Below are 56652 nucleotides of genomic sequence, written 5' to 3' on the forward strand. Positions count from 1 at the left end.
CGCCCGCGGCGCCCGCGCCGCCCGCGGCGGGGCGGGCCGGGGCGGCGGACGCCGGGGCCGGTTCCGGTTCGGGCTCCGGGAGTTCGAGGCGCGCCTCGGTTCTGGCCGCGGGCGCGGAGAAGGCCCGGACGTCGACCGAGCTCAGATGCTCGGTCGCCGCGTCCGGGTCCGCGTCGGGCGTCGGGCCCTCCACCGCAAGGTCCCGCTCCTTGAGCTCCTTGGCGTACCGGCGCTCCATGCCCGCCCGTCCGGAAAGCAGCCGGATGGCGGTGCTGAAGCGTTCCGTCGGACGGGCTTCGTTCAGCTCGTCCTGCCTGCGGAGCCACATCGGCACCAAGTAGGCGGCCCAGGCCCCGACGATGACTGCGTAGATGAGGCCGCTGCTGCTCACGCCTCACACGGTAGAGGGGTTCGCGTGGGGGCATCGGCCAATTGGCCCGGTGTGTCGCACGATCTGGCTGATATCACTGAACTTTTTTGTGATTGTTCAGATCGTTTGTGTGCCAACTACCGATTAAATTCGAACACTTATTTCATTCTTGCCTGGCGCCAGCGCCTCAGCAGCCCCTCCGGCACCTCCTCCGCCGTCAGCGCGAAGACCAGATGATCGCGCCAGGCGCCGTCGATGTGGAGATAGCGGGGCCGCAGCCCCTCCTCGCGGAACCCGAGCTTCTCGACCACCCGGCGCGACGGCCCGTTCTCCGGGCGGATGCACACCTCCATGCGGTGCAGCCCGACCGCGCGGAAGCAGTGGTCGACGGCGAGCGCGACCGCCGTCGGCATCACCCCGCGCCCGGCGACCCCGCTGTCCACCCAGTACCCCACGTGCCCCGAGCACATCGAGCCCCAGGTGATCCCGGCGACCGTCAACTGGCCGACGAGCTGCCCCTGGTACTCGATGACGAACGGCAGCATCCGGCCCGCGTTCGCCTCCGACCGCAGATGGCGCACCATCTGACGGTACGTCGGCCGCTGGGCGACCGGCCCGCCCGGAGGCGGCGGCGGAACCGTCGCCTCCCAGGGCCGCAGCCACTCCCGGTTGCGCCGGTTCACCTCGCGCCAGGCCCGCTGGTCGCGCATCCTTATCGGCCGGAGCACGACGTCCCCGTCGACGAGGATCACGGGCCAGGTCGGGATCACGGCGTTCTCGGGTGGTCGCCGCCGCGGATCTGGTCGACGGCGTGCCGGAGCAGCGGCTCCAGGACGGCGAGGCCGTCCCGCACGCCGCCCGGGGACCCCGGCAGGTTCACGATGAGCGTGCCGCCCGCGACACCCGCGAGACCGCGCGAGAGCGCCGCCGTCGGCACCTTCTCCCGCCCGTACGCGCGGATCGCCTCCGGGATGCCCGGGATCTCGCGGTCCAGGACCTCGCGGGTGACCTCGGGGGTCTCGTCGGTGGGCGAGATGCCCGTGCCGCCGGTGGTGACGACCACGTCGTACCCGGCGGCCACCGCCGCCCGCAGCGCGGCACCGACGGGCGCCCCGTCCGGGACGACCCGCGGGCCGTCCACGCCGAAGCCCATGGCGGTGAGGCCCTCGGCGATCAGCGGGCCGCCCTTGTCCTCGTAGACCCCGGCGGACGCCCGATTGGAGGCGGTGACGACCAGGGCCGAGTACGGGGCGGACAGGGCGCCGCCGGAGCCGAGCGCCGCGGGCGCCTCCCCGCCGGCCGGATCCGTGTGCTCGTGGGCGTGCGAACCCGCCACCCGGCCGCCGCGCGTCACGACGCGCTCCGCGTCCAGTGGCCCGACTTGCCGCCCGTCTTCTCCTCCACCCGTACGTCGGAGATGACCGCGCCCTTGTCGACCGCCTTGATCATGTCGACGACCGTCAGGGCGGCCACAGAGACCGCCGTCAGGGCCTCCATCTCGACGCCCGTGCGGTCGGTGGTCTTCACCGTCGCGAGGATCTCGACGGCCTCGTCCGTGACCGCGAGGTCCAGGGTGACGCCGGAGACGGCGAGCGGGTGGCACAGCGGGATGAGGTCGGGGGTCTTCTTGGCGCCCATGATCCCGGCGATTCGGGCGGTCGCGAGGGCGTCGCCCTTGGGGACGCCCTCGCCGCGCAGCAGCTCGATCACGCGCGGCGAGACGAGGACCCGCCCGCTGGCCCGCGCGGTGCGGGACGTGACGTCCTTCGCGGAGACGTCGACCATGCGGGCCGCACCCGCCTCGTCGATGTGGGTGAGACCTTGCTGCGTGCTCATGGCCGTGACACTCCCGGTCGCTGTATGGGGACGACACCGTACCCCCACCCTCGCCCCCTTAGCCGAGGAGGACCACTTCCAGCGTGCTGCCCGGTTCGACGCCCTCGGCCTCCTCCGGGACCACGAGCAGGCAGTCCGCGTGCGCGAGGGCCGCGATCAGGTGGGATCCCGCACCGCCCACGGGGGTGACGGTGCCGGCCTCGGGGTCGTAGGTGCCGCGCAGGAACTGGCGGCGGCCGCGCGGCGACGAGAGGGCCTTGTCGGCGGCCAGGACGGCCTGGACGCGCGGCCGGTGGAGGTCCTCGACGCCCATCAGGGCGCGGATCGCGGGGCGGACGAACAGCTCGAAGGAGACGTACGAGGAGACCGGGTTGCCCGGCAGCGCGAGCAGCGGGATCTGCTCGGTGCCGATCGCGCCGAAGCCCTGCGGCTTGCCCGGCTGCATCGCCAGCTTGCGGAAGTCGACCTGGCCGTCGGCGGTCAGCGCCTCCTTCACCACGTCGTACGCGCCGACGCTCACCCCGCCGGTCGTCACGATGAGGTCGGCCCTGATGAGCTGGTCCTCGATGGTGGCGCGCAGCGACTCGGCGTCGTCGGCGACGGCGCCCACCCGGTAGGCGAGCGCGCCGGCGTCCCGCGCGGCCGCGGCGAGCGCGAAGCTGTTGGAGTCGTGGATCTGGCCCTCGCCCAGCGGCTCGCCGGGCTGGACCAGCTCGCTGCCGGTGGAGATGACGACCACCCGGGGGCGGGGGCGGACCTTGACGGCGCCCCGGCCGATCGCGGCGAGCAGGCCGATCTGGGGCGGCCCGAGGACCGTGCCCGCCGCGAGGGCGAGCTCCCCGGCCCGCACGTCGCTGCCCGCCCTGCGGACGTGGGCGCCGGCCTCGGCGGACCGGTGGACCCGGACCTCGCCGGCGGCGCCCTCGGGGGCGGTGCTCGCGGCGCGCATGCCGGTGGCCGCGCCCCCGCCGGTGCCGCCGTCGGTCCATTCGACGGGGACGACGGCCTCGGCGCCGGGCGGCAGCGGGGCGCCGGTCATGATCCGGGCGGCCTCGCCGGGGCCGACGGTGGGCAGTCCGCCGTCACCGGCCGCGACGTCGCCGACGACGGTGAGGACGGCGGGGAACTCCTCGGTGGCACCGGAGACATCGGCGACCCTGACCGCGTACCCGTCCATGGAGCTGTTGTCGAAGGGGGGCAGCGCGACGGGCACCGTCACGTCCTCGACGAGGACGCAGCCCTGGGCGTCGAGGAGTTGCAGCTCGATGGGTTCGAGCGGGCCGACGGTCGCGAGGATGTCGGCCAGGTGCTCGTCCACCGACCACAGGTCGCGGGCCGGGCCCGCGCAGGGGTCCGCGGGGCCGGTCCCGTGGTCGTGGCCGCTGTCGTCGGGGGACGGCGACGGTGCCGTGCTGCTGCTCAAGGTGCTACATCTCCTCGCTGACGTATCTCCGGAGCCAGGCCCGGAAGTCCGGTCCCAGATCTTCACGTTCGCACGCGAGTCTGACAATGGCACGCAGATAGTCCCCGCGGTCGCCGGTGTCATAGCGGCGCCCCTTGAACACGACGCCGTGCACGGGGCCGCCGATCTTCTCGTCGGCGGCGAGCTTCTGCAGGGCGTCGGTCAGCTGGATCTCGCCGCCCCGGCCCGGCTCGGTGTCCCGCAGCGTCTCGAAGACGGCCGGATCCAGTACGTAGCGGCCGATGATCGCGTAGTTGCTCGGAGCTTCCGCCGGCTCCGGCTTCTCGACCAGGTCGGTCACTCGCACGACGTCCGAGTCGACGGTGGCCTCCACGGCGGCGCAGCCGTACAGGTGGATCTGCTCGGGGTCGACCTCCATCAGGGCGATCACGCTGCCGCCCTCGCGCTCCTGGACCTCGACCATGCGGGCGAGCAGCGGGTCGCGCGGGTCGATCAGGTCGTCGCCGAGGAGGACGGCGAAGGGCTGGTCGCCGACGTGCGGGGCGGCGCACAGCACGGCGTGGCCGAGGCCGCGCGGGGCGCCCTGGCGCACGTAGTGCATGGTGGCGAGGTCACTGGACTCCTGGACCTTGGAGAGGCGTTCGGCGTCGCCCTTCCGGCTCAGCGCTTCCTCCAGCTCGTAGTTCCGGTCGAAGTGGTCCTCCAGGGGACGCTTGTTCCGGCCGGTGATCATCAGGACGTCCGAGAGCCCGGCCGCGACGGCCTCCTCGACGACGTACTGGATGGCCGGCTTGTCGACGACCGGCAGCATCTCCTTGGGCGTCGCCTTGGTCGCAGGAAGGAAGCGGGTGCCGAGGCCCGCGGCCGGGATGACAGCCTTGCTGATCCGGCCGAGCCTGGGGAGCGACTGATTCATGCGTGCACCTTAGTCGTTCGGAATGAGAGGAAGATGTGCCTTCGGTTAACTTCCTTCACATAAAGACAGTTACGAGACATTCGTGCATTCACATGAGGCCGCCATGACACCTGAGATGTCCGAAAAGACCCTGCTGCGCAGCCGACTTCTGGCCGCGCGTGCCGCCCTGAGCGCTGATTCCCTCGCGGCCACGGCCGAATCCCTCGCCCGACGTGGTGTGGAGCTCACCGAACTCGCGGAGGCCTCCACCGTCGCCGCCTATGTGTCGGTCGGCCGCGAACCGGGCACCCGCGCCCTGCTCGACGCGCTCCACGCGCGCGGGGTGCGGGTCCTGCTGCCCGTGCTGCTCCCCGACAACGACCTGGACTGGGCCGCGTACGAGGGGCGGGAGGCGCTGGCCAAGGCCGGCCGCGGCCTCCTCGAGCCCACCGGGCCCCGGCTCGGTCCCGAGGCCGTCTGCGCCGCCGACGCCGTCCTGCTGCCCGGCCTGGCGGTCGACGGGCGCGGGATGCGGCTCGGGCGGGGCGGCGGCTCGTACGACCGGGTGCTCGCCCGGCTGGCGCGGGCGGGCAAGGACCCGGCCCTGGTGGTGCTCCTCTACGCGGACGAGGTGGTCGCGCGGGTCCCGGAGGAACCGCACGACCACCCCGTGCACGCGGTGGTGACCCCGGCGGGGGTCACCCGCTTCACGCCCTGATCAGGGCTTGAGGAGCAGCCTGTCCTTCGTCGCCGCGTCGACGGCGGCGGCGCCGTAGGCCCAGTCGAGGAGGTCGCCCCTGGCCCACGCGTCCGTCTGGTCGGTGTAGTTCGAGTGGAAGGCGTGCCCGGAGGCGCCGGTCAGGTTGATCCACCGGGACTTGTCCCAGTCGCCGACGTTGACCACCATCCGCATCGACGGCACCCAGATGACCTCGTAGCCGCCGGCCGCGTTCCAGCCGGTCGCGTCGACCGCCGCCTCGCCGCCGCCCAGGTTCCAGGGGCCGCGGTTGAGGAGCTGCTGCACGACGCCGGGTCCGGCGGTGCCCAGGGTCTGGTTCTTCAGGGTCAGCTGGTGCAGCCGGCCCCAGCTCCAGGTGGAGACGTCCTTGCCGAGCTTGGCGGTCAGCTCCCAGCGTGCGTCCTTCATGGCCTGGGCGAGCAGCTGGTCACGGGTCTCGGTGGGCTGGTTCGTGCGGGCGTCGCCCGGGGTCGTCCACCACTCGCTCTTCTCCTGCTTGAGGAGCGGGCGGACCACCTCGTACCAGCGGTCGCCGCCGTCCGGCTGCGCCGAGTCGGGGTCGCGCTCGCCGCACTCGCGGACGAGCTTGTTCTGCTCGTCGACGGGGCCGGTCGCGTCGACCGGGCGGACGTTGATGCAGTCGCCCTCGGCGCGCAGCTCCTTGGGGAGCTTGTTCCCGAAGGCGAGCTTGAGGACGTTGCGCCAGACCGCGTTGAAGTAGGCGGCGGCGGCCGAGTCGGGCTCCTGGGTGTAGTCCCAGCCTTCGAGGAGCTTCTGCGCCTCGCGGACGTACGGGTCGGAGATGTCGATCTTCAGCAGGAGCGGGTTGAGCAGGGTCGCGATCTCGCTGCGGTTGTCCGTCTGCATGGTCCGCATGTCGTCCGGCGAGATCTTGCCGCCGTCCTTGGTCTTCGACTCGATGAGGTCGTTGATCCGCTGGCTGCGCGAGCCGTAGCCCCAGTCCTTGGTGAGCAGGTCGGGGTAGGTCTTCTGGTCGATCACGGCCTGGTTGGCGGTGACGATGTAGCCGCGCTCCGGGTTGTACTCGTACGGCAGCTGCTCGAAGGGGATGTAGCCCTTCCACTTGTACGAGGAGTCCCAGCCGGGCGCCGGGACGGTGCCGTCGCCGGTACCGCGCCGCGGGATCTTGCCCGGGGACTGGTAGCCGATGTTGCCCGCGGTGTCGGCGTAGATCAGGTTCTGGGACGGGACCTCGAAGTTCTTCGCGGCCTCCCGGAAGGTGGCGAAGTCCTTGGCGCGGTCGATCGCGAAGATCGCCTCCATGGACTTGCCGGGCTGGAGGGCGGTCCACTGGAGGGAGACGCCGTAGCCGGTGCCGCGGTCGGGGGCGGAGTTGCCGACGGGCGCGTGCCGGCCGACCTTCTCCAGCTCGGAGGAGCGGTCGGAGACGAGCGGGCCGTGCTCGGTGGAGCGGACGGTGATCTTGCGGTCGTCGCCGCCCGCGACCTTGATGGTCTCCTCGCGGCTGGTGAAGGGCTTGACCTTGCCGTCGACGAGGTAGCCGTCGGGGCCGATCTTCTCCAGGTAGAGGTCGGTGACGTCGGCGCCGAGGTTGGTGAGACCCCAGGCGATCTTGTCGTTGTGGCCGATGATCACACCGGGCATGCCGGAGAAGGTGTAGCCGGCGACGTCGTAGCGGCAGGTCGCCGAGACCGAGCGGCAGTGCAGGCCCATCTGGTACCAGAGGGACGGCAGCTGCGGCGCGAGGTGCGGGTCGTTGGCGAGCAGCGGCTTGCCGGAGGTCGTGTACTTCCCGGCGACGACCCAGGAGTTCGAGCCGATGCCGTTGCCGTTGGGGCCGAGCAGGGCCGGGATGGTGTCGAGGACCTCGGAGAGCGCCCCGAGCTGGGACTGCGTACCGGAGGCGCCGGGGCCGGCGCCCGGGGTGTCGCCGGTGGTCGCGCCGTCGGCGTCGCCGGCCACGGCCTTCGGGTCGAACGTCCCGGTGGACTCGTCAACGGCGCCCTGGCCCACGATCGGCTGGTGGAGCGCGTACGGGTAGTCCGGGTACAGCTGCTTGATCTCGCTCGCGCCCAGCCGGCTCGTCAGCAGGGAGCGGTCGATCTCGTCCTGCATGTTGCCGCGCAGGTCCCAGGCCATCGCCTTGAGCCAGGCCACCGAGTCGACCGGGGTCCAGGGCTCGATCGCGTAGTCGTTGGTCAGGGCCAGAGCCGCGTACTCGACCGAGATCTCGGCGGGCTTCTCGTGGTCCTTCAGATAGGCGTTGACGCCCTCCGCGTACGCCTGGAGGTACTTCTTCGTCTCCGGCGACAGGACCTCGTCGTACTCCTGCTGCGCGACCCGGCGCCAGCCCAGCGTGCGCAGGAAGGCGTCGGTGTCGACCTGGCTCTCGCCGAACATCTCGGAGAGCCGGCCCGCGGTCACGTGGCGGCGGACGTCCATCTCGTAGAACCGGTCCTGCGCCTGGACATAGCCCTGGGCGCGGAAGAGGTCCGTCTCGTTGTCGGCGTAGATCTGCGGGACGCCGTTCGCGTCGCGCTTGACCTCCACCTCGCCGGAGAGCTTGTCGAGCCGGATCTCGCCGGTGGTCTGCGGGTACGAGGCCCGGACGGTGCTGACACCCCAGTAGCCGCCGAATCCGATGCCCGCGACCAGTGCGAGGACCAGGACGAGGAGGAGCAGGCGGGCGCGCCGCCCTTTCTTCTTGGCGGGGGGCGCGGTCGTGTTGGAGGGCATCGCTGTCCTTCGAGGGGCAGGGTGGTCCTGGAGTACGGGAGCAACCTTAGGCGCAGCGTCCGGGCGGCCTGGACGCGGTGTCAGGAAGAGAACCGTACAGATGAACGAGGGAGCGCAAAGAGGGCGTCAAGAAAACGTTAAAGATTAGGTAAGGTAACGAAGTGTCGTCCGCTGGAGGAACGATCCAGCTGCACGCGAGGGGAAGGAACGGCCACTGACTGTCCACCAGCTCAACGAACTCCTGCTCATCTGCTCGCTCGTGTTGCTGATCGCGGTCGCGGCCGTGCGGATCTCGTCACGCAGCGGCCTCCCCAGCCTTCTGCTCTACCTCGGCATCGGCGTCGCCATAGGCCAGGACGGCATCGGCAACGTCGCCTTCGACAACGCGGAGCTCACCCAGGTCATCGGCTACGCGGCCCTGGTCGTGATCCTCGCCGAGGGCGGCCTCGGCACGAAGTGGAAGGAGATCAAGCCGGCCCTGCCCGCCGCGGTCGTCCTCTCCACCCTCGGCGTCGCCGTCAGCGTCGGCATCACCGCCGCCGGCGCCCACTACCTCGTCGGCCTCGACTGGCGGCAGGCCCTGATCATCGGCGCCGTCGTCTCCTCCACCGACGCCGCCGCCGTCTTCTCCGTACTGCGCAAGGTGCCCCTGCCCTCGCGGGTCACCGGCGTCCTGGAGGCCGAGTCCGGCTTCAACGACGCCCCCGTCGTCATCCTCGTCATCGCCTTCTCCACCGCCGGACCGATCGACGACTGGTACGTCCTCGTCGGCACGATCGCCCTCGAACTCGCCATCGGCGTCGCCATCGGCCTGACCGTCGGCTTCGTCGGCTCCTACGGGCTCCGCCACGTGGCCCTGCCCGCCTCCGGCCTGTACCCGATCGCCGTCATGGCCATCGCCGTCGTCGCGTACGCGGCGGGCGCCCTCGCCCACGGCTCCGGGTTCCTCGCCGTCTACCTGGCCGCGATGGTCCTGGGCAACGCCAAGCTGCCGCACGCGCCCGCGAACCGCGGCTTCGCCGAGGGACTCGGCTGGATCGCCCAGATCGGCATGTTCGTCCTGCTCGGCCTGCTCGTCACCCCGCACGAGCTCGTCCACGACTTCTGGCCCGCCGTCGTCATCGGCCTGGTCCTGACCGTGGTCGCGCGGCCCATGGAGGTCCTGCTCAGCCTGCTGCCGTTCCGCATCCCCTGGCAGGAGCAGGCCCTCATGTCCTGGGCCGGCCTGCGCGGCGCCGTCCCCATCATCCTCGCCACCATCCCGATGGTGGCGCAGATCGAGGGCAGCGAGCGGATCTTCAACATCGTCTTCGTCCTCGTCGTCGTCTACACCCTCGTCCAGGGCCCGACGCTGCCCTGGCTCGCCAGGGCCCTGAAGCTCGGCGACTCCTCGGAGGCCGCCGACCTCGGCGTCGAGTCCGCACCCCTGGAGCGGCTCCGCGGCCACCTGCTCTCCGTCGCCATCCCCGAGCACTCCCGGATGCACGGCGTCGAGGTCGCCGAGCTGCGCCTGCCGGCCGGAGCGGCCGTCACCCTCGTCGTACGGGACGGGGCGAGCTTCGTCCCCGGACCCGCGACCGTCCTGCGGCACCAGGACGAGCTGCTCGTCGTCACCACCGACCCGGTGCGGGACGCCACCGAGCGGCGCCTGCGCGCGGTCGGCCAGGGCGGCAAGCTCGCCGGCTGGCTCGGCACGGGCGGAGCCACCGCGGTCAGCACCCCGGAGGGCGCGGCGACGCGCTTCCACCGATCCCCGAAGAAATCCCCCGGTACCCCCGGTTAATCCGAGGCATTAATTCAGGTGCGGGAGCGTTTTCCCAGGCGGGAAGACGCTCTTCCCTGTAGCATGAAGGCACACCTGATCGAACCAACTCTGCCTGACGCAGAGCTGGCGCGACCGTATGGCGGCCGTGGCGCCCCTCCGCAGTGGGGCCGGCCCGGTATCTACCGCAGTAACGCGCATGAGGACAGCTCTCGGCGACACCCGCACCACCGTGCCGGGACGCGCTACCAGGCGGCAGAAAGGCCAGGACCGTGGCGTCCACGGTCATCTCCGACAAGCGGCCCGGCTACGGGCAGCTACTGCGCACCCCCGGTGCGCTGTCCTTCCTGCTCCCCGGCTTCGCCGCCCGGCAGCCCTTCGCGATGCTGACCATCGGCATCGTCCTGCTCGTCCAGCACACCACCGGCTCCTTCGGCAGCGCCGGCGCGGTCGCCGCCGTGACCGGCGTCTCCATGGCGCTCTTCGCGCCGCAGAGCGGCAAGCTCGCCGACCGCTTCGGCCAGCGCGCCGTCCTGGTCCCCGGCGTCCTCGTGCACACCGCGTCCGTCTCCCTCCTCGTGGCCCTCGCCCTGACCGGCGCCCCGCTCTGGGCGCTGTTCCTGGCCGCCGTGCCCGCCGGCGCCTCCGTGCCCCAGGTCGGCCCGATGGTCCGGGCCCGCTGGGCCGCCAAGCTCGACGGCACCCCGCTGATGCCGACCGCCGCGGCCTTCGAGTCCGTCACCGACGAGTTCACCTTCGTCGTCGGCCCCGTCCTGGCCACCGCCCTGTGCACCGGCGTCCACCCGGCCGCCGGCCTGATCGCCGAGGCCGCCCTCACCCTCGTCGGCGGCCTGTTCTTCGCCGCGCAGCGCGCCACCCAGCCCGCGTTCGGCGTCGCCGCCGCCACCAGCGCCGAGCCGCACCGCTCCGCCCTCTCCATCCCGGGCGTCCGGGTCCTGATCGTCGCCTTCCTCGGCATCGGTTCCGTCTTCGGCGGCATGCAGGTCTCCCTGACCGCCTTCACCGAGGAGATCGGCAACCCCGGCGCCAACGGCCTGCTGTACGGGATCTTCGCCGCCGGCAACATGCTCGCGGGCATCGCCATGGGCGCCGTCGCCTGGAAGACCGGCCCCCGCCGCCGCCTGATCCTCGGCTACGCCGGCCTCACCGTCGCCGCGTCCCTGCTGTGGACCGCGCACTCGGTGCTGCTCCTCGGCGCCCTGGGCCTGGTCGTGGGCCTGTGCATCGCCCCCGCCCTCATCACCGGCTACACCATCGTCGAGACCCTCATCCCGGCCTCGGCCCGCACCGAGGCCTTCACCTGGCTCACCGGCGCCGTCGCGCTCGGCCAGGCCGCGGCCGTCACGGTCGCCGGCCGGCTCGCCGACGCACAGGGCGCGAGCAGCGGTTTCCTGGTGCCGATGGCGGGCACGGTGCTCGCCCTGGCCACGCTCCTCGCCCTCCGGTCGCGCCTGAAGCCGCGCGAGTCGAGCCGGGTCGCCGCGCGTGGCATCGGTCACCGCGTGCCGGTGGCGGTGGACTGAACCCACGGAATACGTCACTATGGATCGTCGTTAGCACTCGATGAGTGTGAGTGCCAGGAGGAAGTCAAGTGCCGACCTACCAGTACCAGTGCACCGAGTGCGGCGAAGGCCTCGAGGCGGTGCAGAAGTTCACCGATGACGCGCTGACCGAATGCCCCAGCTGCCAGGGACGCCTGAAGAAGGTGTTCTCGGCCGTCGGCATCGTCTTCAAGGGCTCCGGCTTCTACCGGAACGACAGCCGCGGCTCGTCGTCCAGCAGCTCGCCCGCCGCGTCGAAGTCCTCGACCCCGTCGTCCTCGTCCTCGGCGTCCTCGACGTCGGACGCGAAGCCGGCCGCGTCGACCTCGTCGTCGTCCTCTTCCGCCTCCTCGACGTCCTCGTCGAGCACCGGAAGCTCGGCCGCCTGACGTTTCCGCCGAGGGGCCCCGCCGCACACCGCGACGGGGCCCCTCGGCGTATCCGGGCCCCCGCCGAACCTGGAAGCCGCACCCGGCATGATCGGCGAGGCACCCCCTAGGCTGACCGCCATGGCGAACCATGACGTGTACGCGGACATCGGCGTGATCGGCGGCTCCGGCTTCTACTCCTTCCTGGAGGACGTCACCGAGGTGTCCGTCGACACCCCCTACGGCAGCCCCAGCGACTCCCTCTTCCTCGGCGAGATCGCCGGCCGGCGGGTCGCCTTCCTCCCCCGGCACGGCCGCGGCCACACCGTCCCGCCGCACGGGATCAACTACCGCGCCAACCTCTGGGCGCTCCGCTCCGTCGGCGTCCGGCAGGTCCTCGGACCGTGCGCCGTCGGCGGACTGCGCGAGGAGTACGGACCCGGCACCCTCGTCGTGCCGGACCAGCTCGTCGACCGTACGAAGAACCGGGCGCAGACCTACTTCGACGGGGAGCGGCGGGCCGACGGGGCCGTGCCGCGCGTCGTCCACGTCACCTTCGCCGACCCGTACTGCCCCGACGGCCGACGGGTCGCGGTCAAGGCCGCCCGGGGGCAGGACTGGGAACCGGTCGACGGCGGCACCATGGTCGTGATCGAGGGGCCCCGCTTCTCCACCCGCGCCGAATCGCGCTGGCACGCCGCCGCCGGCTGGTCCGTCGTCGGCATGACCGGACACCCCGAGGCCGTCCTCGCCCGCGAGCTCGGCCTCTGCTACACCTCCCTCGCGCTCGTCACCGACCTCGACGCGGGCGCCGAGACCGGCGAGGGCGTCTCCCACACGGAGGTGCTGCGGGTGTTCGGCGAGAACGTCGGACGACTCAGGGACGTCCTCTTCGACGCGGTGGGCGCGCTGCCCGCGACCGCGGAACGGGACTGCCTGTGCACCCGCGCGCACGACGGCTGGGACCTGGGGATCAAGCTGCCGTGAACCCCTCGTGAGAGTGAGGGAGTTGTCCACAGGCGCAGGGTGATCCCCAGGCCGGAGCGGGACGGCGGCGGGGCCGGGAGAGTGGGGCGCGTACTTCCCGTACGCACCCGACCAGGACGGCGGTACCCCGCATGACGCCCACCTCTTCCCTCCCCGCGCCCTGCCCGGTGCCCCCCTTCGAACCCCTGCGGATCCGGGGCACCCGGCACCGGCTGCGGCGGGCGCTGCGCCGCGGCCGACTCGCTCCGGTGCTGCTCCTGGCGCTGGCGGCGGCCGCACTGGCCGTCGCGAGCGGATCCGTCCCGGGCGGGGGCGCCGGCGCGGGCACCCCCCGGTCCGCGGCGACCGCCGCACGTGCGCGACCGCCCGCCGCCGTGCCCCTGGTGTCCGCCCCCGTGCGGATCGCCGACGCCGCGACCGTACGGCTGCTGCGGCCCGGCGACCGGGTCGACGTGATCGCCGCGCCGAACTCTGGCCTCGGCGGCGGCGGTGAGGCCCGCGTGGTCGCGACGGGCGCCCGGGTGGCCGAAGTGCCGCGACCGGGCGAGACTCGGTCGGACGGAGGGGCGCTCGTCGTCCTGTCCGTGCCACGGCCGACGGCGACGGCGCTGGCAGGTGCCGGTGTCACCTCACAACTGGCGGTGACACTGTGCTGATTCGCACTGACAGCCTGTCAAGTCACCGTCCCGTGTGTATGGATTGGACGCGTCTGCGCCGTTCACGGCCTAATGGCTCCGCACGCAGCGGTACACGCGACATCACGAGCGACGAAAGGCACCTTGGTGGCCGAGAAGAAGGAAAGTTTGCTGGGAGGCTTCAAGGCCTTCCTGATGCGCGGCAACGTGATCGACCTGGCGGTCGCCGTCGTCATCGGTGCCGCGTTCACGAACATCGTGAACTCGGTGGTCAAGGGCATCATCAACCCGATCGTCGGCGCCTTCGGCACGAAGGACCTGGAGAGCTACGCGTCCTGCCTCAAGGACCCCTGCCGGGTGGTCAACGGCGAGATGCAGGGCATCCAGCTCCAGTGGGGCCTGGTCCTCAGCGCGGTGCTGAGCTTCCTGATCACCGCGGCCGTCGTCTACTTCCTGATGGTCCTACCCATGGCCAAGATCCTCGCCAAGCGCGCCGCGCACGAGAAGGCGAAGGAGGGCGTCGCGGAGACCATGGAGATCAGCGAGCTCGAGGTCCTCAAGGAGATCCGCGACCACCTCGTCGCCCAGCGCGGCCCGTCCGTCAACAACAACACCCCGAACTCCGGGGTCGTGGGCAGCGGTGGCGCGGGGGCGCACTCCACCTCCTGACCGGCGCCGTACGCCGGGTTCAGAGGTGGTGCGGCGGCTTCTCGTCGAGGAAGCGCGCGAGGTCGGCGGCGCTGTCGCCGCCGGCGGGAGGCCGCTCGCCCCACCCGCGGTCCGTGTCGTCCGCGGACTGCTGGTCCAGTGGATCGTCGAAGACGAGCACCGGCTTCGGGTTCTCAGGGCTGGAAACGGTGCCGGGCCGCTTCGCGTCTCGCGGGCCGTGGGCGGGGGCGGAACTCATACCCTCAGGGTACGCCCGCCGCCCCGCCCCGAACCCGCCTGATCTGCGAAATCCCGCGCCGCGGCCCCGGGCCACCTCCGCGGTGCGCGACGCGACACGCCGGACGACCGGTACTCCGGCTCAGCGGTCCTTCGGATCGATCGCCCACAGGCCGAGCACCACGAGGAACGACAGGACGAGGAAGCCCGCGCCCCACCAGGCGGTACCGGTGTCGCCGGTCATCCACTCGTCCACCACGATCGTCAGCCCCCAGAGCTGGCCGATGACGACCGTGAGCGCCAGCGCCAGCCGGGCCGACAGCTTCGAGGACCGCTCCGGCTCCTGCTCCGTACCGGCTCCCGGCCCCGGCCCGGTGTGCCGGATCCGGGGGTCGCCGTAGCCGCTCGTGGGGCGGATCTGCGGATAGCGCTCGTGCACCGGCCGGTTCAGCCGCGGCTGCGCGCTGCCCGGGGTGTACGCGGGCGGACGCGGCGGCTCGGGGTCCCCGCCGCCGGAGGACGGCGCCGGGGGGCGCGGGGCCTCCGGGTCCTTGGGGAAGGTGCCCTCGCTCATGTCCGCTCACTCCTCTCCGCCGTCCTGCCGCCGGGACCGCCGGCGCCGAAGCCGGGGCAGCCGGGGCGGTCGTCGCCGTTCTGGCGGCAGAAGCCCTCCAGGGCGCTCTCGCCCGAGCGGGCCGTGCCGATCGCCCACACGCTGCCGTCGGTCTGCTCGACCAGGATCACCTTCGGCAGGCCCCGCGGCGGCGGGCCGGCGGTGACCTCTCCCGTACGGGCGTCGAAGACCCCCTCGTGGCAGGGGCAGTACAGCTCGCCCTCGCTCCCCCGCTCCTTGCGCCACAACACGGCGCAGGCGAGGTGGGTGCAGACGGCGGAGTAGCCGGCGAGGCTGCCGTCCTCCATGCGGACGGCGATCGCCCGGTCCTCGTCGCCGGGGTAGCGGAAGGCGAGCGACTCGCCCCGTTCGATCCGGTCGGCGATCTTCTTGACCTCGGGAGCCCCTTCGCTGTCGCCGTGCCGGTGCAGGATGCCGGAGGCGACGGCGACCCCGCCGACGGCCAGGCCGCCGGAGACGGTGGCGACGATCCGCAGGTAGTCGCGGCGGGTGGTGAGCGAGTCGGCGGCGATCCGGTCGTGGAGCGCTTCCTGCGCCGCGTCGCCGGGGGCCTCCGGTGCGGGCGGCTGGGGGTCGGTGACGCTCAACGGACGTCCCTTCCATTGATCTCGACGACGGGGAGGCCGCCGGGCACCGGCCACTGGACCTTGTCGGCGGGGACCACCATCGCCACGCCCGTGCTGACGGTGGTGGTGCCGAAGGTGAACGTGTCGGCGACCTGGACGCCGGGACGTTCGGCCCTGAGCTCGTCGAGGGTCCCGTAGAAGAGGGCGCCGGTGGGGCAGACCGTGGCGCACATCGGGGCGAGGCCGTAGGCGGTGCGGTCGTAGCAGAGGTTGCACTTCATCTGGAGCTTCGCCTGGAGGTCGATCTTGGGCACGCCGAAGGGGCAGGCGTTGACGCAGTTGGCGCAGCCGATGCAGCGGGTGGTGTCGGCCTGCTGCACGACGCCGTCGGCGGTCACGAGGATCGCGTCCGCGGGGCAGACCTCGGCGCAGGGGGCGACGGGGTCCTCGCAGTGCATGCAGACGGTGGGGAGGGAGGCGACGGAGTGGCCCTCGTCGGGGTAGTCGAGGTGGATCATCGACTTGCCGCGGTGCGAGTCGCATTCGCGGCAGGCCGAGACGCAGGCCTGGCAGCCGATGCAGCGGCCCGGGTCGATGAAGATCGTGCGGCCCATCATGTGCGGGTCAGCTCCTCTCCGCGGTGCCGCGGCCCTGGGGGGAGGTGGGGGGCAGCGGGTCGGTGCGGGAGACCTGGGTCTCCGGGTAGGCCTGGTGTCCGGGGGCGGTGGGCGGCGCGGGGACCTCGTCGACGCGTTCGGCGGCCTCGATGCGGGCGGCGCAGACCTTGTACTCCGGGATCTTGGAGCGGGGGTCGAGCGCGTCGATGGTGAGGGCGTTCGCCGCGGTGGGGACGGGCCAGTGGTAGGGGACGAAGACGGTGTCGGGGCGGATGGCCTCGGTGACGAGGGCGGGGAAGACCTCGCTGCCGCGGCGGGTGACGACGCGGACGGGGTCGCCGTTCCGGAAGCCGTGGGAGGGGTGGACCTCGACCCAGGGGCGCGGGGTCTGCTCGACGAGGGCGCCGAGCCGGCGGGTCTGGTTGCCGGAGAGGAAGTGGGCGACGGTGCGGCCGGTGGTGAGCGAGAGGGGGTACTCCTCGCTGTACGGGTCCATCGGCGGGTGCCATTCGACGACCTGAAGGTGGATCGCGCCGTCGGGGTGGTAGGTGCGGCCGTCCTCGAAGAGGCGGGGCGTGCCGGGGTGCTCGGTGGTGGGGCACGGCCAGGCGATGCCGCCGGTCTCCTCCAGGCGTTCGTAGGTGATGCCGTAGTAGTCGTTGACGGTTCCGGCGGAGGCGGTCCGGAGCTCTTCGAAGACGGCGCGCGAGTCGGCGAAGTCGAACTTGTCCCCGGCGCCGAGGCGGCGGGCGAGTTCGCACATGACCCAGGTGTCGGTGCGGACGCCGGCGGGGGGTTCCTGGGCCTTGTTGTGCTTGACGACCCGGGCCTCGGCGTTGGCCATGACGCCTTCGTCCTCGGCCCAGACGGTGACGGGGAAGACCACGTGGGCGTTGGCGGCGGTCTCGGAGAGGAAGAAGTCGAACTGTGCGTGGAATTCGAGGGTGTCGTAGCCGTTCTTGACGGTGGCGTAGTTCGGGAGGGAGACGAAGGGGTTGTTGCAGATGCCGACGAGGCCGCGGATCTCCTTGCGCTGCATCTGCCAGACCATCTCCATCATGGAGGTGCCGGCGAGCGGGAGTTCTGCTTCGTCGATGCCCCAGATCTCGCAGATCTGCCGGCGGTGCTCGGGGTTCGTGATGGAGCGGCCGCCGGGCAGCAGGTCGGACTTCTGGCCGTGTTCGCGGCCGCCCTGGCCGTTGCCCTGGCCGGTGATGGTGCCGTAGCCGGCGCCGGGCCTGCCGATGTTCCCGGTGGCGACGCAGAGGTTGATGATGGTCAGGCAGTTCTCGACGCCCTGGGAGTGGTGTTCGACTCCGCGGGCGTGCCAGGCCATCGCCTTGCCGGCGCCGGCGAACATCCGGGCTACCTGGACGATCTGCTGCTCGGGGACGCCGCAGATCTCGGCCGAGCGGGCGGGCGGGTACGCGGCTACCGTCTTCTTCACCTCGTCCCACCCGGTGGCGTGGGCGGCGAGGTAGGCCTCGTCGGCGAGGCCCTCGGCGACGACGACGTGCAGGACGGCGTTGAAGAAGGCGGAGTCGGTGCCGGGCTTGAGGGCGACGTGGACGTCGGCGGTCCGCGCGATGGCGGTCTCGCGCGGGTCGACGACGATGAGCGTGGCGCCCCGGTCGCGGGCCCCCCACAGGTACTGGGTCATGACCGGGAAGCACTCGCCGACGTTGGAGCCCGCGATGAGGAGGCAGTCGGTGAGGAGGATGTCGGAGAAGGGGTTCCCGGCCCGGTCGATCCCGAAGGCCAGCTTGTTGGCTCCGGCTGCCGAGACCATGCACAGGCGGCCGTTGTAGTCGACGTGCCGGCTCTTCAGGGCGACCCGGGCGAACTTGCCGACGAGGTAGGTCTTCTCGGAGTAGAGGCTGGCCCCGCCGAGGAGCCCGAAGGCGTCGTTCCCGTACTCGCCCTGGATGCGGCGGATCTCGGCGACGGTGCGGTCGAGCGCCTCGTCCCAGCTGACCTCCCGGAACTCCTCGTCCCGGTTGCGCCGCATCAGCGGCGCGGTGAGCCGGTCGGGGTGGTTGACCTGCTGGTAGGCGTTGATGCCCTTGGGGCACAGCCGCATGCGGTTGATGTCGTGGTTGCGGGGCTCGACCCCGAAGACCTTGCCGCCGCGGTCGACCCGGAGGTACATCCCGCACTGCACGCCGCAGAAGCAGCAGTGCGTGGGCACGAGCGTCTCGCCGTTCTGGTCGGCATGCCACCGGTCCGCGGGAATGCCGCCGGCGTCCCGGAACCGGCGCGTCCCCGGCGGCGCCAGGGAGGGGTCGAGCGGCACCGGCCGGCCGGGGGTGGACACGGGGTCGGTCGCGGTCACTTGAAGCCCTTCTTCACTTGGTCGAGGTAGGCGTTGCCGCGGAGGACGCGTTTGCAGCGGGGGCAGTACTCGGCCCAGGTGTCGAAGCCGAGGTCGAGGTCGCGCATGGTGCCCTGGAGGTTCTCGACGTAGGGGGCGGTGTCGATGGGTTCGTGGCAGCGGCGGCAGGCGAGGACCTGCTCGTCCGTGCGGCGGGAGGTGTACTTGAAGAGCTGCATGCCGACGGCGGCGGGCCGTTGGACGATGTGGAAGAACTTCCCGAACGGGATGTAGATGAGGGTGAAGACGACGGAGACCATGTGCAGGACGGCGAGGAACTCGTAGCCGCCGCCGTGCAGGAAGATCGACGAGAAGGTCAGCAGGAGCCCGGTCACCGAGATGACGATGAGGCAGATGAGCGGCACCAGGTCGTAGGCGAAGCGCTGGCCGGTGATCGCTCCGCGGTCCTTCATGCGGCGCCAGAGGAAGAAGGAGGCGCCGGCGATGACGAGGACGGCCGCGATGTCGAGGCCGTGGAACATGAGCCAGCCGAGGACGCCGAGGGAGTCGAAGCCGATGACCTTGAAGCCCCAGATCCGCATCTCGTAGCCGGGGCCCGAGCCGGTCGACGAGGTGAAGGTGAACCAGCCCCAGGTGAGGGGGAAGGTGATCGCGGCGGCGAGCAGGCAGCCCCAGAAGACGAGCTGGTGGGCCGCCCAGCGGGCGTGCGAGCGGGCGCCGAGGAACTTCTGGAAGCCGAGGTAGGTGGCGATCATCTTCGGCAGGGCGGTGGGTGCCCTGCGGAAGTTCGCGACGGAGAAGAAGGACCGCCGGCCCTGCCGGAAGAGGCGGCGGGCGCCGGGGGCGGAGACCCAGACGGTGTAGCGGTAGGCGACGCCGAAGGCGAGGAAGACGGTCGCGACGGCGTAGGGCAGGAGGGCCGAGTCGAAGTCGCGGAGCAGTCGGCTGCCGAAGACGATCGCGATGATCAGGAGTACCGAGACGGCGGTCCCCGCGAGGGTCGCGCGGCGCCGCACGGCGGCGGGGCTCTGCGGCGGGCGCCCGGCGGCCGCGGGTCCTCCGGGGGTCGGGCCGCCGGTTTCGAGGGTGCTGGGGGCCGGATCGCCCGGCCCGGGGGTCGGCTCGACTGTCTGCGGTGGCTCGGTCACGCCGCCACGGTAAGGCCGTACGGGCCCTTTTTCCTGTTTTGGGTGGTTACCGGGTGAGGGCGTCGCTCAGACGGCGTTCAGGCCGTTGGCCTGGAAGATCTCGCGGGCCGCGGCGACCTGACCGGGCGTCGGGGACGGGGTGTCGTGCAGGGTGAACGGCATGGCGAGTGCCTGCCACTTCGCTTCGCCGAGCTTGTGGAAGGGGAGGATGTCCACGCGGGAGACGTTGCCGAGACCGGCGGCGAAGGCGGCGACTCCCTCGACGTTGGCGGGGTCGTCGGTGAGTCCCGGGACGAGCACGAAGCGGACGTGGACCTCCTGGCCGAGGTCGGCGAGGCGCCGGGCGAAGTCCAGGGTCGGCCGCAGCGGCCTGCCGGTGACCTTCTTGTACGTGTCCGGGTCCCAGGACTTGATGTCGAGCAGGACCAGGTCGGTGTCGCGGAGTAGGGCGTCGGTGGCGCGGACACCCAGGAAGCCCGAGGTGTCGAGGGCCGTGTGGAGGCCGAGCTCGTGCTTCATCCGGTGCAGCAGCTCGCCGGTGAAGACGGGCTGGAGGAGCGGTTCACCGCCGGAGACGGTGGCGCCGCCGCCGGACGCGGAGATGAAGCGGACGTACTTGGCGGCCTCGGCGATCACGTCGTCGGCGGAGGTCCGGTTCCCGTCGCGCATCCGCCAGGTGTCGGGGTTGTGGCAGTGGAGGCAGGTGAGGGGGCAGCCGGAGAGGAAGGCGACGAAGCGGGTGCCGGGGCCGTCGACCCCGGTGGACAGGTCCCAGGAGTGGACCGAGCCCTCTGAGGGCCGCCGGGTCGCCGCGGCGGCCGGGGTGACGGGACCGAGGGCGAGGCTGGTCATGGCGGGGCCTCCTGAGGAGGTCGGAGGTGTCGGGCGTGCCCCGGGGCCGGCGGTGAGGGCCACCGGCCCCGGATGAGGGGGCTACAGCGAGCCGTGGAAGGTGCGGTTGAGGACGTCGAGCTGCTGGTCGCGGGTGAGGCGGACGAAGTTCACCGCGTATCCGGAGACCCGGATGGTCAGCTGCGGGTAGTTCTCGGGGTGCTCCATGGCGTCCATGAGGACGTCGCGGTCGAGGACGTTGACGTTCATGTGGAAGCCGCCGGTGGCCATGTAGCCGTCGAGGACGCCGGCGAGGTTCCTGATCCGCTCCTCGGGGGTGCGGCCCAGACCGTCGGGGGTGACGGTGCTGGTCAGCGAGATGCCGTCCTCGGCGTCCTCGTAGGGGAGCTTGGCGACCGAGAGGGCAGAGGCGACGTAGCCGTGGGTGTCGCGGCCGTTCATCGGGTTGGCGCCCGGCGAGAAGGGCTCGCCGGCGCGGCGCCCGTCGGGGGTGTTGCCGGTCTTCTCGCCGTAGACGACGTTGGAGGTGATGGTCAGGACGGACTGGGTGTGCTCGGCGTTCCGGTACGTAGGGTGCTTGCGGACCTTCCGCATGAACTCCTCGACCAGCCGGACCGCGATCGCGTCGACGCGCTCGTCGTTGTTGCCGTACGCCGGGTAGTCGCCCTCGACGACGTAGTCGGTGGCGAGGCCGGTCTCGTCCCTGACCGGGGTGACCTTGGCGTACTTGACGGCCGCGAGGGAGTCGGCGGCGACGGCGAGGCCGGCGATGCCGCAGGCCATGGTGCGGCGCACGTCGCGGTCGTGGAGCGCCATCTCGACGCGTTCGTAGGCGTACCGGTCGTGCATGTAGTGGATGACGTTGAGGGCGTGGACGTAGACGCTCGCGAGCCATTCCATCTGCTCGTCGAACTTGGCCATGACCTCGTCGTAGTCGAGGACGTCCGAGGTGAGGGCGCCGGTGGACGGGCCGACCTGCGCGCCGGACTTCTCGTCGCGGCCGCCGTTGATCGCGTACAGGAGGGTCTTGGCGAGGTTCACGCGGGCGCCGAAGAACTGCATCTGCTTGCCGACGGGCATCGCCGAGACGCAGCAGGCGATGGCGGTGTCGTCGCCGAAGCGGGGGCGCATCTGCTCGTCCGACTCGTACTGCACGGAGGAGGTGTCGATGGAGACCCGGGCGCAGAACTCCTTGAAGCCCCGGGGGAGCCGCGGCGACCAGAAGACGGTCATGTTCGGCTCGGGGGCCGGGCCGAGGTTGTAGAGGGTCTGGAGGTACCGGAAGGAGGTCTTCGTGACCAGCGGGCGGCCGTCCTCGCCCATGCCGGCGATGGACTCGGTGACCCAGGTGGGGTCGCCGGAGAACAGCTCGTCGTACTCGGGGGTGCGCAGGAAGCGGACCATGCGGAGTTTGATGATGAAGTCGTCGACGAGTTCCTGGGCCTGCTCCTCGGTGAGGCGGCCGGCCTCGATGTCGCGCTGGAGGTAGACGTCGAGGAAGGTGGAGGTCCGGCCGAGGGACATCGCGGCGCCGTTCTGCTCCTTCACGGCGGCGAGGTAGGCGAAGTACAGCCACTGGACGGCCTCGCGGCCGGTGGCGGCGGGGCCGGAGACGTCGTGGCCGTAGGAGGCGGCCATCGCCTTGAGTTCGCCGAGGGCCCGGATCTGCTCGGAAAGTTCCTCGCGGAGCCGGATGGTCTCCTCCAGGGAGCGGTTCCCGGCGGGGAGGGCGTCGAGCTCCGCCTTCTCCTCCTTCTTCACCTCGACGAGGCGGTCGACGCCGTAGAGGGCGACGCGGCGGTAGTCGCCGATGATGCGGCCGCGGCCGTAGGCGTCGGGGAGCCCGGTGACGATGCCGGCCTTGCGGGCGGCGCGGATCTCGGGGGTGTAGGCGTCGAAGACGCCGGCGTTGTGGGTCTTGCGGTACTGGGTGAAGACCTTCTCGAGGTCCTCGGAGACGGGGTAGCCGTAGGTCTCCAGGGCGCCGGCGACCATCCGCCATCCGCCGTACGGCATGATCGCGCGCTTCAGCGGGGCGTCCGTCTGGAGGCCGACGATCAGGTCCTTGTCGCGGTCGATGTACCCGGGGGCGTGGGCGGTGATGGTGGAGGGTACGTCGTACGCGACGTCGTGGACGCCCTTGGCGCGCTCCTCGGGGAACTTGTCCGTGACGGCCTTCCACACGGCGGTGGTCCGCTCGGTGGGCCCGGCGAGGAAGGAGTCGTCGCCCTCGTACGGCATGTAGTTCTGCTGGATGAAGTCGCGGACGTCGATGGCGTCCCGCCAGAGCCCGCCCTTGAAGCCCTTCCAGGCCTGCCCGTTCACCGTCGCTTCAGCAGGGGTCGCAGTCACTGCCCGCACCGCCTTCTTCGATTCGTTCGATCGCGTCGTTGCCTGCTTCCATCCCACTCCTGTTGATCGATCGTTTCGGTCGGCATTGGTCACCTGTCGACGGACCGAAGTCCCGTCCTCGGCGTGCGGAAAGGCCCCGCCGTGGCGGGGCCTTTTCTCGAAGGTGTCGGTTCGGCTGTGCCGGTTCAGCCGTGTCGGTTCGGCTGTGTCGGACGGCTGTGTCGGTTCGGCTGTGTCGGTTCAGCTGGGGGCCTCGGCGTTCCTGCGGGCGTAGAACCACCAGGTCACGACCATGCAGCTGAGGTAGAAGGCGACGAATCCCCACATGGCGCTGGTCACGGCCACCGAGCCGAAGAGGGCCGGGATGAAGAAGAAGCCGTAGGCCGCTATGGCCGAGGTGAAGCCCGTGACGGCGCCGGACTCCATCTCCGCCTGCTTCAGCGCCCTGGCGTGTTCCGGCGTGCCTTCCTCCAGCCCCTTGAGGTGGGTGCCGCGGAAGATGACGGGGATCTGGCGGAAGGTGGAGCCGTTGCCGATGCCGGAGAAGAAGAACGCGGCGAGGAAGCAGAAGAAGAAGCCGTAGAAGGAGCCGCCGTCACTGCCCGAGGGCAGGAAGGTGATCACTCCGACGATCGAGGCGGCCATGCCCACGAAGGACAGGATCGTGACCCGGGCGCCGCCCCACTTGTCGGCGATCCAGCCGCCGCCCCAGCGGGCCAGGGCGCCCACGGCCGGGCCCATCCAGGCGTAGGTGGCGACCGAGTAGTCCGGGAACGTGGTCTTGATCAGCATCGGCAGGGCGGCGGCGAAGCCGATGAAGGAGCCGAAGGTACCGACGTACAGCCAGGTCATCAGCCAGTTGTGCTTGCGCCTGAAGATGATCTTCTGCTGGCGGAACGGGGTCGAGGCGACCTTCAGGTCGTTCTGGCCGAACCAGGCGACCGCGGCGAGGACGAGCAGCACCGGGACCCAGAGGAACGCGGCGTTCTGCAGGTGGACGGGCGTGCCGTCGGCCTTGTGCTGCGCCGAGCCGATCGCGATGGTCGACCAGGTGATGACGATCGGCGTGAGCAGCTGGACGACGGAGACGCCGAGGTTGCCGAGACCGCCGTTGATGCCGGTCGCGCTGCCCTTCTTCGCCTTGGGGAAGAAGAAGCCGATGTTGGCGAGGGAGGAGGCGAAGTTCGCGCCGCCGATGCCGCAGAGGGCCGCGATGGCGACCATCACCGCGTACGGGGTCGTCGGGTCCTGGATCGCGATGCCGAGCCAGATCAGCGGCACGATCAGCACCACCGTCGACAGGGCGGTGAAACGGCGCTGGCCGACCATCGGGCCGAGGAACGTGTAGAGGATCCGGGCCGTGCCGCCGGTCAGACCGGGGATGGCCGTCAGCCAGAACAGCTGGGACGTCGAGAACCCGAAGCCGACGTCCTTCAGGTTGGTCGCCGTGACGGACCACACCTGCCAGACGACGAAGGCCACGAGCAGCGCCGGGACCGCGATCCACAGGTTGCGGGTGGCGACCTTCCTGCCGACGGACTTCCAGAACAGCTCGTTCTCGGGCTCCCAGTCGGCGATCGGCTTGCCGGGGCGGTACTGCTCCGTGTCGTACGAGGGGGCCGGCCCACCCGTCCTTCTGTCGGTCCGGGACTGGACTACGGAACTCATGGCGCTTCCCTGCCTTTTCGCGGACTTCCCTTGCCCTTCCACGCTGCGCCCCCGCACAAGGGGGAGGTGAGTGCCGATGGTCGCCGGACGCGCGGGCGTACGTCGCCCCGTCCGACGGGGCGTAGGTCCCGTCAGCGGCGGGCCGGAGGGACCGGGAGGACGCCGGGTCGGGAGGGCCGGGAGGGCGACGGGCCGGACCGGGAGGACCGCGCGGCATCGCGACCGCCCCGCAAGCCGCCACGACCTTCGTCTCCGCATCCGCGTGGCCGACGAGCGGCCGGGCAGCCCCCTCTGCTGTGCTTGGGTACATGACACAACCGTTTCTGCCTCTCACCGCGCGCTCCCGTGAGGAGTCGCACCGGGCCGCCACGCCGCTGGAACTGTTCTTCGACCTGTGTTTCGTGGTGGCCGTCGCCCAGGCGGGCGCGGAGCTCGTGCACGCGGTCGCCGAGGGGCACACGGGCGAAGGGATCGCGAACTACGTGATGGTGTTCTTCGCGATCTGGTGGGCGTGGATGAACTTCACGTGGTTCGCGTCGGCGTACGACAACGACGACGTGCTGTACCGCGTCGTCACGCTCGTCCAGATCGCCGGCGTGCTCATCCTGGCCGCCGGGGTCTCGCGCGCCGCCCAGCAGCACGACTTCCTCGTCGTCTACCTCGGCTACGTCGTCATGCGGGTCGCGCTCGCGTCGCAGTGGCTGCGCGCCGCGCACCACGCCACCGATCCCGCCGAGCGGACGATGTGCCGGCGGTACGCGGGCGGGGTCCTCGCCTGCCAGGTCGGCTGGCTCGCGCTGGTCCTCGCCCCTGAGCCCGCACGCCCCTGGGTCTTCCTCGTGATGGCGCTGGTCGAGATGGCCGTGCCCGTGTACGCGGAGAAGGACGCCCCGAGCACCTGGCACCCGCACCACATCGCCGAGCGGTACGGCCTGTTCACCATCATCGTGCTCGGCGAGACCGTCGCCGCCGCGACCGTCGCCGTGAAGTCGGGCATCGTCGAGCACGACGCGCTCGGCGAGCTGCTGCCGATCGCCGCCGGCGGTCTGCTGCTGGTCTTCGCCGCCTGGTGGATCTACTTCGTCGTGCCCGCCCACGCCCGGCTGACCTCCAGCCGCCAGGGCTTCCTGTGGGGCTACGGCCACTACGTCATCTTCACCTCGGCCGCCGCCGTCGGCGCGGGCCTGGAGATCGCCGTCGAGCAGTCCGTCGGCAAGGCCCACATCTCCACCCTCGCCGCCTCCGCGGCGGTGACGATCCCGTCCGCCGTCTTCCTGCTGTCCGTATGGCTGCTCCACGCCCGCTACTTCAAGGTCGGCATCGCCCAGCAACTCGTCCTCCCGGGCGCGGCGTTCGCCATCCTCATGTGCTCCTTCGCCGGCCACTGGGCGGTCCTCTCCGCCGGACTCGTCGCGGCCGCCGCCGTCGCGATCGGCGTGACCCTGACCGCCCGCAACCCGGCGACCCGGCCGACGGCGACCGACTGAGGGATGACGGACCGCGGGGCGACGGACCGTAGGCCGAGGGTCGGGAGTCGAAGGCCGAGGGTCGGCCCGACCCCTGGAGCACGCCCGCCGCCCTGCGCCACAATCCGGCACATGATCTTCCGCCTCCTCGGGCCGCTCGTGCTCGCCGATGCCGCCGGGGCGCCGCTGCCCGTCACCGGCGGCCCGAAGGTCCGGGCCCTGCTCGTCCGGCTGTCGCTCGACGCGGGCCGGGTCGTGCCGGTCGAGCGCCTCGTCGACGGGTTGTACGGGGAGGAGCCGCCGGCCGGTGCGCCGGGCGCCCTCCAGGCGCAGGTGTCGCGGCTGCGGCGGACCCTCCCGGCGGGGGTGGCGGTGGAGTTCTCCGGCGCCGGGTACCGGCTGGCCGTCGGGGATCCCGTCGCGGACGTGGACGTGCTGCGGTTCGAGGCCCTCGCGCGGGAGGGTGCGCGGGCCAGGGCGGCGGGCGACCCCGTACGCGCGGCCGCGTTGCTGGGAGAGGCGCTCGGGCTGTGGCGGGGGCCCGCGCTCGCCGATGTGCGGGACGCGCCGTTCGCGGCGGCCCAGGTGGCCCGGCTCGACGCCTCACGGCTCGACGCGGTGGAGGAGTGGGCGGCCGCCGCCCTCGCCGCCGGCAGCGATCCGGCTCTCCTGGTGCGGGAGTTGGAGCGGCCGTCCCGGGAACAGCCGCTCCGGGAGCGGCTGCGGGCGCTCCAGATGCGGGCGCTGGGCGCCGCGGGGCGGCAGGCGGAGGCGCTCGCCGTGTACGAGGAGGTGCGGGCGGCGCTCGTCCGGGAACTGGGCGCGGACCCGTCCCCCGAACTGTCCGCCGTCCACCTGGAACTCCTCCGGGGCGCACCGGCGGGGCCCCGCCCCGCTCCCCCGCCGCTGCCCGCGCCCCTGACGGACTTCGTCGGACGGCGCCGGGAACGCGAGCGGCTCGCCTCCCTGGTGGCCGCCTCCCGCCTCGTGACCGTCGTGGGACCGGGCGGCGCGGGGAAGACCCGGCTCGCTCTGGAGGTGGGAGCGGGGTCGCGGCTGCCGGGCGAGGTGTACTTCGTGGACCTGGGCGCGGTCCCGGGGAGCGGGACCGCAGGAAACGGGGCCGGGACCGCGACCACGGAGGCAGCCGGGAACGGGGCCGGGACCGCAATCGGGGAGGCAGCCTGCGCGGGGATCGGTGAAGCAGCCGGGAACGGCGCCGGGGAGGGGGAGGTCTCCGAGGCGTTCGCGCGGGCCGTCGGGGTGCGCGGGGAGGCGCGGCTCGACGTCGCGCTGGCCGGGCGGCCCGTGGTGCTGATCGTGGACAACTGCGAGCACGTCGTCGACGAGACGGCGGTGCTGGTACGGCGTCTGCTGGCGGCCTGCCCGGGGCTGCGGGTGCTGACGACGAGCCGTGAGGCGCTCGGGATCACCGGGGAGGCACTGCTGCCGCTCGGGGCGATGGAGCCGGAGAGCGCGCAGGAGCTGTTCGTGCGGCGGGCCGCCGCCGTACGGCCCGGATTCACCGGCCACGCGCGCGTGGCGGAGCTCTGCGCGGGACTCGACGGACTGCCGCTGGCCGTCGAGCTCGCGGCGGCCCGGCTGCGGTCCCTGTCCGTGGACGAGCTCGCGGACGGCCTCGGCGAACGGTTCGAGCGGTTCGAGCTGCTGTCGCGCGGCGACCGTACGGCCCCGCGACGGCACCGCACCCTGCGGGCCGTCGTCGACTGGAGCTGGTCGCTGCTCGAACCCGACGAACGGGAACTCGCCGCGCGCCTCTCGGTCTTCCGCGGCGGGGCGACGGCGGACGCCGTCGCCCGGGTGTGCGGGGCGGGCGCAGGTCCGCTGGCCTCCCTCGTGGAGAAGTCGCTCGTCGAGCTGCGCGACGGCCGCTACCGGATGCTGGAGACGATCCGCGCCTACGCCGCCGAGCGGCTCCCCGACACCGATCCGGCGCCCGCCGCCCACCACGCGTACTACCGCGGGCTCGCCGAGACCGCCGACCCCGAACTGCGCGGCCCCGACCAGCTGGAGTGGCTCGCCCGCCTCGACGCGGAGGACGCCGACCTGCGTGCCGCGCTCCGCGGCGGCACCCCGGACGACGGCCTCCGCATGGTCGCCGCCCTCACCCCGTACTGGTGGCTCCGCGGCCTCCGCGGCCTCGTGGCCGCACCGGTCGCCGAACTCCTCGACCGCGTGACGCCCACCGCCGAACTCGGCGAGGAGTACGCGCTCTGCGTCCTCGCGGCCGGCCTCCGCGACGGCGCACACGTGGACCGCGCCCAGGCGTTCCTCGCCTCCCGTACGAGCCCGCTCCGGCAGCCGTACACGGCCTTCCTCTGGGCCACGGCCGTCGGCCGGCACGAAGGCCCCGCCGGGGATCCGGCCTCGTCACGGAGCCCCGGCGCCGTCCCTGGGCTGCTCCTCGGCGACGACCCCTGGTCCCGCTCCCTCGCCCTCGTCGGCCGCGCCCTGCTGGCGCTGTCGGCGACCCCGCCCGCACCGGATTCGGCCGAGGCGCTCCTGACGGAGGCGCTGGCCGGCTTCCGGGGGCTGGGGGAACGCTGGGGGACGGCCACCGCCCTCGAAGGCCTGGCGGCGCTGTCCCCCGAGCCGCTGCCGCTCCTCGCGGAGGCGCTGGAGCTCTTCGAGTCGCTGGGCGTCGCCGAGGACGTCGTGGACCTGCTCCACCGCCGTGCCGCCGTCCACGAGGCGGCCGGAGACCCCGGCGCCGCGGCGGCCGACCGCGCCCGCGCGTCGGACACGGCCCGGCGGGCGGGCCTGCCGGCGGCGTGAGGGCGGGCGGCCAGGGACCGTCGGAGGCTGCCATCCACGGGCCAGTTGCCGTCAACGGCTGCCATCCGGTGGTCAGTGGCTGTCAACGTCTGCCATCCGCTGGCCGATGGCCGTCAACGTCTCCCGGCCGGTGGCCAGTGTCCGTCAGTCGCCGTCAGTCGACGGTCAGCGGCTCGTCAGCGGTCGGCGCGAGTGTCTCTCCTGTGCCCCGGGGAGACGCCCCGGGCCGCGTCGGAAGCCCGAGGAGACCGCCATGCAGCAGGAGATCACCCGTACCGCCCTCGTCACCGGTTCGTCGCGCGGGATCGGGCGGGCCATCGCGCGGCGGCTGGCCGCCGACGGGATGGTGGTGGCGGTGCACTACGGGCGGGACGCGGGGGCGGCGCGGGAGACGGTGGACCTGATCGCGGGGGACGGGGGACGGGCGTTCTCGGTGGGGGCGGACCTGGCCACGTACGAGGGGGTGTCGGCGCTCGTCGGGGGCGTGCGGGCGGGGCTCGCCGCGCACAGCGGGGAGGCCGTGCTCGACGTCCTGGTGAACAACGCCGCGGCGACGGGCTCGGGCGGGCATCTGGCGGACGAGACGCCGGAGCTGTTCGACCGGTTGTTCGCGGTCAACGTGCGGGCGCCGTACTTCCTGGTGCAGGGGTTGCTGCCGGTGATGAGGGACGGCGGAAGGATCGTGAACATCGGTTCGGCCGTCACCCGGATCGCGCTCGCCGACGAGCTGGCGTACGCGATGTCGAAGGGGGCGATGGAGACGTTCACGCGCACGCTGGCCAATGTGGTCGGGGCGCGCGGGATCACCGTCAACACGGTCGCCCCGGGCCCGACGCAGACCGACGGGCTGACCGCCGCGATGGCGGCGATGCCCGAGCTGGAGGGGATGCTGATCGGCGGTCAGGCGCTGCCGTGGGTCGGGCAGCCGGAGGACATCGCGGACCCGGTCGCGTTCCTCGCGTCGGAGGACGGCCGGTGGATCACCGGGACGGTGATCGACGCCTCGGGCGGCACCTACCTCGGCCCGAAGCGCTGACCCGGGCGCGGGGAACCAAGCCCCGTGGTAGGCAGGGGACATGACACTTCCCGAGGAGACGGTCGGGCGGGACGCGATCACCGACGTGAGCGGGCTGCGCGTGGGGCACGCGCGCGTGGCCGGGTCCGGGGCCCTGAGCGGGACGACGGTGGTCCTGGCCCCGGAGGGCGGGATGGTCGCGGCCGTGGACGTGCGCGGCGGCGGGCCCGGCACGCGGGAGACCGACGCCCTGGACCCGCGGAACGTGGTCCAGAGGATCGACGCGGTGGTCCTGACCGGCGGGAGCGCGTACGGCCTGGACGCGGCCGCCGGGGTGATGGCCTGGCTGGAGGAGCGGCACCGGGGCGTGCGGGTGGGTCCCGACCCGTCCCACGTGGTGCCGGTGGTGCCGGCGGCCTGCGTCTTCGACCTGGGGCGCGGCGGCGACTTCGCGGCCCGGCCGGACGCGGCGACGGGCCGCGCGGCGGTGGAGGCGGCGGCCGCGAGCGGGGACCACGCGCGCGTGGAGACGGGCGCGGTCGGCGCGGGCACCGGGGCGGTGGCCGGCGGGCTGCGGGGCGGGGTGGGGACGGCGAGCACCGTCCTGGAGTCGGGGATCACGGTCGGCGCGCTCGTCGTGGTCAACGCGGCGGGCTCGGTCGTCGACCCGGCGAACGGCGTCCCGTACGGCTGCTACTTCGCGGACGGCCGGCTGGTCCTCCCGGAGCCCCCGGTCCACGAGGCGGCCGTGCGGCGGCTCGCCGAGGCGCGGCGGACGGCCGCGCCGCCGCCGCTGAACACCACGCTCGCCGTGGTCGCGACGGACGCGGTGCTGACCCGCTCCCAGGCGCGGAAGGTCGCGGGCACGGCCCACGACGGCATCGCGCGCGCGGTGCGCCCGGTGCACCTGATGAACGACGGGGACACGGTCTTCGCGGTCGCCACCGGAGTGCGGGAGCTGCCCGCGGAGCCGGGGCCGCTCGCCCTGAACGAGATCCTGGCCGCGGGCGCGGACCTGGTGACCCGGGCGATCGTCCGGGCCGTGCTCGCGGCCCCGGGCGGACGGCGCGGTCCGGGCGGCGACTTCCCCTCGTACCGCGAGCTGTACGGAACGGCAGCGGACGCGTACTCCCGGTAAGCCCACGGGAGTTGGAGCCGAACCGACGGGAACTTCCGGTGCGCGCCCTTCGTTTTCCCGAACCCCGGACACGATGTCAGACCCAGGGACTACGTTAAGCAAGCACCAAGTGACATGCGGCGACGGCCTGGAGACCCTCTTGAACGATCCGCAGGATCCTCACGATCCCTTCGAGACGACCGAGACGCACCTTGAGCGCCTCCTCGGCCGGGCGCTCAACTCCTTCGACCTGCCCGACTCGACCGTCGAGCGCCTCGGTTCGGCGCTCGCGCACTCCAGCGCGCTGCACTCCTCGCACCACAGCGCGTCGCTGCACCGGACCACCCACCGCCACACGTACCTGCTCGCCGACGGCAGCGCGCTCAGCCTCTGGGAGCTCGTGCACAACACCGGCCGGGACGGCGCCCTGCAGCACGAGCTGTACGCGGAGGAGTCGGAGGCCCGGCTCGCCGCGTCCCGGCTGCCGACCGGGCCGCTGCCGGGCTGGACGGTCGAGCGCTCCGACGGCCGCGCCCTCGACGAGGACGACGACCTGGAGCTGTTGAGCGCCCTGCTCGCCCGCCCCATACCCGCCCAGCCCCGGATGTACGTGCCGGACAACTCCGCCGACCACGCGCGCCGCGTCCTGCGGCGCGCGGAGAACGCGGACCGGCCGGGAGAGCGGACGGTCCGCCGCCTCCGGCTGGCCTTCGCGCACCACATCACGCAGGCCTTCGGTCGCCACTGCCCGGTCGAAGGCGGCCGGGACGCCGGCTTCACCCTCTACGAGCACCAGTTCCTGCTGCTCGACGGCAGCGAGATCAGCCTGTGGGAGGTCGAGCACACCTCGACCCCCGACGGCCGGCACATGTGCGAGGTGTACGAGTCCGAGCGCGCGGCCCGCGACGCGATGGAGTCCCGCTCCCGGGTCCGCTGACGCCCGTACCGCCGCAGGTCCGTACCGTCGCACGGCCGGACCCGCCGCGGCACCCCCGCCGCCCCCGCGTTCCTCAGACGAGCGCGGGGGCGGCGGCCTCGTCCGGCCGGGCGGCCTCGTCCAGCCGGGCGGCCGCGAACGCCCGGTTGGCGCGGGTCTGCTCGCGGTAGCTCTCGGGCAGGTCCGGCAGCGCGAGCAGCCGGTCGCAGGCGGCCAGCGAGGCCGCGTGGTCCCCGGTCCAGTACGCGGTGATCGAGTACTCGAAGAGCAGCCCCCACCGGTACACCCACGGCTGGAGGAACAGCAGGTCGCCGGGAGGCGGCTCCCGGTCGACGACGGCCGAGACGACGGCGTGCGCGGCGTGGTGGCGGCGCATCGTCCGCAGCCGCGCCACCAGCTCGTAACAGGCCTCAAGGCGCTCCGGACGCGACTCCCAGGCCCGCGAGAGGGCGTCCATCGCGGCCGGCCACTCGCCGGCGTCGGCCCGGAGGACTCCGGACTGGAGCAGCGAGTAGTACACCTCCTCGCCCCAGCCGCCCATGGCCGCGCGCCGCTCGTAGAGGGTGACGGCCTCGTCGGAGCGGCCCATGTCCCGCATGGTCTGCGCGAGGTAGAAGACCGTACGGGGGTTGGTCGGGTCGCGGTCGAGCTCGGCGCCCAGGAGCCGGGCGTCGCGCTCGAACTTGTCGTGGCGCGAGCCGCCGTCGGCGTAGTCCTCGATGACGAGGGCGTCCAGGTTCTCCTGCACGTGGTCCCGGTCGGCCGTCAGGTACTCGTGCGTCACGCCCTCGTACCGCCACGGCAGATCGCCTCTGACCAGGCGCTTGATCCGGTACTCCAGCGCCCCCTCGTGGCGGATCATGTACGCGTCGGCGGTCAGCGTCAGCGGCCCCTCCTGCCGTAGGACGTGGTCGGCGTCGAGGAGCAGGAGGTAGTCGGCCCGGCCGCGCGCGTGCGCGATGTTCAGGCTGCGGTTGTGGCCGAAGTTCACCCACGGGTCCTCCCGCAGCTCGCCCGGAATGCCGGCGAGCGCGCCGCGGATCAGCTCCCGCGTCCCGTCCGTGGACCCGGTGTCGGAGATGACCCAGGTGTCCACGAGGCCGCGGACGGAGGCGAGGCAGCGCTCGATCACGGCGGCCTCGTTCTTGACGATCATGCACAGGCAGATGGACGGCTGCACGGCAACACCACTTCCGGTCGGTACGGGGGAGCTGGCGGGGTGCGCGACCCTACGTAGGGCAGGTCCGGCGGCGCCGTCGGCGCGCCGCGCCACCCTCCGGAGTTCGCCGTCGTGCACGCATCCGTTCGGCTGTCGGCGCTGGGCCATGGCGTTGAGAGTGCCGCCGAACCGTCAAGACTTCGCATGCGCAATCCGATGATCCGACAAAGGGAGCGCCGCAGGTGCTCCTCGGACATCTCCCACCGGCCCATCCGCCGGTGCAGGAAGGAGCATGCATGCGTCCTGACACCAGGACCCGGACCCGGACCCCGCTGGGCCCGCTCCCCCGCCGTCGCACATGGATCGGCGGCGGCGCCATCGCCTCGGTCGCCCTCGTCCTCACCGGCTTCGCGTCCCCCGCGACAGCCACCGCAGCCACCTGGGGCCGAACCCCCGTCCCCGGCGCCCCCGGCGCCGCGAGCACCCCCCTGGCAGGCCCCCCGCCCCACGGCTGCCAGAAGCAGGGCCCCCGCCAGCACCCCGACGCCGACCACGCGCCCGAGGCCGAGAACGAGCACGGGGGTGGCCCCGCGAACTCCCTCCAGGAGTTCCTGGACCACGAGATCCAGCCCCTCGTCGAGGGCACCACCCCCCGCACCATCGCCGGCGGCGACGACGACTGCCGGCCCGGCCCCCCTGGCCCCACCGGCCCCAAGGGCCCGAAGGGCGACACCGGTCCCACCGGTCCCACCGGAGCGACGGGTGCCACTGGGGCGACGGGAGCTACTGGTGCGACCGGTGCTACCGGAGCGACGGGCGCCACGGGAGCCACGGGCGCCACCGGAGCGACTGGAGCTACCGGCGCGACCGGAGCCACGGGTGCGACCGGAGCCACGGGCGAGACCGGTCCGACCGGCGCGACCGGCGCCACAGGGGCGACTGGGGCCACCGGAGCCACGGGTGAAACCGGCCCGACCGGACCGACCGGCGCCACGGGTGCCACCGGCGCCACCGGAGCGACAGGTGAAACCGGCGCGACCGGCGCCACGGGAGCAACGGGCGCCACAGGCGCCACGGGCGCCACAGGAGCTACCGGCGCAACCGGAGCAACCGGAGCAACCGGAGCAACGGGTGCCACAGGCGCCACCGGCCCCTGCTCCGACATCGACCTCTACGCCCCCTCCAGCACGGAGGACCAGCAGGCGGTGCTCACCGGCGGCAAGGTCTACGTCGGACGGGCGGCCGTGGCAGGCGGGACGATCGTCTGGCAGGACCTGACGAACGAGGTCGCGACGGCGACGGACCCGCGGAACCGCTTCTTCCCCGCCGACGCCTGCGGTGTGTCCTACGACAACCAGGGCAACACGGCTCTGGTGAAGGTCGTGACCAGAGGCGGACAGGTGTGGCAGACGTTCGGCCAGACCAACGGCTCGAACTTCATCTGGGCCAACGACTGGACCCAGCAGACGACGCCCACGCCGGCGGTGCTGCGCACGAGCGGGTTCAAGAGCGCGCTGCCGCCGGGCACACCCCGCAACCTCGTTCCCCCGGGCGCGAAGCGCCCCTGACGGACGGGTGACACGGCGAAGGGCCCTGCCCGGGGTGGTGTCCCCGGGCAGGGCCCTTCGGTGAGCGGTGCTCCCGGTCAGTGGGCGAGCGCCGGCTCCTTCTCCACGGACTCGGAGGCGTCCTCGCCCTCGTCGCCGCCCTCAAGGTGCTGCTTCGGCTTGGCGGGCAGCGCGAACATCACCAGGAAGATCGCGGCGAGCACGCCGGCCGCCCAGCCGAGGGAGTTCTGGAAGGCGTCGGTGAAGGCCGCCCCCACCTCGGCCGGGGCCTGGGCGAGGTGCTTGTCGTCGATGACGCCGAAGAAGACGACGGAGACCAGGCCGAGGCCGAGCGCGTTGCCCATCTGCCCGGTCGTGTTGATCAGACCGGAAGCGGAACCGGCGTGCTCGCGCGGCACCTCGGAGAGCACGGCGTCCGTCAGCGGGGCCACGATCAGGCCCATGCCGAGGCCCATGATCACCAGCGGCGCGATCATCTGCCAGGAGTGGATCCCGGTGCCGTAGCGGCCCGCCTCGAAGAGGTAGAGCAGGATGCCCGCGATCATCGTGAGCGCGCCGGCCTGGAGGACCTTGCGGCCGAAGCGCGGCACCAGCTGCTGCACCGAGAGACCAGCGGCCACCGAGACGGCGATGGAGAACGGCACTCCCGTGAGCCCCGCCTTCAGCGGGCTCCAGCCGAGCCCGATCTGCATGTAGAGCGTCCAGACCAGGAAGAAGATGCCGAGCACGACACCGAAGGTCAGCTGCACGGCGATGCCGGCGGCGAAGCTCTTCACCTTGAACAGCGACAGCTCGACGAGCGGCGAACCGTCCTTGTTCGTCTTGTACTTCTCGTACGCGACGAGGGCGCCGAACACGACCAGGCTGCCGGCCATCATCAGGTGGCCCCACAGCGGCCAGTCCAGCTCACGGCCGCGGGTCAGCGGGTAGATCAGCATGAGCAGCGCGGCGGTCACCAGGAGCATGCCGACGATGTCCAGACGGAGCGCCTTCGGCGCCTTGGACTCGGTGATGAACTTCCGACCGAGGAGCAGACCGGCGACGCCGACCGGCAGGTTGATCAGGAAGATCGGACGCCACTCCAGGCCCGCGATGTTCCACTGGGTGAGCAGCGCGCCGAGCAGCGGGCCGGAGACCGCGCCGAGACCGATGATCGCGCCGAACATCCCGAACACCTTGCCGCGCTCGTGCGCCGGGAAGGTGACGTGGATGATCGACAGGACCTGCGGCACCATCATCGCGGCGGCCGCGCCCTGGAGGAGGCGGGAGCCGACCAGCATCTCCTGGTTGGCCGCGAAGCCGCAGAGCGCCGAGGCGAGGGTGAAGCCGGCCGTGCCGATGAGGAAGAGGCGCTTGCGCCCGTAGATGTCGCCGAGCCGGCCGCCGGTGATCAGCCCGGCCGCGAAGGCGAGCGCGTAACCGGCGGTGATCCACTGGATGGCCCCGAAGGAGGCGCCGAGGTCCCGCTCGATGCTGGGGATCGCGATGTTGACGATCGTGGCGTCGACCAGATCCATGAAGGCCGCCGTCATGACGATGGCGAGGGCGATCCAGCGTCGCTTGTCCGCCGTGTCCGTGGGGGCCGCATCCGTGACGGCGTCGTGTGAACTCATAAGAGGAAGATAGAACCGATCTAGGTCAAATGATGTCCTAGATAAGCCGCATCCTGGAAGACATGACGGACACCCCGGTACGACTCCTGAACCTGCTCTCGCTCCTCCAGACCCCGCGCGAGTGGCCCGGAAGCGAACTCGCCGAACGGCTCTCGGTCTCCCCGCGCACCATCCGCCGGGACATCGACCGCCTCCGCGACCTCGGCTACCCCGTCGAGGCGACCCTCGGCGCGGTCGGCGGCTACCGTCTCGTCGCCGGTACGGCCATGCCGCCGCTCCTCCTCGACGACGAGGAGGCCGTCGCCATCGCCGTCGGCCTGCGGGCCGGGGCGGGACACGCCATCGAGGGCGTCGAAGAGGCCTCCGTCCGGGCCCTGGCGAAGCTGGAACAGGTACTGCCCGCACGGCTCAGGCACCGGGTCTCCACCCTCCAGAACGCCACCATCCCCCTCACCCGGGGCGACGGCGCCACCGTCACACCCGCCACCCTCACCACCCTCGCCGGCACCGTCACCGGCCACGAACGGCTGCGGTTCGGCTACCGCGCCGGGGACGGGACCGAGACCAAACGACTCGTGGAGCCGTACCGGCTCGTCTCCACCGAGCGCCGCTGGTACCTCGTCGCGTACGACCTCGGGCGCGAGGACTGGCGCACCTTCCGCGTCGACCGCGTCAGCGAGCCCTTCGCCACGGGCGCCCGCTTCACCCCGCGCGAACTGCCCTCCGGCGACGCCGCCACCTACATGGCCCGCTCCATGGCCCGGGCCCAGGGCGAGCTCGACCTCGACGTCGAGTTCGCCGCGCCCGCGGAGTTCGTCGTCGCCCGCCTCCCCACGCACCTCGTCCCCACCCCCACCGGTCCCGACCGCTGCCGGCTCCGTGCCCGCGTCACCGACTCCGTCGAATGGCTCGCCCTCCGCCTCGCCATGATGGACGTCGACTTCACCGTCCACGGTCCCCCTCCCCTCATCACCCACATCCGCACCCTCTCCACCCGCCTCTCCACCGCCACCCCCTAACCCCACCGCGCCCCCACCCCTCGGGGCCTCCCAGCCCCCATTACGGACCCACGCCCCGTCGGGCCCCCCGTTGCGGACCCGCATCCCGTCGATGTCGGCCAACCCCCGTTGCAGGCACAACGGACGGCTCACCCCCGCCCACCCACGCTGTAGGCACAACGGACGACGCGCCCCCCGTTGTGGGCATTCGTTCCGCTGGGGCGGAACGGGTGGGCACAACGGACGGCGCCCCCTGCCGGGCCTAGGCTTCCGCGCCTGAACCCGCACCGGGTGCCCGGCGAACTATGGGTGCGGGCAGGTGCAGGGGGGCGAGGCGCCGCCGAGGGCGCCGTCCCGTGTGCCCACCCGTCCCGCCCCAGCGGGACGATTGCCCACACGTGGGCCGGGGCGACCGGCGGGCGCAGCCCGCACGACGATGGGCGGCGGGCACAGCCGGCGCAAGGCGCGGGCGCAGACGGGCACGGCAGACCCCGGGGGGCGGTAGGCAGCGCCCACGACGCGGGGCCTCAGGCGCAGCCCGCACAGGGGCCGCAGCCCCCGGGGTGCGGGGCCTCAGGCCCAGCCCGCACAGGGCGGGCGCGACCCCGGGTGCGGGGCACGGTGTACAGGGCGGGCGCGGCCCCGGCCCCGGCCGCGCGAGTCGCCAGGCGCAGCCCACGCGAAGGCGGGCGCGGGGCACGGCGGGCAGGGCAGGGGCCCGGGGGCAGCGCCCCGGGCCCCTGGAGCCGGATGGGGGGGGGCGGTTAGGCGACCGCGTCGAAGCCGGTGTCGTGGGCCATCTTCTTGAGTTCGAGGAGGGCGTGCTTTTCGATCTGGCGGATGCGCTCGCGGGTGAGGCCGTGCTGCTTGCCGACCTCGGTGAGCGTGCGTTCGCGGCCGTCCTCGATGCCGTAGCGCATGCGGATGATGGAGGCGGTGCGGTGGTCGAGCTTGTCGATGAGGTCGTCGAGCTCTTCGCTGCGGAGGAGGGTGAGCACGGACTGCTCGGGGGAGATCGCGGAGGTGTCCTCGAGGAGGTCGCCGAACTGGGTCTCGCCCTGGTCGTCGACCGACATGTTGAGGGAGACGGGGTCGCGGGCCCAGTCGAGGACGTCGATGACGCGCTCGGGTGTCGAGCCGAGCTCGGCGGCGACTTCGGCGGGCTCGGGCTCGCGCCCGTTCTCGCGGTTGAACTCACGCTGGACGCGACGGATGCGGCCCAGTTCCTCCACGAGGTGAACGGGGAGGCGGATGGTCCGGGACTGGTCGGCTATGGACCGGGTGATGGCCTGACGGATCCACCACGTGGCGTACGTGGAGAACTTGAAGCCCTTGGCGTAGTCGAACTTCTCGACGGCGCGCACGAGGCCCGCGTTCCCTTCCTGGATCAGGTCGAGCAGCGGCAGCCCGCTGCGCGGGTAGCGCCGTGCGACGGCCACCACGAGCCGCAGGTTGGACTTGATGAAGAGGTCCTTGGCACGCTCGCCCTCGGCGACCAGCGCTTCGAGCTCCTCGCGGGTCGCGCCGCCGGCCTCGCTCTCCACTTCCCGGTCGAGGATCTGCTGGGCGTAGACGCCCGCCTCGATGGTCTGGGAGAGCTCGACTTCCTTGGCGGCGTCGAGCAGGGGCGTGCGCGCGATCTCGTCGAGGTACATGCCGACCAGGTCGCGGTCGGCGATCTCCCCGCCCACGGCGCGAACGCTGCTTGCCCGTGCGGCCCCGCTCTTGGCGGAGGTCTGACGACGGGCGACGGCACGGGTTGCCATGCGTGCTCCCTTGCTGAGTAGGTCGCGACACCTTTTCGGGTGCCCTGCATCCGACGGAAACAACGACTGGAATCAGGACAGAATTCCCACCCGGCACATGGATTTTCGCGATCATGCAGTATCCTGCGCGGCCGCCGCCCGCGCGGGCATGCCGCCGGAACCCACGGAGGCGCAGGTCAGGCTGGGCACGGGGGGTGTTTCGGCGCCCCTCGCGGGGGTTCACGACCACACCGTCGGTGAGACCGCGATCACATGCGGCGCCATCCCTTCAGACGCCTCCGTGCTGTACACGGTTGCCTCGTCCCCCTCGGTCCTTCGGACTAGGTCCCCGGTCGGTTACGGCCGGGCGGGACCCCGCCCTACCGTCACCTCCATGACCGACACCACGGGCACCCTCGACGAGGCCCTCGAACGGCTCCACACCTCGGGGCCCGAGCGCGACGGCTGGCTGTCCAATCACGCCCCCATGGCCGTCGAGGCCCTCGTCCGCCACGGCCGGGCGCCGGCCGTCCACCGCTGGCTCGACCACTACGCGCCGAAGCTGGAGGACGCGCCGCCCGCGCTCCTCGCGGTCACCGCGGACAGCTGGCGGGAGGCGCTCGGCGACCCGTCGCGGATCACGGACTGGACCCGCTTCTTCGCTCGGGAGGTGGCGGAGCGCCCGTGGCGGGAGGTCCTCGCCGAGTGGTGGCCGCGGCTGCTCCCGGGCATCGCGGCCGGCGCGACGCATCCGGTGATCCGCACCGGGCACGCCGTACGGACCCTTCTGACGCCCGGCGCGGAGGAGACGGCCCCGCGCCTGGCCGAGCTGGCGCACGCCCTGGGTTACTGGGCCGCCCGCCACCAGCCGCTCCCGCCGCTCGCCCCGCTGGCCGTGGCGCCGTCGGCGGCGGCTGCCCTCGACGCCGTGCCGCCGGTTCCGGAGCAGGACGGCGGGATCCGGACCCGGCTGGCGCAGCTCACGACGTTCCCGCGGTGGGGTGCGGCGCCCGACCCGGATACGGCGAAGGCGCTGCTCACCGAGCTGGTGGCGGCGGCGACGCACCGGTACGCGACCCACGGCCACGGCGAGCCGATCATGCTGGTCCACGCGGCGACCGCGCCCAACGCGGTCCTGCGCGCCCTGCCCGCGCTCCCCCGCGAGCTGTGGGCGCCGAGCCTGGCGGCCGCCTGGTCAGCGGCGGCCGCGGTCACCGCCGCGTACACACCGCGGGAGGCCGCCCCGTACGCGACGGCCTCCCTCACCCCCGAGGAGGTCTTCGAGCGGGCGGCGGCGCACGGCGACGACCACACGATCAAGTTCGCCGACACCGCGCTCGACGTCGGCGATCCGCTCGCGCTGGCCGCCGCCGTCCGCGCGGTGGAGCTGAACCGGCCGGCGTTCTGACGCGCCTCAGCCGACGCGGCTCGGTCGATACGACTCCGCCACGCCTCAGCCGAACGGCACGGACCGCTCCACACGGACCGCTTCACACGGTCCGCTCCACACGGCCCGCCCGAACCGCTAACCGCCCGCCGTTCCGACACGTCTCAGCCGAACTGCACGGACCGCTTCGCGAGGCCCATCCAGAAGCCGTCGATGACCGACCGCTCGGCGTCGAGGTCGCCGGCCTCGTCGGCGGCGCCCATGGTGACGAAGAGCGGGGCGAAGTGCTCCGTGCGGGGGTGGGCGAGGCGGCCGGCGGGTGACTTGTGGGCGAAGTCGAGGAGGGCGTCGACGTCCCGCGCGGCGAGGGCCTCGTGCCCCCAGGCGTCGAACTCGGCGGACCAGGACGGGACGCCGCCCCCGGGGTGTCGGAGGGCGGCGAGGTTGTGGGTGAAGAAGCCGCTGCCGACGATCAGTACGCCCTCGTCGCGGAGCGGGGCCAGCCTGCGGCCGATGTCCATGAGGCGGCGCGGGTCGAGGGTGGGCATGGAGATCTGGAGTACGGGGATGTCGGCGCCGGGGAACATCTCGACGAGCGGCACGTAGGCGCCGTGGTCGAGCCCCCGGTCGGGGATGTCCTGGACGGGGGTGCCGGGCGCGCGGAGCAGTCCGCGGACGGACTCGGCGAGCCGCGGGGCGCCGGGGGCCGCGTACTGGACGCGGTAGTAGTGCTCCGGGAAGCCCCAGAAGTCGTAGACCAGCGGCACCGTCTCGGTGGCGCCGAGCGCGAACGGCGCCTCCTCCCAGTGGGCGGAGACCATGAGGATCGCCTTGGGGCGGGGCAGGTTCGCGGACCAGGCGGCGAGTTCGCCGGGCCAGACCGGGTCGTCGGCGAGCGGCGGGGCGCCGTGGGACAGGTACAGGGCGGGCATCCGTTCCGACGTGATGTCCATGGCGTCCATGGCGACGACCTCCGGCTCCTAGGTTCTTGAAACTTCAAGCTAACTGCCCGTACACCGTAACCCCACATAGTTCAACTTTCAAGAATGAGTCGTACGATGGGCGCTATGGGAGACATGACCGAACCCCGCTGGCTCAGTGACGAGGAGCAGCACGTCTGGCGCGCGTACCTGCACGCCACCACGCTCCTCGAGGACCACCTCGACCGCCAGTTGCAGCGCGACGCCGGGATGCCGCACATCTACTACGGCCTCCTCGTCCAGCTCTCCCAGGCCCCGCGCCGCCGGCTGCGGATGACCGAGCTGGCCAAGAGCGCCAAGATCACCCGCTCCCGCCTCTCCCACGCCGTCGCCCGCCTGGAGAACAACGGCTGGGTCTTGCGCGAGAACTGCCCCTCCGACAAGCGCGGCCAGTTCGCCCGGCTGACCGACGAGGGCATGGAGGTCCTCCGGCGCAACGCCCCCGGCCACGTGGCGGCGGTACGCCAGGCCCTCTTCGACCGCCTGTCCCCCGAGCAGGTGACCCAGCTCGGCGCGATCATGCGCGTGATGGCCGAAGGCCTCGAACCGACGGACCCGAACGCGGACCTGCCCTGGCTCCGCTGAGCGGCACGACCGCGTAGCGGGCCCGCCCCCGCACCGCTGGGGAGCGGCCCGACCGTGCGACGCACCCGCCCCCGCACCGCAGAGCGCGGCGGGGACAGAACGGGCCTGCCCCGGCACCGCTGGGGAAGCGGTGCCGGGGCAGGCCCGTACGGGAACGGAGGACCGAGGGCCGCCAGTGGGCGACGACCGGGATCCGCACCTCGTCGTCCGCGGAAGACCGAGGGTCGTCAGTGGGCGACGACCGGGATCCGCACCTCGTCGTCCGCGCCCGCACCGGACCCGGCGACGGGCCCGCCGCCCGGCTTGCCGGTGTTGATGAGCACCGCGGCGATCGTGGCCGAGAGGACCAGGATGCCGACCGCCCACCAGATGGCCGCGGAGTAGCCCTCGACCATGCCCTGGAGCTGGACCAGCTTCTGCGCGGCCGGAGTGGTCGCGCCGGCCGCGTGGTCGGCCAGGTAGGCGGTGGTCGCCGAGGCGGCGATCGTGTTCAGCAGAGCCGTACCGATGGCGCCGCCGACCTGCTGCGAGGTGTTGACCATCGCGGAGGCCACGCCGGCGTCCCGCGGGTCCACGCCGAGCGTCGCGAGCGACATGGCCGGCATGAACGCCGTACCCATGCCCAGACCGAGCAGCAGCTGCGCGGGCAGGATCAGACCGGCGTACGAGGTGCCGACCTCCAGCTGGGTGAGCAGCAGCATGCCGATGCCGGCGGTCAGGAAGCCGGGGGCCATCAGCAGGCGCGGCGGGACCCGGGTCATCAGCCGCGTACCGATCTGCGTCGAGCCGACGATCATGCCCACGATCATGGGCAGGAACGCGAAGCCCGTCTTGACCGGCGAGTACCCCTTCACGACCTGGAGGTAGTACGTCAGGAACAGGAACAGGCCGAACATCGCGATGACGGCGAGACCCAGCGACAGGTAGACACCGCCGCGGTTGCGGTTCGTGACCACGCGCAGCGGCAGCAGCGGGGACTTCACCAGGTACTCGGTGACGACGAACGCGATGAGCAGGACGGCGGAACCGACGAACAGGCCGATCGTGCCGGCGTCGCTCCAGCCCGCGGACTCGGCGCGCGTGAAGCCGTAGACGAGCGAGACCAGGCCGAGGGTGGACAGGATCACGCCGGGGATGTCGAGCGGCGAGCGGTTGCGGCCGCCGGCGGGCTCACGGACGACGAGGTACGCGCCGACGGCGGCGACGATCGCGAACGGGATGTTGACGAAGAAGGTCCAGCGCCAGTTCAGGTACTCGGTGAGGAAGCCGCCGAGGATCAGGCCCACGGCGCCGCCGCCACCGGCGATCGCGCCGTAGATGCCGAAGGCCTTCGCACGCTCCTTGGCGTCGGTGAAGGTCACGGCGAGCAGCGAGAGCGCGGCCGGCGCGAGGAGCGCGCCGAAGGCGCCCTGGAGCGCGCGGGCGCCGAGCATCATGGCCTCGCCGGTCGCGGCACCGCCGAGGGCGGACGCGGCCGCGAAGCCGATCAGGCCGGTGACGAAGGTGCGCTTGCGGCCCCACAGGTCGGCGATGCGTCCGCCGAAGAGGAGCAGACCGCCGAAGGCGAGGGCGTAGGCCGTGATGACCCACTGCCGGTTGCCGTCCGAGATCCCCAGGTCCTGCTGGGCGGAGGGCAGGGCGATGTTCACGATCGTCGCGTCGAGCACGACCATCAGCTGGGCGAGGGCGATGAAGATCAGGGCTTTCCAGCGGCCGGGGTCGGCCTGGATCGCGGTGGTATCGGGGATTTTCGGCATGGGTGTAGCCACCTCTTGGCGCGTACTGGCGAAAACGGTCGGAAAAGTGCGGGTGACGTCAGGCGGGTGACGTAAGTCGTCAGTCAGGTCGGGCCGGGTCCCGGGGGGACGGTCGCAGCGGTCACTACGGTCGCGGTGGTCACGACGGTCGCAGCGGTCACCACGGTCACCACGGTCGCGGCGGTCGCGGCGGTCGCGGCGGTCGCGGCGGTGACAACGGCCCTTGCGATCACGGCGCTCACCGCGCCGGCGGCGCGCAGGCGTCGCGTCTCAGGTCCTCCAGGGTCGCGGCCTTGCCCGGCAGTTCGGAGCGGGCGGGGGTCTCCAGGCCGTCGAGGAACAGCTGCAGATGACGGTGGACGAACTGGTCGAAGGCGCCGCAGCCCGATCCGGGCAGCGGGCGGGTCAGCTGGGAGAGCGCCACCATGAGGTCGCCGACCCCCACGTCGGTGCGGAGCCGGCCGGCCCGCTGCGCCCGCTCGACGAGGCCCTGCACGGCCTCCTCCAGGCGGTCGCGCTCGGCGATCAGGTCGGGGTGGTCCTTGTCGAAGGCGCCGTCGAGCATCGGGCACAGGGCCCCGACGCGTTCGTCGGCGGCGCCGTGGGTGAAGCGGCTGAGGGCGGCGAAGGTGTCGTCCTCCTCCTCGGCGGCCCGCTCGGCGACCTCGGTGACGCGGGCCATGAGCGAGAGGACGACCTCGTGGACGAGGTCGGCACGCTCGGGGAAGTTCCGGTAGAGCGTGGCGTTCCCGACGCCCGCCCGGCGCGCGATCTCGTCGTACGGCACCTGGGAGCCGAACTCGACGAACATCTCGCGGGCCGCCGTCACGATCCGCTCGCGGTTGCGCAGGGCGTCGGCCCGCGGCCGGGGAACGCGGCGGGCGGGCGCGGTGTCGGCTGTGCTGGTCACGCCTCGGCCTCCTCACACTCTTACGAACCATCCGGGGGAGGATTCCCCACTTCGCTGAACACACGGTTAAACGGGGACCACGTCCCCGGTTATTTCCCCGCATCGATGTGACCTGCGTCACAAGCCCCTGCCGTCGCGGAATACCCACGATCGGATCACCCGGCGCGCGCCCCGGCGCCACCCGCCACAGGCTGATCGCACGACGCGGACCGGCGAAGGGCCCGCGCCGCAGACCTGCCCCCACCGGAGAGGCGCCCGTATGCAGCACCCCCGCCGACGGATACGCAGACCCGTCGCCCTGGCAGCGGTCACGGCCCTCTCCCTCACGCTGCTCGCCTCCGCGAGCACCACCCTCCCCGGCCCCGCCCCGGCGACGGCCGGCCCGGTCGCCGCCGCCCCCGGCGGCGCCCAGCTGGGACCGTGCCGCATCGCCACCACGATGGGCGTGCAGATGTCGGAGGGGCTGCCCACCGCCCCCGGATACGTCCGCTCCACGGGCCAGGTCAGGGCCCTCAACCTGATGATCGACTTCCCCGACGCCCCCGGGGACGGCACCGCGACGAGCCGCTTCGACGAGTTCTTCCCGCAGACCTCCGAATGGTTCCGCACCAGCTCGTACGGCCGCCTCCACTACCGCGCGGAGGTCCCCATACCCGACTGGCTGCGCATGCCCAAGGCGTTCTCCGCGTACGGGATCGAGCGCGGCTCACCGTACGAGCCCGGCTACCGAGCCCTCGTCGAGGACATCGTCAAGGCCGCCGACGCCCGGGTCGACTTCAGCGCCTACGACCTGGTCAACGTCCTGGTCACGCCCAACGCCGGCCCCTCGGCCCTCGACACCGTCCTGTCCGTCACCTTCTCCGGCAACGACGACGCCCCCTACGCCGACGGCGTCCCGCTCGCCAACACGTCCTTCGTCTACAGCCGCCAGGACGACGGCTCCGGCAGCTTCGCCGAGACCGGCTACCGCGTCCTCCCCCACGAGAACGGCCACGTCTTCGGCCTGCCCGACCTCTACACCTCGGACGGCGGCGGCACCGTCGGGCACTGGGACATCATGTCCGAGGACTGGGGCGCCAACAACGACCTCCTCGGCTGGCACAAGTGGAAGCTCGGCTGGCTCGACAACGACCAGGTCAGCTGCGCCTCGGGCGCCGGCACCGGCGACTACACCCTGACCCCCCTCGCCGTCCCCGGCGGCCCCAAGCTCGCCTTCGTCCCCCTCTCCGGCACCTCCGGCTACGCCGTCGAGGTCCGCAGCAAGGACGGCAACGACGAGGCCGTCTGCGAACAGGGCGTCCTCGTCTACCGCGTCGAATCCGACGTCGACACCGGCCACGGCCCCGTCACCGTCTCCGACAGCGACCACGCCAGCGGCGGCTGCACCCGCCGCGCCAACGTCCACGCCGAACTCTCCGACGCCCCCTACCGCCCCGGCGAGACCTTCACCGACCGCGCCAACGGCATCCGCATCACCGTCCTCGACGAAGACCCCACCGGCGCCTACCGCGTCCGCATCACCCGCCACTGACCGAGCGACTCGGGATCATCAGGGACCCGCCGGGGCCCCGGGGCCCGCGGCCGACCCGACGCGCCGAACCACCCGGGACCGGCGGGGCCGGTGGCCAACCCGCCACGCCGGACCCCCCGGGGCCACCCGGGACCCGCCGCCGAACTCCGTGGTCTCGGAGGAGCCGGCGGACCCCCCGGGGTCACTCGCCCCCGACGTCCCTCCGGAGCTCCCGCTTGAGGATCTTCCCGGTCGGGTTCCGCGGCAGCTCCCGCTCCCGTACGTAGACCCGCGCGGGCACCTTGAACGCGGCGAGGCGCGCTCCGACATGGGCGCGCAGCCGCTCCACGTCGTGGTCCGCGCCGGTGCGCAGCCGCACGACGGCCACGACCTCCTCCCCGAGCAGCGGGTGCGGAACACCGAGCACGGCGGCGTCGACGACGTCGGGGTGGTCGTGCAGCACGGCCTCGACCTCGACGCAGTACACGTTCTCCCCACCCCGGATCACCATGTCGGTGATCCGGTCGACGACGCTGACCCGCCCGTCCCCGTCCTGGCGCGCGAGGTCCCCGGTCCTGAACCACCCGCCCTCGGCGAACGCGGCCCGCGTGGCCTCCTCGTTCCCCCAGTAGCCCCGGATCAGCGACTGCCCCCGCAGCCACAGCTCACCCACGCCGTCGGCGTCCGGCCGGTCGATCCGCACCTCGGTCGCGGGCGACGGGCGCCCCACGCTCCCGGGATGCGCCCGGTACTCCGCCCCCACGTTCGACAGCACCCCGCCGCACGTCTCGGTGAGCCCGTACCCGTTCCGCGGCTCGATCCGCTCCCCGTACCCCTCCGTGACGCCGGCGACGATCCCCGGCGGGGCGGCGGCGCCACCGGTACTGAGCAGGGTGAGCGTCTCCAGCGGGTCGCCCGTCTCGCGGGCGAGCGCGAGCAGCTGGAGCGCGGTGGTCGGCACGCCCGCGTAATGCGTGACGCCCTCCTTCCGGATCAGCTCCAGAGCGCCGGCGGCGTCCCACTTCCGCATCATCACCAGCGTCCCGCCCGCCGCCATCACCGCGTAGAACGACGTGAACGCGGCCACGTGGAAGAACGGAAACGTCGTCAGCGACACAGGAGCCGGCCCCACCCCCGGCACCTCCCCCCGCGCCAGCGCCGCGGCGGCCGCGAAGTACCGCGGATTCATCGCCGCCCCGACCTGCGCGAGATGCGTGGCCACGGCCCCCTTGGGCCGGCCGGTCGTCCCGGAGGTGTAGATGATCGTCGCGTCCTGCTCGGGCAGCACATCCATCATCGGCGGCCCCAGGTGCGGATCGTCGTCGACGACGTACCCCTCGAACCCTTCCTCCGCCTCCCCCCGGAAGACGATCCCGGGCACCCCGTGGCCGACGGCCCAGGCCCGCACCCGCCCGACCCGCTCCCCGTCGACCAGCAGCACCCCCGGCGCGCAGTCCCCGAGCGCGTACGCGAACTCCTCCTCGGTCCACCAGGCGTTCAGCGGCACCGCGACGAGCCCCGCGAGCTGCGCCGCCCAGAACGCCACCTGCCACTCGGGCACGTTGCGCATCGCGATGACGGCCCGGTCGCCCGGCCGCAACCCGTACTCCCCGACCAACCTCCGCGCCAGCCCGCAAGCCGCGTCGAAGAACTCCCGATACGTGACCCGCTCGCCCTCGGCCACGAGGAACACCCGGTCCCCATACGCCCAGACCGCCTCCACGAACTCCCGCAACGTCCGCGGCCCGTTCGCGTACACCCCGTCCACCACCTCGAACGGCGCCCCCTCCGCCGTCAGCCTCTCCACCACCACGCCACCCTCCTAAGCGCCCGCTCAGCCCGCCTCGCGACGCTATGCGCACCCCTGAACCGGGTCAACCCCACCCGACACGGAGGAGTCCCGACGCGGCGGCCACAAGGCCCCGGTGCCGCGGATCGGCCCGAGGGCCGCGTGGCAATATCGCCGTCCCCCTGCGCGACCGCGTCCGCGTTCCTATGCTGACACGCGGATAGACACGATTTGGGGGGTCATGCCGCATGAGGGCAGTAGGCAGGTGTACGTCCTTTTTGAAGTCGGGTGCCAAGCGGCTCATAGGCCGTACCGGGTTCGACATCGTGCGCAGCACCAACAACCTGGGCGGCGTCGACGACTTCATCCCCTTCGAGGCGACGATGCGGGCCGCGCAGGCGGCCGGTCTGTCCGTCGGTGACTACATCGACGAGGTCATGAACGGGACACCGGGCGCCACCCAGTCCACCATCGACGAACTGAGCGCCCTCGGCGTCTTCGCCGCCGCCCCGGACACGGTGCTGGAGATCGGCCCCGGGTCCGGACGCTACCTGGAGAAGACGCTGAAGGAGTGTTCACCGAGCCGCTACGAGATCTACGAGACGGCGGCCCCCTGGGCGGACCACCTGGTCGACGCCTTCGGCGTCGTCGCCCAACCGACCAAGGAGTGCAGCCTCTCCCCGACACCCGACAGCAGCGTCGACCTCGTCCAGGCCCACAAGGTCTTCAACACCGTGACCTTCCTCTCCGCCTCCCGCTACTTCTTCGAGATGGCCCGCGTCACGCGCCCCGGCGGCCGGATCGTCTTCGACGTCATGACGGAGACCTGCCTCGCCCCTGCCGCCGTACGCACCTGGGCGGAACAGGGCGGCGCCGGCCACGACTCCTTCCCGGCCGCCATGCCCCGCCGCACATGCGTGGACCTCTTCGCAACCCTCGGCTGCACCCTCGAAGGCAGCTTCCTCGCCCCCCTGGGCGTCGCCTCCACCGAGGTGCTCGTCTTCCGCAAGACAGCCTGACCCTCCCGACCTCCCGCAAAAAATCCCAGCTCAGAAGCCACAAGCCCACGCCATGCCCGCGCCTGGTGACAACGGGGGCGACCTCCGTAACCCCTATCCGCTAGGCTGTCAGCGGTCAGTCGACCTCCAGGGCACCTGCCCGGGAAAACGTCCCCCCGGACCTCCTCCCGGCACCGCCCCAGGGCAGCCTGACCAGCGCCTTCGTAGCTCAGGGGATAGAGCACCGCTCTCCTAAAGCGGGTGTCGCAGGTTCGAATCCTGCCGGGGGCACAAGGGAAGAGGCAGTTACTGAATTCAGTAACTGCCTCTTTGACATCCAGGGCTGACATCAACGGCGACGGTCAGGGACTGCCGGGCCGCCTCTTGAGTGATGCCGATCTGGCTGCGCCCGAGGGTCTCCCACGCAAAGGGAAGCAGCGGGTCGCCAAGGCCCGCTGCCACGGAGGGTGTTCCCCTCCTCTCGTCATGCGATGTCAGTTCTGTCCGGGCGGGGCGTGGCCGGACGGGTTCTGGTTCTCGCTCTCCTGCGTGAGCCCGCCACCCGTGCAGCTCGGCTGCTGGCCGCCGGGCTGCTGGCCGCCGTTGTTGGTGCACTGGGTGTCAACCGGCTGGATCTTGGCGTCAGCGACACCCGCGCCGCCGATGCCCAGCGCGAACGCTGCGGCGGCTGCGGCGACTGCGGCGCCCAGCCGCCTGGCTGTCAGTCTGCTCGACATCTCGACTCAGCCTCCTTGTCGGCTGCGCGACAGAGTCTTCCGTCGCTTGTCCCTCGCAACGCTTGTAGCGCGTGTGGGGCATGTCAAACGCTGGGCCGCATGGTGGACATAGCGTCTCATTGTGGTTTATGCGCAGGAGGGTCATGCGTGCGTGGGGCTGTAGGGGGCCGTGGGGGGGCTGGGGGCATGGGGTATCAAATCGGGACAAAGGGGTGGGGGTGGATTAGATTCCGGGGAGGGGTGGGGGTGGTTCCTGGAGTTGGTGGGGGGATGAGCGGGAAGCGCGAGGTGGCGCATGGCCGAGGTGGACGCTGGGGTCGAGGCGAGGGCGGGCGGGGCGGCGCCGGCGGCGAAGCTGACGCTGTTGACGCTGACCGCGATGGTGGTCGGGTCGATGGTGGGGGCGGGGGTGTTCTCGCTGCCGCGGAGGTTCGCGCAGGAGACGGGGGTGGCGGGGGCGCTGATCGCGTGGGCGGTCGCGGGTGTGGGCATGTTGATGCTGGCGTTCGTGTTCCAGACGCTGGCGGTGCGGAGACCGGACCTGGACGCGGGCGTCTACGCGTACGCGAAGGTTCGGGGAGTACCTGGGTTTCTTCTCGGCGTTCGGGTACTGGGCGAGCGCCTGCGTGGGGAACGTGACCTACTGGGTGCTGATCATGTCGACGATCGGGGCGATCGCCCCGGCGCTTGGTGACGGGGACACGGCGCTCGCCATCGTGCTGTCGTCGGTGGGGCTGTGGGGGTTCTTCCTGCTGATCCGGCGGGGGGTCAAGGAGGCGGCGGCGATCAACCGGATCGTGACGGTCGCCAAGCTCGTCCCCATCCTGGTCTTCATCATCCTGACGCTGTTCTACTTCGAGCCGTCGGTGTTCGCGGACAACTTCGGCGGCGCGGACTACGCGGGCTCCCTGTTCAACCAGGTGAGCGGGACGATGCTGGCCACCGTGTTCGTCTTCCTGGGCGTGGAGGGCGCGAGCGTGTACTCGCGGCACGCGAAGCGGCGGGAGGACGTCGGGCGGGCGACGGTGCTGGGCTTCCTGAGCGTCTTCGCCATCTTCGCGTCGGTGACGATCGTGTCGTACGGGATCCTGCCGATGAGCGAGATCGCCGAGCTCCGGCAGCCGTCGATGGCCGGCGTCCTGGAGGCGGCCGTCGGCACCTGGGGCAAGGTGTTCGTCAGCGTCGGCCTGATCATCTCGGTCCTGGGCGCCTATCTCGCCTGGACGCTGATGGCGGCCGAGGTGCTGTTCGTCGCGGCCAAGGACAAGGACATGCCCCGGTTCCTGGGGCGCTCCAGCGGCGACGACGTGCCCGTCCCCGCGCTGCTGCTGACGACCTCGCTCAGCCAGGTCGTCCTGGTCGTCACGGCCTTCTCCGACGACGCCTTCAACTTCGCGCTCGACCTGACGAGCGCACTCAGCCTCATCCCCTTCCTGCTGGCCGCCGGCTTCGCCCTGAAGATCGCGCTGCGGCCGCGGCAGGAGGGCGCGGTGGGGCGGAGCACCCGGCGCGAGCTGGTCGTCGCCGCCGTCGCCACGCTCTACACGGCGTTCCTGCTGTACGCGGCCGGCCTGAAGTTCGTCCTCGTCTCCTTCATCCTCTACGCCCCCGCCACCTTCCTGTTCGTCAAAGCCAGGCGCGAGCAGAACCGGCGCCTCTTCTCACCGGGCGAGGCCGTCCTCTGCACGCTCACCGTCGCCGGGGCGGCGGTCGGGGTGGTCGCCCTCGCCCTCGGCTGGATCGAGCTGTGACCGCGCGCCCGGTCGTCCCGCCCGATGACCGGACGCTCCCGGCCCGCCCGACCCATGCCCGGCACACCGCCGAACCGTTTCCCCTCCAGGAAAGGCAGCAGCACGATGACTTCTGACAGCTCGACGGGCGCGCCCGTGCTCGGCGTCCATGCCGAGGTCGGGCGCCTGAGGAAGGTCCTGGTCTGCGCCCCGGGTCTCGCGCACCGGCGGCTGACGCCGACGAACTCCGACGACCTGCTGTTCGACGACGTGATGTGGGTGGAGAACGCGCAGCGGGACCACGCGGACTTCGTCGCGGAGCTGACGCGGCGCGGGGTCGAGGTGGTCGAGCTGCACCGGCTGCTCGCGGACACGATGGCGATCCCCGAGGCCAGGACGTGGCTCCTGGACCGGAAGATCGTCCCCAACGAGGTCGGCCTCGGACTCGTCGACGACACCCGGGCGTTCCTGGAGTCGCTTCCCCCGCGCGAGTTGGCGGAGTTCCTCATCGGCGGGCTGGCCACGGCGGACCTGCCGGACGACTTCCGCTCCGGGTACGTGGCGCTGGCCCGGGAGGGCGTGGGCGCGCGCGAGTACCTCATGCCGCCGCTGCCGAACACGCTGTACACCCGTGACACGACCTGCTGGCTGTACGGCGGTGTGACCCTGAACCCGCTGTACTGGCCCGCCCGGCACGGCGAGACCCTCCTCATGAAGGCCGTCTACACCTTCCATCCCGACTTCAGGGACGCGACGGTCTGGTGGGGCGACCCCGAACAGGACTGGGGCCAGGCGACGTTCGAGGGCGGCGACATCATGCCCGTCGGGAACGGCGTCGTCCTGATGGGGATGAGCGAGCGCACGTCGCGCCAGGCCGTCACGCAGGTCGCCGCCGCGCTGTTCCGGAACGGCGCGGCCCGGCAGGTGATCGTGGCCGGGATGCCGAAGCTGCGCTCGGCCATGCACCTCGACACCGTGTTCACCTTCGCCGACCGCGACATCGTCACGCTCTATCCGACGATCATGGACGCCGTCCACACCTTCTCGCTGCGGCCCGCCGACAAGGCGCCCGGGGTCGAGATCGTCGACGAGGGCACCACCCCGTTCGTCGACGTCGTCGCCAAGGGGCTCGGGCTGCCGGCGCTGCGGGTGATCGAGACCGGCGGGGACGTCTACGCCTCCGAGCGCCAGCAGTGGGACAGCGGCAACAACGCCGTCGCCGTCGAACCCGGCGTGGTCTTCACGTACGACCGCAACACCCAGACCAACGCCCTGCTGCGCAAGGCGGGAGTGGAGGTCGTCACCATCGTCGGCGCCGAACTCGGCCGGGGACGCGGCGGCGGCCACTGCATGACGTGCCCGCTGATCCGGGACGCGGTCGACTTCTGAGAGCCGGTACCCGCACCGCGGTCGGGCCGCCGCTCCTCCGTCCTGGCGGAGGGGCGGCGGCCCGTCGTGCGCGGGGAGTACGGCTCCGGTGTCAGGCCGCCGCCTCGGGGCCGGCGAGCTGTTCGGCGAGTTCGCGCTCGCTGTCCTCCGGGAGCGAGGTCTTGAGGACGGTGCCGCCGAAGGGCTCCATGGCCGCGGTGAACCGGGATTCGGTGATCTTGGAGGCCATGATCACGACGGCGGCGGAGCCGGGCTCCAGGAGGTCGCTGACCTTCTTGCGGAAGCCCTTGTCGACGCCCATCTGGTTGAGCTTGCCGATGAGGCCGCCGAGGGCCGCGCCCACGACGCCCATGGCCGGGGTGAGGATGAGCATCCCGAAGACCATGCCCCAGAGCGCGCCGGCCGTCGCCGACAGGGCGATCTCCTCGGACTTCGCGGGGGTGTCCACATGGGTCTCGCCGTCCTCGTCGACCCTGACGACGGCGAGACCGGTGAGGGTGACGACGTGGTCGTCACGGAGCTTCTGGACCGTCTTGAAGGCCTTGGTCGCGACGGCGTGGTCGTCGTAGCCGATGACGATGAGTTCGGACATGCGGGTGATCCCCTCTCGGTTCTCAGTACCTCTGGGCTTTGGTGAGCCTCGGCGTCAGCACCGGTTCGGCCGGCTCGCGGCTGATGACGAGGGGCTGGACTCGGTCGCCGGGCGGGAGGTCCTCCGCGCCGGTGAACCGGGTCTCGACGACCTTGCCGGAGGGGTCGAGGAAGTCGACCTGGACGGCGTAGGAGGCCTTCGCGTTCGTCTTGTTGGTGATGGTGACGACGACGGCGAGCAGGCCGTTGGTGTCGGCCCGGGGCTTGCCGGTCATCGCGACCTCGCCGAGGGCGTTCCCCCTGCCGTCGACGTCCTTCAGGGCGTTCTCGGCGGCCTGGCGGGAGCGCTCGGCCTCGGCGCCGATCGACGCCTTGCGCTCGGCCTCCCGCGCGGACGCCGAGGCGGCGGCGGAGGCCGCGGACGCCTGGGCGGAGGCGATGCGCGACTCCGCCGCCGAGGCGACGCCGGAAGGGGGCGCGCCGGAGAACGAAGCGGTGTCCGGCGGCGTGGGGCGGTCGCTGAACGTCGGTGTGCCGGTGCTGTCGTCGCCGCCGCCGTCGCATGCCGCGAGGGTGGCCGCGCCGAGGGTGGTGAGGACGACGGCCAGGGCGGCGCCCGCCGCCCTGGCCCGGACCGTACCGCCCCGGGCTGCCCTGGCCCGGACCGTCCCGGCGCGGTTCGTCCCGGCGCGGTTCGTCCTGGCCCTGATCGGTCGTCGCCCGCCGGGTTCCGAACCGTGCACGTCTGTCTCCTCCGGTGCCATGTGGGGATCGGTCATGGTCAGTAGCGCAGTACGGCGGCGATGCGGGCGGAGTCCGTGAGGGCGTCGTCGGGCACGAACCGCACCTCGGCGCCCCTCTCCAGGGCCTGTTCGACGATCTCGTCCACGATGTCGTCGCGGGAGTCGAGGTCGGAGCTCGGCGCGGGTTCGAGGTGGTCGCCGTAGTCGCGCACGCTGGTACGGAAGTGCTCCTCGACGGCCAGCAGCCGGATCCGGCCGTCCTGCACGGCCCGATGGACCTCGTCGAGGCCGCCGGCGTACTCGTGCCGGCCGCGCGCCGCGTCCAGCTCGGCCAGGACGGTGGTGGTCAGGGCCTCCCGCTGCGCGGAGAGGAGCGGGGCCAGGGCCGTACGAATGGCTTCCTCGGGTCCGGCGGCGAGGCCGCCGCGGGAGACCGAGGTCGTGCCCTGCGGCAGGGAGCCGGTCTCCTCCAGGAGGGCGACCGCGGACGCCTCGCCGATCACGTACACCAGGCGGGGCGCGGAGGCGAGGACGGTCCGCAGCGCCTCGTGCGCCTCGCGGAAGAACGACCGCGCGTCCTCGCCGCGGAAGGCGCTCGGCAGGTCGCCGACCCGTTCCTTGCGCTCCGCGTCCGGGTCGGCGAGGCTCCGCGTCAGCGGGAAGCCGTCCTGCGTGTGCTCCTCGGCCCGCTCCGGTCCGCCGTTCCACAGCGAGATCCGGTCCGCGGCCAGGACCAGCGCCCAGTAGGGCCGTTCGGCGGCCTGGGCGGCGACGAGGTTGCGGGTGAGGAAGGTGTCGGCGAGGACGACGCGTTCGGGGACGCTCCGGGCCAGCGACCACACGTGGTGCTCGCCGGGGGCCACATGGATGACGAGGCCCTCCTCGGCGTGGGCGAGGTCGACGTCGGCGGCGGCCCGCTCCAGCTCGCTCAGCACGTCCGCACGCCGCTCCCGGGTGACGGCGGGATCCTCCTGGAGGGCCTTCTCCGCCCGGGCCAGGAGGTTGCGGAGCCGTACGGGGTCCTGGGTGTTGTCCGGCTCGCGGCGGTGGGTCGGCATCACGAGCGACAGGGCGGGGTAGGGCCGGGGTCGCCGCAGGTCGGCGAGCGCGTCGGTGCTGAGCGCGGGGTGCATGGGGGGACCTTTCGCGTGTGGGGCGGCGGGGCCGGTGGTGACCGGTTCAGTGGGGGGGCGGTGGCGCCGGGGCGGGGCTACTGGGGGCCGGTGAGTTGCTCGGCCAGTTCCTTCTCGTCCTCGTCGCTGAGCGAGGTCTTCAGGAGCGTTCCGCCGTGCTGCGCCATGGCGGCGATGAACTTGTCCTCGGTGAGCTTCGACGCCATGAGGACGACGGCCGCGGAACCCGGCCTGAGCAGGTCGCCGACCTGCTCGCGGAACCGGTCGTCGACCCCGGACTTGCTGAGCCTGCCGACCAGACCGCCGAGGGCGGCGCCGGTGAGGAGCCCGACGGCGGGCAGCAGGAAGAGGATTCCGAAGATCGCTCCCCACAGGGCTCCGGTGGCGGCCGTGGCGCCGACGACACGGCTGGACGTGTCGACGTGCGTGCGGCCCTCGGTGTCGACGGAGACGACCGCGAGGCCGTTCAGGCGCACGACCTGGTCGCGTTGGAGCTCCTGCACCGTGCCGAAGGCCTGTTCGGCCCGATCGAGGTCGTCGTAGCCGATGACGATGAGCTCGGACATCCCTGTCCACCTCCCGGGGGCGCCACTGGGGCACCAAGGTCCACGATTGGCCATCCTCGTCCGGAATGCCCGCATTCGCGACTCGGTGGGCCCGCGGGGAGCATGCGTGCCAGGCCCCGCGAGCCCGGCATGATCGGCAAGGTCGGCAAGGTCGGCAAGACACCCCCTAGCATCGGGTCGTGATCACGTACGGCCGGAGGGAACGGCGATGACGACAGGTGCGGCGGTCCCGCTGCCGTTCGTGGACGAGCACACCGTGACGGTGGACGCCGGCGCCGAGGAGCTGTGGCACCGGCTCGTCACCCGCCTGGACCACTCGCTGTCCGGTGCGGGCGGGGCCCGTTACGTCCGGCTGGTGGGCGGCGATCCACGGGAGGCGGCCGGCCCGCGGCCGCTCGCGGAGGGCTCGGCGTACCCCGGTTTCCGGGTGGTCGCGGCCGTCCCGGGGCGGGAACTGGCGCTCGCGGGCTCGCACCGGTTCTCCACGTACAGCCTGGTCTTCCGGATCGAGCCCCTGGACGACGGCCGCACGCGGCTGGCCGCCGAGACCCGGGCGGTGTTCCCCGGGGTGGCGGGGCGGGTCTACCGGCTCCTCGTCATCGGCAGCGGGGGCCACGCCTTCGGCATGCGGCGGATGCTGGCCGGCTACCGCGAGCCGTGACGCGCCCGTACGGGAGGGACGTGCCGCGCTCGCACAGGAGACACCCGCGGCCTAAGGCACCCGCGTGACGCGGTGTCTCAGCGCAGTTCCTCCGGGCAGGCCGTGCCGCGGGAGAGCTTGTAGGGGGCGGCGAGGCGGTAGACGCCCGCCTTGGGGGCGATGAGGGTGGTCCATTCGTCGCCCTCGACGTCCGCCTCGGTCTTGAAGAGGCAGCCCTGCTCGTTGGCGAACACCTTCGGGAGCTCGGTCTCCGACTCCTCGCGGGCCAGCTTGGAGGCCTCGGTCTCCTGGGGCGCCTCGATCTTGCCGCCCTGGTCGTCGACGAGGGCGAGCCAGGGCGAGTACGGGACGCGGATGAGGACGCGGCCGGGGCTGCCGACCCGGATGACGACCTCGTTCTCCTCGGCGCTGACCACCTGCGCG

The 56652-nt window shown here is 72.3% G+C and carries 48 protein-coding genes, 1 tRNA gene and 2 pseudogenes (1 of these 51 only partly in view); 22 read left to right on the forward strand and 29 right to left on the reverse strand.

Annotated features, from left to right (window positions below; translation table 11 throughout):
* From MRBLMG1_RS23330 to galU, 6 genes and pseudogenes are all read right to left on the reverse strand, one after another.
* A pseudogene (locus tag MRBLMG1_RS23330) lies at positions 1 to 391 on the reverse strand (hypothetical protein); the annotation flags it as partial.
* Between the two features lie 137 nt (positions 392 to 528).
* Positions 529 to 1140, reverse strand: coding sequence for a GNAT family N-acetyltransferase (locus MRBLMG1_RS23335; RefSeq protein ID WP_367826052.1), 612 nt, complete (start codon positions 1138 to 1140; stop codon positions 529 to 531).
* A complete protein-coding gene (locus tag MRBLMG1_RS23340; RefSeq protein ID WP_414721630.1) occupies positions 1137 to 1724 on the reverse strand; it encodes a MogA/MoaB family molybdenum cofactor biosynthesis protein in 588 nt (195 codons plus the stop codon). The genes MRBLMG1_RS23335 and MRBLMG1_RS23340 overlap by 4 nt, the downstream gene beginning before the upstream one ends.
* Positions 1721 to 2206: a cyclic pyranopterin monophosphate synthase MoaC gene (gene moaC / locus MRBLMG1_RS23345; RefSeq protein ID WP_367826053.1), complete on the reverse strand. Its 486-nt coding sequence runs from the start codon at positions 2204 to 2206 to the stop codon at positions 1721 to 1723. Before moaC ends, MRBLMG1_RS23340 begins: the two co-directional genes overlap by 4 nt.
* Positions 2207 to 2264: 58 nt before the next feature.
* Complete coding sequence (gene glp, locus MRBLMG1_RS23350) at positions 2265 to 3629, reverse strand: gephyrin-like molybdotransferase Glp (RefSeq protein WP_414721631.1); 1365 nt, start codon at positions 3627 to 3629, stop codon at positions 2265 to 2267.
* A 4-nt stretch (positions 3630 to 3633) separates the two neighbouring features.
* Positions 3634 to 4545 carry a UTP--glucose-1-phosphate uridylyltransferase GalU gene (gene galU, locus MRBLMG1_RS23355; protein ID WP_367826054.1) on the reverse strand — a complete coding sequence of 304 codons (912 nt, stop codon included), beginning with the start codon at positions 4543 to 4545 and terminating at the stop codon, positions 3634 to 3636.
* 103 nt (positions 4546 to 4648) lie between these two features.
* Here galU and MRBLMG1_RS23360 point away from each other — a divergent pair, with 103 nt between their 5' ends.
* Positions 4649 to 5242, forward strand: a complete 594-nt coding sequence (locus tag MRBLMG1_RS23360; RefSeq protein WP_367826055.1) for a 5-formyltetrahydrofolate cyclo-ligase — start codon at positions 4649 to 4651, stop codon at positions 5240 to 5242.
* Here the strand turns inward: MRBLMG1_RS23360 and MRBLMG1_RS23365 are convergent, their stop codons facing one another.
* A complete protein-coding gene (locus tag MRBLMG1_RS23365) occupies positions 5243 to 7981 on the reverse strand; it encodes a penicillin acylase family protein (RefSeq protein ID WP_367826056.1) in 2739 nt (912 codons plus the stop codon). It abuts the gene before it with no gap.
* A 259-nt stretch (positions 7982 to 8240) separates the two neighbouring features.
* On the opposite strand from MRBLMG1_RS23365, the gene MRBLMG1_RS23370 reads away from it, so the two are divergent.
* The 6 genes from MRBLMG1_RS23370 (at position 8241) to mscL (ending at position 13964) form a co-directional block, all read left to right on the forward strand.
* The gene (locus MRBLMG1_RS23370) at positions 8241 to 9764 is read left to right on the forward strand and encodes a potassium/proton antiporter (protein WP_367826057.1); all 1524 of its coding nucleotides are present in this window, start codon (positions 8241 to 8243) and stop codon (positions 9762 to 9764) included.
* Positions 9765 to 10015: 251 nt separating this feature from the next.
* Entirely contained in the window at positions 10016 to 11287 is a 1272-nt protein-coding gene (locus tag MRBLMG1_RS23375; RefSeq protein WP_367826058.1) for an MFS transporter, read from the forward strand.
* 68 nt (positions 11288 to 11355) lie between these two features.
* Positions 11356 to 11694: an FmdB family zinc ribbon protein gene (locus tag MRBLMG1_RS23380; protein WP_367826059.1), complete on the forward strand. Its 339-nt coding sequence runs from the start codon at positions 11356 to 11358 to the stop codon at positions 11692 to 11694.
* Positions 11695 to 11814: 120 nt separating this feature from the next.
* Complete coding sequence (locus tag MRBLMG1_RS23385) at positions 11815 to 12660, forward strand: S-methyl-5'-thioadenosine phosphorylase (protein WP_367826060.1); 846 nt, start codon at positions 11815 to 11817, stop codon at positions 12658 to 12660.
* A 131-nt stretch (positions 12661 to 12791) separates the two neighbouring features.
* Positions 12792 to 13316, forward strand: a complete 525-nt coding sequence (locus MRBLMG1_RS23390) for a hypothetical protein (RefSeq protein ID WP_367826061.1) — start codon at positions 12792 to 12794, stop codon at positions 13314 to 13316.
* Positions 13317 to 13442: 126 nt separating this feature from the next.
* Entirely contained in the window at positions 13443 to 13964 is a 522-nt protein-coding gene (gene mscL, locus MRBLMG1_RS23395; RefSeq protein WP_367826062.1) for a large conductance mechanosensitive channel protein MscL, read from the forward strand.
* 19 nt (positions 13965 to 13983) lie between these two features.
* On the opposite strand, the gene MRBLMG1_RS23400 is transcribed toward mscL, so the two are convergent.
* The 9 genes from MRBLMG1_RS23400 to MRBLMG1_RS23440 all read right to left on the reverse strand — a co-directional run bounded on the left by MRBLMG1_RS23400 (position 13984) and on the right by MRBLMG1_RS23440 (position 24349).
* The gene (locus MRBLMG1_RS23400) at positions 13984 to 14202 is read right to left on the reverse strand and encodes a hypothetical protein (RefSeq protein ID WP_367826063.1); all 219 of its coding nucleotides are present in this window, start codon (positions 14200 to 14202) and stop codon (positions 13984 to 13986) included.
* Positions 14203 to 14322: 120 nt separating this feature from the next.
* Positions 14323 to 14754: a hypothetical protein gene (locus MRBLMG1_RS23405; protein WP_367826064.1), complete on the reverse strand. Its 432-nt coding sequence runs from the start codon at positions 14752 to 14754 to the stop codon at positions 14323 to 14325.
* Positions 14751 to 15401 (reverse strand): ubiquinol-cytochrome c reductase iron-sulfur subunit, encoded by a 651-nt coding sequence (locus tag MRBLMG1_RS23410; RefSeq protein WP_367826065.1) that lies wholly within the window; start codon positions 15399 to 15401, stop codon positions 14751 to 14753. Before MRBLMG1_RS23410 ends, MRBLMG1_RS23405 begins: the two co-directional genes overlap by 4 nt.
* Positions 15398 to 15997, reverse strand: coding sequence for a 4Fe-4S dicluster domain-containing protein (locus tag MRBLMG1_RS23415; RefSeq protein WP_367826066.1), 600 nt, complete (start codon positions 15995 to 15997; stop codon positions 15398 to 15400). The genes MRBLMG1_RS23410 and MRBLMG1_RS23415 overlap by 4 nt, the downstream gene beginning before the upstream one ends.
* 7 nt (positions 15998 to 16004) lie before the next feature.
* Positions 16005 to 18329, reverse strand: coding sequence for a molybdopterin oxidoreductase family protein (locus MRBLMG1_RS23420; protein WP_367826067.1), 2325 nt, complete (start codon positions 18327 to 18329; stop codon positions 16005 to 16007).
* On the reverse strand, positions 18326 to 19477 hold the full coding sequence (locus tag MRBLMG1_RS23425) for an MFS transporter (protein WP_414721632.1): 1152 nt from the start codon (positions 19475 to 19477) through the stop codon (positions 18326 to 18328). The genes MRBLMG1_RS23420 and MRBLMG1_RS23425 overlap by 4 nt, the downstream gene beginning before the upstream one ends.
* A gap of 66 nt (positions 19478 to 19543) precedes the next feature.
* Complete coding sequence (pflA, locus tag MRBLMG1_RS23430; RefSeq protein ID WP_367826068.1) at positions 19544 to 20329, reverse strand: pyruvate formate-lyase-activating protein; 786 nt, start codon at positions 20327 to 20329, stop codon at positions 19544 to 19546.
* Between the two features lie 81 nt (positions 20330 to 20410).
* Entirely contained in the window at positions 20411 to 22681 is a 2271-nt protein-coding gene (gene pflB, locus MRBLMG1_RS23435; RefSeq protein ID WP_414721633.1) for a formate C-acetyltransferase, read from the reverse strand.
* 240 nt (positions 22682 to 22921) lie between these two features.
* The gene (locus MRBLMG1_RS23440) at positions 22922 to 24349 is read right to left on the reverse strand and encodes an MFS transporter (protein ID WP_367826070.1); all 1428 of its coding nucleotides are present in this window, start codon (positions 24347 to 24349) and stop codon (positions 22922 to 22924) included.
* Between the two features lie 308 nt (positions 24350 to 24657).
* Between MRBLMG1_RS23440 and MRBLMG1_RS23445 the strand changes: the two genes are divergently transcribed.
* From MRBLMG1_RS23445 to MRBLMG1_RS23465, 5 genes are all read left to right on the forward strand, one after another.
* Complete coding sequence (locus MRBLMG1_RS23445; protein WP_367826071.1) at positions 24658 to 25836, forward strand: low temperature requirement protein A; 1179 nt, start codon at positions 24658 to 24660, stop codon at positions 25834 to 25836.
* A 111-nt stretch (positions 25837 to 25947) separates the two neighbouring features.
* Positions 25948 to 28611: a BTAD domain-containing putative transcriptional regulator gene (locus tag MRBLMG1_RS23450; protein WP_367826072.1), complete on the forward strand. Its 2664-nt coding sequence runs from the start codon at positions 25948 to 25950 to the stop codon at positions 28609 to 28611.
* Between the two features lie 253 nt (positions 28612 to 28864).
* Positions 28865 to 29647, forward strand: coding sequence for an SDR family oxidoreductase (locus tag MRBLMG1_RS23455; protein WP_367826073.1), 783 nt, complete (start codon positions 28865 to 28867; stop codon positions 29645 to 29647).
* A 40-nt stretch (positions 29648 to 29687) separates the two neighbouring features.
* Positions 29688 to 30764 carry a P1 family peptidase gene (locus MRBLMG1_RS23460; RefSeq protein ID WP_367826074.1) on the forward strand — a complete coding sequence of 359 codons (1077 nt, stop codon included), beginning with the start codon at positions 29688 to 29690 and terminating at the stop codon, positions 30762 to 30764.
* 73 nt (positions 30765 to 30837) lie between these two features.
* Positions 30838 to 31680, forward strand: coding sequence for a DUF6227 family protein (locus MRBLMG1_RS23465; RefSeq protein WP_367826075.1), 843 nt, complete (start codon positions 30838 to 30840; stop codon positions 31678 to 31680).
* A 73-nt stretch (positions 31681 to 31753) separates the two neighbouring features.
* Here MRBLMG1_RS23465 and MRBLMG1_RS23470 read toward each other — a convergent pair whose 3' ends face one another.
* Positions 31754 to 32860: a glycosyltransferase gene (locus tag MRBLMG1_RS23470; RefSeq protein ID WP_367826076.1), complete on the reverse strand. Its 1107-nt coding sequence runs from the start codon at positions 32858 to 32860 to the stop codon at positions 31754 to 31756.
* A gap of 275 nt (positions 32861 to 33135) precedes the next feature.
* Here MRBLMG1_RS23470 and MRBLMG1_RS23475 point away from each other — a divergent pair, with 275 nt between their 5' ends.
* Positions 33136 to 34407 carry a hypothetical protein gene (locus MRBLMG1_RS23475; RefSeq protein WP_367826077.1) on the forward strand — a complete coding sequence of 424 codons (1272 nt, stop codon included), beginning with the start codon at positions 33136 to 33138 and terminating at the stop codon, positions 34405 to 34407.
* A 77-nt stretch (positions 34408 to 34484) separates the two neighbouring features.
* On the opposite strand, the gene MRBLMG1_RS23480 is transcribed toward MRBLMG1_RS23475, so the two are convergent.
* Positions 34485 to 36020, reverse strand: coding sequence for an MFS transporter (locus tag MRBLMG1_RS23480; RefSeq protein WP_367826078.1), 1536 nt, complete (start codon positions 36018 to 36020; stop codon positions 34485 to 34487).
* Positions 36021 to 36082: 62 nt separating this feature from the next.
* On the opposite strand from MRBLMG1_RS23480, the gene MRBLMG1_RS23485 reads away from it, so the two are divergent.
* Complete coding sequence (locus MRBLMG1_RS23485) at positions 36083 to 37039, forward strand: helix-turn-helix transcriptional regulator (RefSeq protein WP_367826079.1); 957 nt, start codon at positions 36083 to 36085, stop codon at positions 37037 to 37039.
* A gap of 743 nt (positions 37040 to 37782) precedes the next feature.
* On the opposite strand, the gene MRBLMG1_RS23490 is transcribed toward MRBLMG1_RS23485, so the two are convergent.
* Complete coding sequence (locus MRBLMG1_RS23490) at positions 37783 to 38784, reverse strand: sigma-70 family RNA polymerase sigma factor (protein WP_367826080.1); 1002 nt, start codon at positions 38782 to 38784, stop codon at positions 37783 to 37785.
* A gap of 373 nt (positions 38785 to 39157) precedes the next feature.
* Between MRBLMG1_RS23490 and MRBLMG1_RS23495 the strand changes: the two genes are divergently transcribed.
* A complete protein-coding gene (locus tag MRBLMG1_RS23495; protein WP_367826081.1) occupies positions 39158 to 40171 on the forward strand; it encodes a questin oxidase family protein in 1014 nt (337 codons plus the stop codon).
* Between the two features lie 143 nt (positions 40172 to 40314).
* On the opposite strand, the gene MRBLMG1_RS23500 is transcribed toward MRBLMG1_RS23495, so the two are convergent.
* Positions 40315 to 41103, reverse strand: a complete 789-nt coding sequence (locus tag MRBLMG1_RS23500) for a dioxygenase (protein ID WP_367826106.1) — start codon at positions 41101 to 41103, stop codon at positions 40315 to 40317.
* Positions 41104 to 41208: 105 nt separating this feature from the next.
* Here MRBLMG1_RS23500 and MRBLMG1_RS23505 point away from each other — a divergent pair, with 105 nt between their 5' ends.
* Positions 41209 to 41715 carry a MarR family winged helix-turn-helix transcriptional regulator gene (locus tag MRBLMG1_RS23505; protein WP_367826082.1) on the forward strand — a complete coding sequence of 169 codons (507 nt, stop codon included), beginning with the start codon at positions 41209 to 41211 and terminating at the stop codon, positions 41713 to 41715.
* A 227-nt stretch (positions 41716 to 41942) separates the two neighbouring features.
* On the opposite strand, the gene MRBLMG1_RS23510 is transcribed toward MRBLMG1_RS23505, so the two are convergent.
* Together MRBLMG1_RS23510 and MRBLMG1_RS23515 are read right to left on the reverse strand one after the other, a co-directional pair.
* Positions 41943 to 43472, reverse strand: coding sequence for an MFS transporter (locus MRBLMG1_RS23510; RefSeq protein WP_367826083.1), 1530 nt, complete (start codon positions 43470 to 43472; stop codon positions 41943 to 41945).
* 238 nt (positions 43473 to 43710) lie between these two features.
* Positions 43711 to 44382 carry a TetR/AcrR family transcriptional regulator gene (locus MRBLMG1_RS23515; RefSeq protein ID WP_367826084.1) on the reverse strand — a complete coding sequence of 224 codons (672 nt, stop codon included), beginning with the start codon at positions 44380 to 44382 and terminating at the stop codon, positions 43711 to 43713.
* Positions 44383 to 44641: 259 nt separating this feature from the next.
* Here MRBLMG1_RS23515 and MRBLMG1_RS23520 point away from each other — a divergent pair, with 259 nt between their 5' ends.
* The gene (locus MRBLMG1_RS23520; RefSeq protein ID WP_367826085.1) at positions 44642 to 45913 is read left to right on the forward strand and encodes a M6 family metalloprotease domain-containing protein; all 1272 of its coding nucleotides are present in this window, start codon (positions 44642 to 44644) and stop codon (positions 45911 to 45913) included.
* 181 nt (positions 45914 to 46094) lie between these two features.
* Here the strand turns inward: MRBLMG1_RS23520 and MRBLMG1_RS23525 are convergent, their stop codons facing one another.
* Entirely contained in the window at positions 46095 to 47705 is a 1611-nt protein-coding gene (locus MRBLMG1_RS23525) for a class I adenylate-forming enzyme family protein (protein ID WP_367826086.1), read from the reverse strand.
* Positions 47706 to 47929: 224 nt separating this feature from the next.
* On the opposite strand from MRBLMG1_RS23525, the gene MRBLMG1_RS23530 reads away from it, so the two are divergent.
* Together MRBLMG1_RS23530 and MRBLMG1_RS23535 are read left to right on the forward strand one after the other, a co-directional pair.
* Positions 47930 to 48700 (forward strand): methyltransferase domain-containing protein, encoded by a 771-nt coding sequence (locus MRBLMG1_RS23530; protein ID WP_367826087.1) that lies wholly within the window; start codon positions 47930 to 47932, stop codon positions 48698 to 48700.
* Between the two features lie 197 nt (positions 48701 to 48897).
* Positions 48898 to 48970: transfer RNA gene (locus MRBLMG1_RS23535), tRNA-Arg, on the forward strand.
* A 203-nt stretch (positions 48971 to 49173) separates the two neighbouring features.
* On the opposite strand, the gene MRBLMG1_RS23540 is transcribed toward MRBLMG1_RS23535, so the two are convergent.
* A complete protein-coding gene (locus MRBLMG1_RS23540) occupies positions 49174 to 49416 on the reverse strand; it encodes a hypothetical protein (protein WP_367826088.1) in 243 nt (80 codons plus the stop codon).
* Positions 49417 to 49810: 394 nt separating this feature from the next.
* On the opposite strand from MRBLMG1_RS23540, the pseudogene MRBLMG1_RS23545 reads away from it, so the two are divergent.
* Both MRBLMG1_RS23545 and MRBLMG1_RS23550 read left to right on the forward strand, forming a co-directional pair.
* A pseudogene (locus MRBLMG1_RS23545) lies at positions 49811 to 51167 on the forward strand (basic amino acid/polyamine antiporter).
* A gap of 105 nt (positions 51168 to 51272) precedes the next feature.
* Complete coding sequence (locus tag MRBLMG1_RS23550) at positions 51273 to 52535, forward strand: arginine deiminase (protein ID WP_367826089.1); 1263 nt, start codon at positions 51273 to 51275, stop codon at positions 52533 to 52535.
* Positions 52536 to 52626: 91 nt separating this feature from the next.
* On the opposite strand, the gene MRBLMG1_RS23555 is transcribed toward MRBLMG1_RS23550, so the two are convergent.
* From MRBLMG1_RS23555 to MRBLMG1_RS23570, 4 genes are all read right to left on the reverse strand, one after another.
* Positions 52627 to 53127 (reverse strand): DUF1269 domain-containing protein, encoded by a 501-nt coding sequence (locus MRBLMG1_RS23555; protein ID WP_367826090.1) that lies wholly within the window; start codon positions 53125 to 53127, stop codon positions 52627 to 52629.
* A 22-nt stretch (positions 53128 to 53149) separates the two neighbouring features.
* Complete coding sequence (locus MRBLMG1_RS23560; RefSeq protein ID WP_367826091.1) at positions 53150 to 53905, reverse strand: hypothetical protein; 756 nt, start codon at positions 53903 to 53905, stop codon at positions 53150 to 53152.
* A gap of 2 nt (positions 53906 to 53907) precedes the next feature.
* Entirely contained in the window at positions 53908 to 55002 is a 1095-nt protein-coding gene (locus MRBLMG1_RS23565; RefSeq protein ID WP_367826092.1) for a chemotaxis protein, read from the reverse strand.
* Positions 55003 to 55079: 77 nt separating this feature from the next.
* On the reverse strand, positions 55080 to 55568 hold the full coding sequence (locus tag MRBLMG1_RS23570) for a DUF1269 domain-containing protein (protein WP_367826093.1): 489 nt from the start codon (positions 55566 to 55568) through the stop codon (positions 55080 to 55082).
* Positions 55569 to 55776: 208 nt separating this feature from the next.
* Between MRBLMG1_RS23570 and MRBLMG1_RS23575 the strand changes: the two genes are divergently transcribed.
* Positions 55777 to 56229, forward strand: a complete 453-nt coding sequence (locus MRBLMG1_RS23575; protein WP_367826094.1) for a hypothetical protein — start codon at positions 55777 to 55779, stop codon at positions 56227 to 56229.
* Positions 56230 to 56306: 77 nt separating this feature from the next.
* Here MRBLMG1_RS23575 and MRBLMG1_RS23580 read toward each other — a convergent pair whose 3' ends face one another.
* Positions 56307 to 56652: the final stretch of an MFS transporter gene (locus tag MRBLMG1_RS23580; protein WP_367826107.1), read on the reverse strand. It continues 1340 nt past the right edge of the window; only the last 346 of its 1686 coding nucleotides appear in the window; its start codon lies beyond the right edge, outside the window; the stop codon is at positions 56307 to 56309.

The sequence above is a fragment of the Streptomyces sp. LMG1-1-1.1 genome, from assembly GCF_040815545.1.
In the GTDB taxonomy this organism is placed as follows: Bacteria; Actinomycetota; Actinomycetes; order Streptomycetales; family Streptomycetaceae; genus Streptomyces.

Coding starts and splice junctions, on each gene's coding strand:
- MRBLMG1_RS23490 (WP_367826080.1), bottom strand. CDS start 38,784: ATGGCAACCCGTGCCGTCGCCCGTCGTCAGACCTCCGCCAAGAGCGGG.
- MRBLMG1_RS23385 (WP_367826060.1), top strand. CDS start 11,815: ATGGCGAACCATGACGTGTACGCGGACATCGGCGTGATCGGCGGCTCC.
- MRBLMG1_RS23505 (WP_367826082.1), top strand. CDS start 41,209: ATGGGCGCTATGGGAGACATGACCGAACCCCGCTGGCTCAGTGACGAG.
- MRBLMG1_RS23550 (WP_367826089.1), top strand. CDS start 51,273: ATGACTTCTGACAGCTCGACGGGCGCGCCCGTGCTCGGCGTCCATGCC.
- MRBLMG1_RS23570 (WP_367826093.1), bottom strand. CDS start 55,568: ATGTCCGAGCTCATCGTCATCGGCTACGACGACCTCGATCGGGCCGAA.
- MRBLMG1_RS23555 (WP_367826090.1), bottom strand. CDS start 53,127: ATGTCCGAACTCATCGTCATCGGCTACGACGACCACGCCGTCGCGACC.
- MRBLMG1_RS23360 (WP_367826055.1), top strand. CDS start 4,649: ATGACACCTGAGATGTCCGAAAAGACCCTGCTGCGCAGCCGACTTCTG.
- galU (WP_367826054.1), bottom strand. CDS start 4,545: ATGAATCAGTCGCTCCCCAGGCTCGGCCGGATCAGCAAGGCTGTCATC.
- MRBLMG1_RS23455 (WP_367826073.1), top strand. CDS start 28,865: ATGCAGCAGGAGATCACCCGTACCGCCCTCGTCACCGGTTCGTCGCGC.
- MRBLMG1_RS23365 (WP_367826056.1), bottom strand. CDS start 7,981: ATGCCCTCCAACACGACCGCGCCCCCCGCCAAGAAGAAAGGGCGGCGC.
- MRBLMG1_RS23415 (WP_367826066.1), bottom strand. CDS start 15,997: ATGATGGGCCGCACGATCTTCATCGACCCGGGCCGCTGCATCGGCTGC.
- MRBLMG1_RS23560 (WP_367826091.1), bottom strand. CDS start 53,905: ATGACCGATCCCCACATGGCACCGGAGGAGACAGACGTGCACGGTTCG.
- MRBLMG1_RS23480 (WP_367826078.1), bottom strand. CDS start 36,020: ATGAGTTCACACGACGCCGTCACGGATGCGGCCCCCACGGACACGGCG.
- MRBLMG1_RS23530 (WP_367826087.1), top strand. CDS start 47,930: ATGAGGGCAGTAGGCAGGTGTACGTCCTTTTTGAAGTCGGGTGCCAAG.
- MRBLMG1_RS23495 (WP_367826081.1), top strand. CDS start 39,158: ATGACCGACACCACGGGCACCCTCGACGAGGCCCTCGAACGGCTCCAC.
- MRBLMG1_RS23485 (WP_367826079.1), top strand. CDS start 36,083: ATGACGGACACCCCGGTACGACTCCTGAACCTGCTCTCGCTCCTCCAG.
- MRBLMG1_RS23565 (WP_367826092.1), bottom strand. CDS start 55,002: ATGCACCCCGCGCTCAGCACCGACGCGCTCGCCGACCTGCGGCGACCC.
- MRBLMG1_RS23575 (WP_367826094.1), top strand. CDS start 55,777: ATGACGACAGGTGCGGCGGTCCCGCTGCCGTTCGTGGACGAGCACACC.
- MRBLMG1_RS23465 (WP_367826075.1), top strand. CDS start 30,838: ATGTCAGACCCAGGGACTACGTTAAGCAAGCACCAAGTGACATGCGGC.
- moaC (WP_367826053.1), bottom strand. CDS start 2,206: ATGAGCACGCAGCAAGGTCTCACCCACATCGACGAGGCGGGTGCGGCC.
- MRBLMG1_RS23500 (WP_367826106.1), bottom strand. CDS start 41,103: ATGGACATCACGTCGGAACGGATGCCCGCCCTGTACCTGTCCCACGGC.
- MRBLMG1_RS23475 (WP_367826077.1), top strand. CDS start 33,136: ATGCGTCCTGACACCAGGACCCGGACCCGGACCCCGCTGGGCCCGCTC.
- MRBLMG1_RS23390 (WP_367826061.1), top strand. CDS start 12,792: ATGACGCCCACCTCTTCCCTCCCCGCGCCCTGCCCGGTGCCCCCCTTC.
- MRBLMG1_RS23445 (WP_367826071.1), top strand. CDS start 24,658: ATGACACAACCGTTTCTGCCTCTCACCGCGCGCTCCCGTGAGGAGTCG.
- MRBLMG1_RS23450 (WP_367826072.1), top strand. CDS start 25,948: ATGATCTTCCGCCTCCTCGGGCCGCTCGTGCTCGCCGATGCCGCCGGG.
- MRBLMG1_RS23460 (WP_367826074.1), top strand. CDS start 29,688: ATGACACTTCCCGAGGAGACGGTCGGGCGGGACGCGATCACCGACGTG.
- MRBLMG1_RS23540 (WP_367826088.1), bottom strand. CDS start 49,416: ATGTCGAGCAGACTGACAGCCAGGCGGCTGGGCGCCGCAGTCGCCGCA.
- MRBLMG1_RS23510 (WP_367826083.1), bottom strand. CDS start 43,472: ATGCCGAAAATCCCCGATACCACCGCGATCCAGGCCGACCCCGGCCGC.
- MRBLMG1_RS23520 (WP_367826085.1), top strand. CDS start 44,642: ATGCAGCACCCCCGCCGACGGATACGCAGACCCGTCGCCCTGGCAGCG.
- MRBLMG1_RS23405 (WP_367826064.1), bottom strand. CDS start 14,754: ATGAGCGAGGGCACCTTCCCCAAGGACCCGGAGGCCCCGCGCCCCCCG.
- MRBLMG1_RS23400 (WP_367826063.1), bottom strand. CDS start 14,202: ATGAGTTCCGCCCCCGCCCACGGCCCGCGAGACGCGAAGCGGCCCGGC.
- MRBLMG1_RS23440 (WP_367826070.1), bottom strand. CDS start 24,349: ATGAGTTCCGTAGTCCAGTCCCGGACCGACAGAAGGACGGGTGGGCCG.
- pflA (WP_367826068.1), bottom strand. CDS start 20,329: ATGACCAGCCTCGCCCTCGGTCCCGTCACCCCGGCCGCCGCGGCGACC.